General features: G+C 50.0%; 54 protein-coding genes. 32 read left to right on the top strand and 22 right to left on the bottom strand.

Annotated elements, in window-relative coordinates; genetic code table 11:
* Positions 1–44: 44 nt before the first annotated feature.
* Complete coding sequence (locus COW20_19460; GenBank protein ID PIW45692.1) at positions 45–791, bottom strand: hypothetical protein; 747 nt, start codon at positions 789–791, stop codon at positions 45–47.
* A 121-nt stretch (positions 792–912) separates the two neighbouring features.
* Between COW20_19460 and COW20_19455 the strand changes: the two genes are divergently transcribed.
* The 3 genes from COW20_19455 to COW20_19445 all read left to right on the top strand — a co-directional run bounded on the left by COW20_19455 (position 913) and on the right by COW20_19445 (position 5,449).
* Positions 913–2,070 (top strand): hypothetical protein, encoded by a 1,158-nt coding sequence (locus COW20_19455; GenBank protein ID PIW45691.1) that lies wholly within the window; start codon positions 913–915, stop codon positions 2,068–2,070.
* Positions 2,061–2,720 carry a hypothetical protein gene (locus COW20_19450; GenBank protein PIW45690.1) on the top strand — a complete coding sequence of 220 codons (660 nt, stop codon included), beginning with the start codon at positions 2,061–2,063 and terminating at the stop codon, positions 2,718–2,720. The genes COW20_19455 and COW20_19450 overlap by 10 nt, the downstream gene beginning before the upstream one ends.
* Before the next feature lie 158 nt (positions 2,721–2,878).
* Positions 2,879–5,449, top strand: a complete 2,571-nt coding sequence (locus COW20_19445) for a hypothetical protein (protein PIW45689.1) — start codon at positions 2,879–2,881, stop codon at positions 5,447–5,449.
* A gap of 113 nt (positions 5,450–5,562) precedes the next feature.
* Here the strand turns inward: COW20_19445 and COW20_19440 are convergent, their stop codons facing one another.
* Entirely contained in the window at positions 5,563–6,492 is a 930-nt protein-coding gene (locus tag COW20_19440) for a hypothetical protein (GenBank protein PIW45688.1), read from the bottom strand.
* A 90-nt stretch (positions 6,493–6,582) separates the two neighbouring features.
* Entirely contained in the window at positions 6,583–7,797 is a 1,215-nt protein-coding gene (locus COW20_19435) for a hypothetical protein (GenBank protein PIW45687.1), read from the bottom strand.
* Positions 7,798–7,902: 105 nt separating this feature from the next.
* Here COW20_19435 and COW20_19430 point away from each other — a divergent pair, with 105 nt between their 5' ends.
* A complete protein-coding gene (locus COW20_19430) occupies positions 7,903–9,660 on the top strand; it encodes an amino acid permease (GenBank protein PIW45686.1) in 1,758 nt (585 codons plus the stop codon).
* Positions 9,661–10,034: 374 nt separating this feature from the next.
* Here the strand turns inward: COW20_19430 and COW20_19425 are convergent, their stop codons facing one another.
* Positions 10,035–10,376 (bottom strand): hypothetical protein, encoded by a 342-nt coding sequence (locus tag COW20_19425; protein PIW45685.1) that lies wholly within the window; start codon positions 10,374–10,376, stop codon positions 10,035–10,037.
* Between the two features lie 303 nt (positions 10,377–10,679).
* On the opposite strand from COW20_19425, the gene COW20_19420 reads away from it, so the two are divergent.
* Positions 10,680–11,582: a hypothetical protein gene (locus COW20_19420; GenBank protein ID PIW45684.1), complete on the top strand. Its 903-nt coding sequence runs from the start codon at positions 10,680–10,682 to the stop codon at positions 11,580–11,582.
* A gap of 262 nt (positions 11,583–11,844) precedes the next feature.
* On the opposite strand, the gene COW20_19415 is transcribed toward COW20_19420, so the two are convergent.
* Both COW20_19415 and COW20_19410 read right to left on the bottom strand, forming a co-directional pair.
* Positions 11,845–12,129: a hypothetical protein gene (locus COW20_19415; GenBank protein ID PIW45683.1), complete on the bottom strand. Its 285-nt coding sequence runs from the start codon at positions 12,127–12,129 to the stop codon at positions 11,845–11,847.
* Between the two features lie 9 nt (positions 12,130–12,138).
* Positions 12,139–12,393: a hypothetical protein gene (locus COW20_19410; protein PIW45682.1), complete on the bottom strand. Its 255-nt coding sequence runs from the start codon at positions 12,391–12,393 to the stop codon at positions 12,139–12,141.
* A gap of 240 nt (positions 12,394–12,633) precedes the next feature.
* Here COW20_19410 and COW20_19405 point away from each other — a divergent pair, with 240 nt between their 5' ends.
* The 6 genes from COW20_19405 to COW20_19380 all read left to right on the top strand — a co-directional run bounded on the left by COW20_19405 (position 12,634) and on the right by COW20_19380 (position 20,730).
* The gene (locus COW20_19405; GenBank protein PIW45681.1) at positions 12,634–12,978 is read left to right on the top strand and encodes a toxin-antitoxin system HicB family antitoxin; all 345 of its coding nucleotides are present in this window, start codon (positions 12,634–12,636) and stop codon (positions 12,976–12,978) included.
* A gap of 101 nt (positions 12,979–13,079) precedes the next feature.
* The gene (gene eat / locus COW20_19400) at positions 13,080–14,528 is read left to right on the top strand and encodes an ethanolamine permease (GenBank protein PIW45680.1); all 1,449 of its coding nucleotides are present in this window, start codon (positions 13,080–13,082) and stop codon (positions 14,526–14,528) included.
* Between the two features lie 24 nt (positions 14,529–14,552).
* Positions 14,553–15,902 carry a glutamine synthetase gene (locus COW20_19395; GenBank protein PIW45679.1) on the top strand — a complete coding sequence of 450 codons (1,350 nt, stop codon included), beginning with the start codon at positions 14,553–14,555 and terminating at the stop codon, positions 15,900–15,902.
* Between the two features lie 106 nt (positions 15,903–16,008).
* On the top strand, positions 16,009–17,145 hold the full coding sequence (locus COW20_19390) for an alcohol dehydrogenase (GenBank protein PIW45678.1): 1,137 nt from the start codon (positions 16,009–16,011) through the stop codon (positions 17,143–17,145).
* Entirely contained in the window at positions 17,146–18,519 is a 1,374-nt protein-coding gene (locus COW20_19385) for an aldehyde dehydrogenase (protein ID PIW45677.1), read from the top strand.
* A gap of 48 nt (positions 18,520–18,567) precedes the next feature.
* Positions 18,568–20,730 carry a hypothetical protein gene (locus COW20_19380; GenBank protein PIW45676.1) on the top strand — a complete coding sequence of 721 codons (2,163 nt, stop codon included), beginning with the start codon at positions 18,568–18,570 and terminating at the stop codon, positions 20,728–20,730.
* A 3-nt stretch (positions 20,731–20,733) separates the two neighbouring features.
* On the opposite strand, the gene COW20_19375 is transcribed toward COW20_19380, so the two are convergent.
* The gene (locus COW20_19375; GenBank protein PIW45675.1) at positions 20,734–21,924 is read right to left on the bottom strand and encodes a hypothetical protein; all 1,191 of its coding nucleotides are present in this window, start codon (positions 21,922–21,924) and stop codon (positions 20,734–20,736) included.
* 347 nt (positions 21,925–22,271) lie between these two features.
* Between COW20_19375 and COW20_19370 the strand changes: the two genes are divergently transcribed.
* Positions 22,272–22,850 (top strand): hypothetical protein, encoded by a 579-nt coding sequence (locus COW20_19370; GenBank protein ID PIW45674.1) that lies wholly within the window; start codon positions 22,272–22,274, stop codon positions 22,848–22,850.
* A gap of 31 nt (positions 22,851–22,881) precedes the next feature.
* Positions 22,882–23,817, top strand: coding sequence for a hypothetical protein (locus tag COW20_19365; GenBank protein ID PIW45673.1), 936 nt, complete (start codon positions 22,882–22,884; stop codon positions 23,815–23,817).
* A gap of 9 nt (positions 23,818–23,826) precedes the next feature.
* Here COW20_19365 and pfkA read toward each other — a convergent pair whose 3' ends face one another.
* The 4 genes from pfkA to COW20_19345 form a co-directional block, all read right to left on the bottom strand.
* Positions 23,827–24,849: a 6-phosphofructokinase gene (gene pfkA, locus COW20_19360; GenBank protein PIW45672.1), complete on the bottom strand. Its 1,023-nt coding sequence runs from the start codon at positions 24,847–24,849 to the stop codon at positions 23,827–23,829.
* Positions 24,846–25,925 (bottom strand): histone deacetylase, encoded by a 1,080-nt coding sequence (locus COW20_19355; GenBank protein PIW45671.1) that lies wholly within the window; start codon positions 25,923–25,925, stop codon positions 24,846–24,848. The genes pfkA and COW20_19355 overlap by 4 nt, the downstream gene beginning before the upstream one ends.
* A 2-nt stretch (positions 25,926–25,927) precedes the next feature.
* Positions 25,928–26,335 carry a hypothetical protein gene (locus COW20_19350; GenBank protein ID PIW45670.1) on the bottom strand — a complete coding sequence of 136 codons (408 nt, stop codon included), beginning with the start codon at positions 26,333–26,335 and terminating at the stop codon, positions 25,928–25,930.
* Positions 26,336–26,428: 93 nt separating this feature from the next.
* The gene (locus COW20_19345; GenBank protein ID PIW45669.1) at positions 26,429–27,970 is read right to left on the bottom strand and encodes a hypothetical protein; all 1,542 of its coding nucleotides are present in this window, start codon (positions 27,968–27,970) and stop codon (positions 26,429–26,431) included.
* A gap of 200 nt (positions 27,971–28,170) precedes the next feature.
* Between COW20_19345 and COW20_19340 the strand changes: the two genes are divergently transcribed.
* From COW20_19340 to COW20_19315, 6 genes are all read left to right on the top strand, one after another.
* Positions 28,171–28,563: a hypothetical protein gene (locus COW20_19340; protein PIW45668.1), complete on the top strand. Its 393-nt coding sequence runs from the start codon at positions 28,171–28,173 to the stop codon at positions 28,561–28,563.
* Positions 28,564–28,566: 3 nt separating this feature from the next.
* Positions 28,567–28,860, top strand: a complete 294-nt coding sequence (locus COW20_19335) for a DUF493 domain-containing protein (protein ID PIW45667.1) — start codon at positions 28,567–28,569, stop codon at positions 28,858–28,860.
* Between the two features lie 177 nt (positions 28,861–29,037).
* On the top strand, positions 29,038–29,733 hold the full coding sequence (locus COW20_19330; protein PIW45666.1) for a hypothetical protein: 696 nt from the start codon (positions 29,038–29,040) through the stop codon (positions 29,731–29,733).
* Between the two features lie 82 nt (positions 29,734–29,815).
* The gene (locus tag COW20_19325; GenBank protein ID PIW45665.1) at positions 29,816–32,623 is read left to right on the top strand and encodes a hypothetical protein; all 2,808 of its coding nucleotides are present in this window, start codon (positions 29,816–29,818) and stop codon (positions 32,621–32,623) included.
* A gap of 173 nt (positions 32,624–32,796) precedes the next feature.
* A complete protein-coding gene (locus COW20_19320) occupies positions 32,797–33,381 on the top strand; it encodes a thioredoxin peroxidase (GenBank protein ID PIW45664.1) in 585 nt (194 codons plus the stop codon).
* Positions 33,382–33,466: 85 nt separating this feature from the next.
* Positions 33,467–34,078 carry a superoxide dismutase gene (locus tag COW20_19315; protein ID PIW45663.1) on the top strand — a complete coding sequence of 204 codons (612 nt, stop codon included), beginning with the start codon at positions 33,467–33,469 and terminating at the stop codon, positions 34,076–34,078.
* Between the two features lie 44 nt (positions 34,079–34,122).
* Here the strand turns inward: COW20_19315 and COW20_19310 are convergent, their stop codons facing one another.
* Positions 34,123–35,094, bottom strand: a complete 972-nt coding sequence (locus tag COW20_19310; GenBank protein PIW45662.1) for a hypothetical protein — start codon at positions 35,092–35,094, stop codon at positions 34,123–34,125.
* A gap of 221 nt (positions 35,095–35,315) precedes the next feature.
* On the opposite strand from COW20_19310, the gene COW20_19305 reads away from it, so the two are divergent.
* The 5 genes from COW20_19305 (at position 35,316) to COW20_19285 (ending at position 38,862) form a co-directional block, all read left to right on the top strand.
* Positions 35,316–35,786, top strand: coding sequence for a hypothetical protein (locus COW20_19305; protein ID PIW45661.1), 471 nt, complete (start codon positions 35,316–35,318; stop codon positions 35,784–35,786).
* 101 nt (positions 35,787–35,887) lie between these two features.
* A complete protein-coding gene (locus COW20_19300; protein ID PIW45660.1) occupies positions 35,888–36,805 on the top strand; it encodes an ABC transporter ATP-binding protein in 918 nt (305 codons plus the stop codon).
* Positions 36,786–37,559, top strand: a complete 774-nt coding sequence (locus COW20_19295) for a hypothetical protein (GenBank protein PIW45659.1) — start codon at positions 36,786–36,788, stop codon at positions 37,557–37,559. Before COW20_19300 ends, COW20_19295 begins: the two co-directional genes overlap by 20 nt.
* The gene (locus COW20_19290) at positions 37,560–38,567 is read left to right on the top strand and encodes an SAM-dependent methyltransferase (GenBank protein PIW45658.1); all 1,008 of its coding nucleotides are present in this window, start codon (positions 37,560–37,562) and stop codon (positions 38,565–38,567) included.
* 4 nt (positions 38,568–38,571) lie between these two features.
* Complete coding sequence (locus COW20_19285; GenBank protein PIW45657.1) at positions 38,572–38,862, top strand: hypothetical protein; 291 nt, start codon at positions 38,572–38,574, stop codon at positions 38,860–38,862.
* A 13-nt stretch (positions 38,863–38,875) separates the two neighbouring features.
* On the opposite strand, the gene COW20_19280 is transcribed toward COW20_19285, so the two are convergent.
* A complete protein-coding gene (locus COW20_19280; protein ID PIW45656.1) occupies positions 38,876–40,033 on the bottom strand; it encodes a hypothetical protein in 1,158 nt (385 codons plus the stop codon).
* A 178-nt stretch (positions 40,034–40,211) separates the two neighbouring features.
* Here COW20_19280 and COW20_19275 point away from each other — a divergent pair, with 178 nt between their 5' ends.
* The 4 genes from COW20_19275 to COW20_19260 all read left to right on the top strand — a co-directional run bounded on the left by COW20_19275 (position 40,212) and on the right by COW20_19260 (position 43,678).
* Positions 40,212–41,540, top strand: a complete 1,329-nt coding sequence (locus tag COW20_19275) for a hypothetical protein (protein ID PIW45655.1) — start codon at positions 40,212–40,214, stop codon at positions 41,538–41,540.
* Positions 41,541–41,542: 2 nt separating this feature from the next.
* Positions 41,543–41,932, top strand: a complete 390-nt coding sequence (locus COW20_19270; protein PIW45654.1) for a hypothetical protein — start codon at positions 41,543–41,545, stop codon at positions 41,930–41,932.
* Between the two features lie 22 nt (positions 41,933–41,954).
* A complete protein-coding gene (locus tag COW20_19265) occupies positions 41,955–42,740 on the top strand; it encodes a hypothetical protein (GenBank protein ID PIW45653.1) in 786 nt (261 codons plus the stop codon).
* Between the two features lie 65 nt (positions 42,741–42,805).
* Positions 42,806–43,678 (top strand): hypothetical protein, encoded by an 873-nt coding sequence (locus tag COW20_19260; protein ID PIW45652.1) that lies wholly within the window; start codon positions 42,806–42,808, stop codon positions 43,676–43,678.
* On the opposite strand, the gene COW20_19255 is transcribed toward COW20_19260, so the two are convergent.
* Positions 43,675–44,496: a sugar ABC transporter permease gene (locus COW20_19255; GenBank protein ID PIW45651.1), complete on the bottom strand. Its 822-nt coding sequence runs from the start codon at positions 44,494–44,496 to the stop codon at positions 43,675–43,677. The genes COW20_19260 and COW20_19255 overlap by 4 nt on opposite strands.
* Complete coding sequence (locus COW20_19250) at positions 44,475–45,350, bottom strand: sugar ABC transporter permease (GenBank protein ID PIW45650.1); 876 nt, start codon at positions 45,348–45,350, stop codon at positions 44,475–44,477. The genes COW20_19255 and COW20_19250 overlap by 22 nt, the downstream gene beginning before the upstream one ends.
* 327 nt (positions 45,351–45,677) lie before the next feature.
* On the opposite strand from COW20_19250, the gene COW20_19245 reads away from it, so the two are divergent.
* Positions 45,678–46,505: a hypothetical protein gene (locus COW20_19245; GenBank protein PIW45649.1), complete on the top strand. Its 828-nt coding sequence runs from the start codon at positions 45,678–45,680 to the stop codon at positions 46,503–46,505.
* A 50-nt stretch (positions 46,506–46,555) separates the two neighbouring features.
* Here COW20_19245 and COW20_19240 read toward each other — a convergent pair whose 3' ends face one another.
* Positions 46,556–47,287, bottom strand: a complete 732-nt coding sequence (locus tag COW20_19240) for a hypothetical protein (GenBank protein PIW45648.1) — start codon at positions 47,285–47,287, stop codon at positions 46,556–46,558.
* 154 nt (positions 47,288–47,441) lie between these two features.
* On the opposite strand from COW20_19240, the gene COW20_19235 reads away from it, so the two are divergent.
* The gene (locus COW20_19235; protein PIW45647.1) at positions 47,442–48,623 is read left to right on the top strand and encodes a transposase; all 1,182 of its coding nucleotides are present in this window, start codon (positions 47,442–47,444) and stop codon (positions 48,621–48,623) included.
* A gap of 182 nt (positions 48,624–48,805) precedes the next feature.
* Here the strand turns inward: COW20_19235 and COW20_19230 are convergent, their stop codons facing one another.
* Positions 48,806–49,015: a protease inhibitor Kazal-type gene (locus COW20_19230; protein ID PIW45646.1), complete on the bottom strand. Its 210-nt coding sequence runs from the start codon at positions 49,013–49,015 to the stop codon at positions 48,806–48,808.
* 158 nt (positions 49,016–49,173) lie between these two features.
* Complete coding sequence (locus COW20_19225; GenBank protein PIW45645.1) at positions 49,174–49,569, bottom strand: hypothetical protein; 396 nt, start codon at positions 49,567–49,569, stop codon at positions 49,174–49,176.
* Positions 49,570–49,823: 254 nt separating this feature from the next.
* Between COW20_19225 and COW20_19220 the strand changes: the two genes are divergently transcribed.
* On the top strand, positions 49,824–51,731 hold the full coding sequence (locus tag COW20_19220; GenBank protein PIW45644.1) for a hypothetical protein: 1,908 nt from the start codon (positions 49,824–49,826) through the stop codon (positions 51,729–51,731).
* Here the strand turns inward: COW20_19220 and COW20_19215 are convergent.
* Both COW20_19215 and COW20_19210 read right to left on the bottom strand, forming a co-directional pair.
* Complete coding sequence (locus COW20_19215; protein ID PIW45643.1) at positions 51,721–52,389, bottom strand: hypothetical protein; 669 nt, start codon at positions 52,387–52,389, stop codon at positions 51,721–51,723. The two genes, COW20_19220 and COW20_19215, sit on opposite strands and share 11 nt — an antisense overlap.
* Positions 52,390–52,821, bottom strand: a complete 432-nt coding sequence (locus COW20_19210) for a hypothetical protein (GenBank protein ID PIW45642.1) — start codon at positions 52,819–52,821, stop codon at positions 52,390–52,392.
* Positions 52,822–53,006: 185 nt separating this feature from the next.
* Between COW20_19210 and COW20_19205 the strand changes: the two genes are divergently transcribed.
* The gene (locus COW20_19205; GenBank protein ID PIW45641.1) at positions 53,007–53,840 is read left to right on the top strand and encodes a hypothetical protein; all 834 of its coding nucleotides are present in this window, start codon (positions 53,007–53,009) and stop codon (positions 53,838–53,840) included.
* 3 nt (positions 53,841–53,843) lie between these two features.
* Here COW20_19205 and COW20_19200 read toward each other — a convergent pair whose 3' ends face one another.
* Together COW20_19200 and COW20_19195 are read right to left on the bottom strand one after the other, a co-directional pair.
* Positions 53,844–54,659, bottom strand: a complete 816-nt coding sequence (locus COW20_19200; protein PIW45640.1) for a Cof-type HAD-IIB family hydrolase — start codon at positions 54,657–54,659, stop codon at positions 53,844–53,846.
* A gap of 33 nt (positions 54,660–54,692) precedes the next feature.
* Positions 54,693–57,245, bottom strand: a complete 2,553-nt coding sequence (locus COW20_19195) for a hypothetical protein (protein ID PIW45639.1) — start codon at positions 57,243–57,245, stop codon at positions 54,693–54,695.
* Positions 57,246–57,435 lie beyond the last annotated feature (190 nt).

Below are 57,435 nucleotides of genomic sequence, written 5' to 3'. Positions count from 1 at the left end.
GGAGACAATCTCCGGGCCTGTGAGCGAATGGAAAAACGAAAGCTTTATTTGGCTTCGATCATCAGGCGCAGGGATTGACCATAGCTGAAGCCGTCTTTGCGTTCAGCAATCGGTACAATCGCTTCGCTTTCAGCGGCTCCCATATTGGTTCCGGCCTGGCGGGGAGCTTGATCAGCACCCTTGCCGGGTTCTTGATTCATTTCGGTGCCTGCATCCCAGAGTATGACTTTGCTGGTCATATCGCCAACGATCGGTGAATTGCCATTGAAGAGCGGAATCCCCATATCTGCAGGAGCGTAAAAGGCATCATTGCTTTGACCAAACATGGTGGTAAAAGAAAGATAGTCACCGGGCTGGGCGCTGAAGCTGAATTGGAATTTTTTACCTGGAGTGGCGGGGCCAGGTTTGCTGTCACCGACGGGGGTATCGAAGACCTTTGCGCCAGGAATGGCTGCTGCCAGTGTCGCTGGATTGCCATCTTCGGCCTGAGCTTCAAGGCCCTGGCCACGATCTTTCTGGCCCATGCTGAAGATCGGCATGCCCCCCCGGTGCACGATAAAGATTCCGGGAGAAAGGGGGCTGGCTGCATCAGCGGGGGTTTCAAGGGTGACTGTAAAGGTTTTCATGGCAGCAGGCGCGGTTGTAGAGGGCGTGGGGGAATAAACATTTGTCTCAGCGCCGGTAGCAGCAGAGGGTTGGGGCTTGCCTGTTCCGCCAACGGGTGAGTTGGGTACTTTATCGCAGGCAGCCAGAATCATAACAGCAGAAAGAGCAATCAGAGCGAATTTCATTGAGTGAAATCTCCTTGGAGTTGATGGTTACAGTATAGAAAATATTCTCACAATTTGTCAACATAAAATCATTCAAAAAGTAAGATTGTATTTTTAGGTTTACTTATTGTATAATTTTTGTATGCGTTCACCCTCTGATTCTCACTCGGCCTTTGGCGAAAAACTTCAATTCCTGCGCAAAGAGCGGGGCATGACTCAGATTGACTTGAGCCAGCTCAGTCAACTCTCCAAGTCTTATGTCTCGTTTCTGGAAACAGGTGTGCGGCATCCCTCTCGTGAGGTGGTCCTGCGTGTGGCTGAGGTTTTAGATCCTGAGGCGCTTTTGGGCCTCAAAGATGAACTTTTGATTCTTGCAGGTTTTACCCCCGAAGACCCTGCCGAACTCAGACAGAAACCTTTAAAATCTACGCCGGGGCGCAAGGATTTTCACAGCTTTTTACAATACAGCCTGCAACTGATTCGGCAAGGAGCCTATGATTTGGCGCGTCAGACCATTGAACAGGGGTTTCAGCGTTTTCATAAACCTGCGCAAATGCAAACCCTGCTGGCCCATCTGGAATTGGCGCAATCCCGCTTTGAACAGGCCATTCTGCTCCAACAGACAGCGCTACAGCATGCCCAGTTGGCTCCCCAAGAGCAGGAACCCGGTCTCAGTGAGATTGATCTCATTCTGAATTTGGGGGTGATGTTTTTTTTATGGGGCGATCAGGCTTTGTTTGCCGCTGAACCTCAGCTCGATCTGGCGTCACAGCGTTATTTGAAAGCTTTGCATGAGTTTGAAAAGGGGCTGCGCAAAGCTCCTGCCCATCTTTATTTGCTTGACGAGGCCGGGCGCGTGCATTTCAATCTGGCCGATCTTTCGGCTGCAGAAAGTGCGCAAGAGCATTGGCGGTCGGCCATTGCCTGTTTCCGAGCTGTTCTGGCTCACCCTGATAAACAGCAGCTCAGTCTTGAAATCCTGCGCGAAAGCGCGGCCTTTCTGGCCTTGGCTTTTTGTAAAGTTGAATCGTTTGTGGCTGCGGGTCTTTTGCTGGACAGTTTGAGTCTGGTGCCCGAGCCGGATTGGTTGTTGCGGTATGTTCAGGCCTGTTACCATAGCCTGTATCATCGGCAGGATCCGGAGGGGGGGCATTTGCAACGGGCTTTGGCCTGTTTGCGTCAGGCGATTGCGCTGAACCCGGCTGCCCGTGCGCAAGCCCGTCAGGATCAGCACAAGGATCTGGCAGTGCTGGCTGAAGTGTGTTCCCAGGAATTTGAGGAGGTAGCGCAATGCGAGTAAAGGGCTTGATGGGAGGCCTGGCAGGGCTGATGCTGCTGAGCAGTTGTCAGGTGGGGCTGCCTGCTGCGCCTGTGGCTTTGACAGCCGACCAGATGTTGTCACTGTCGATTACACCCCGTACCAAGGGCAGTACTTTGACCGGCGTTGTGCTCTGGCCATCAGAGATGGCAGTTCCCACGGCGCTGAGCTTTGAAATCAAAGTGTCGGGGCGCGATCTAGCCCAGAGCGCGATGAGTGATGCCCAGGGACATTTTCAGCTTGAAAATCTACCTGTGGCAGAAATGGGCGAACGGCTGCGAATCGAAGCCCGTGCCATGGCGAATCCACAACTGGTCTTGAAAGCGCTGTTCAAGCCTCCTGGGGCGTCAGGTTCTATGCAAACCCAGGTCAGCCTGGAGAGTACGGCAGTGGTCGCTGTGCTTGACTATGCCCGCAGCATGAGCAGTCCACTCATGAATTTAGCCCCTGAGCGTTTCATGATGCCAGATGTCCAGCCCATGGTTGCTGAGGTCAAGCAACGCATGATGCCGTATTTGAGCCAAACCCTTGAAAAACCTCTGGAAGCAATGCCACCCGTTCAGAACCAGGTGCAGCAGATGCTGAAAAAGCTGGAGGCGATGCCGGGAATGGTGGACGCCTCTCCGCGCTGAAACTTTCCTTTGGCAAGAACTTTTGGGGCCTGAATTTTTGTCTGAAAAACTTCTTTTTTTGCCTAAAAACTTCAATTTTTATGTTTATTGTTGATATTTAACTTATTTAATGCGCTGTGTTAAACTGAATTTTAATTTCAAGCAAGAGGATTTTTAAGATGTTGCCGAGAATATATGTTTTGCTTTCTGGGTTGACCTTGGCTTCAACGCTGTTCCTGGCTCCTGCCCAGGCCACAATTGAAAATGCCCTGGATGCTGTGCCCAAGGGGGCCAATCTGGTCACTGCTGTGCAGACCGAAGCCCAGCCCTGGGCGTATTTTGCCTCACGCAAACCCTTTTCTGAGTTAATGAAGCAGGAAACCGTTACTGAAATTCTGAGCGAACTCAAAAAACGGGGATTCGAGCCTGAAAAAGATCTGCTGCCCGCTTTGGGTTCTCATGTGGCGATTGCGGTATATGGCACACCCGAAGCAAAAGAATTGAAAAATTTAGAGTTTCTGCTTTCCTTTGATTTGGCCTCAGAAGAAAAAGGAAAAACCCTGCTGAAAAAACTGCATCAAATGGATACGGAAGGCCTGAGCCAGACCGAAACCGTGCATGCCCTTCAGATTCACAGCCTGCGCGTACCCGAATTGGAAGGCCTGAAAAGCCCGCTGACGATCTCAGCGGTGGTCAGTGGTAAGAACCTCCTGTTGAGTTTGGGAGAAGGCAGCACTTTGCTCAAGCGGGCCCTGATGGCACAGGGCAGCCGCTCGGGAAACATGCTGGCAGAGGCCCCTTTTCACAAGGCCTTTCTTCAGGTCAAAGAAACCCCACTCTGGTTCTGGGCCAATCAAGCCTTCTCAAGTCAGATCAATGCCAGTATTTTGGGCAAGGAAGACACCGATTCTTTGGGTTTGTCTTCCAAAGAATTGGACAAATTAACAGCTGGAACAGCCTTCAGTCTGACCCCCAGTTCGCAGGGGCTGCGATTTACTTACCATACGGTATTTGCACCCGATTTGCCTGAAGAATGGAAACGTTTTTACCAGCGTTGGGCCGAACCTGCAAAACTGCCGCTTCAGCCGCTTCTGAACCAATTGCCCGCTGATTCCATTCTGATCATGGGAGGGCAAAAGCTCAATTGGATTTCTCAGCTCACGCCCGAAGGCAATTCGAAAGCCACCCAGGAAATCAAGAAGATTTACCAGACCTTGGGCGAAATGAGCAAAGAAGTCTTCCCCAAGGGAACAGGGCTGGATTTTGAAAAAGAAATCCTGACCAAACTGGATGGTCGCTATGCCGTTATTTTTGACCAGAGCGAGAAAAACCAGCCCCAGGGAGCTTTGTATTTGGGCATTCAACCTGAAGAACAAACCCGTTTTTCTGAGCTGATCCGTGATAAATTCAGTTTGGATTTTTCGGGCAGTCCTTTTGCAGAGGCGCAAAATCGTGCCAAAAGCTCATCGGTGAAAGCCAATATGCATACAATTCAAACCATGGTTGAAACCTTTGGCGTGGATTGGGGAGGGCTTTATCCTGAAACCATTCAGCAATTGGCCCAGGAAGCGCAAAACAATGCCAATCCCTATTGGAAAGACGTGGTCAACCCCGTCAATCAGGCCAAGGGAATGGGTTTGAAAAAAGCACTTTTGGATTATAAAACCTATAAAAATTATCAACCCCATGCCAGTTTTTCAGGCATGGTTTTTTATGCCCCTCAAGGCCAAGGCGTTTATGATAAAAACTGTAAATGCAAACGGTATCCTGGCTATCGGATCTATGGCTATACCCCCAGCGGTGAGCTGTATCAAATGGGGGCCGATCTGGATATGGAAAAAATTGCAGAGAAACTGCCTGCTTCTGGAGCGAAAGAACACGATCCAGCTTTGAAATTTGAGACGAAGCCCGTTCTCTATGCTGGCCATTCAATTTACAGTCTGAAATGGCCAGCAGAGGACAATGACCCCACTCTGGATTTTCACCCGGCTTTTGCCCAGGTGGGAGATCTCTGGGTTTTGGGCTCCAATCTGAAGGTGGTTAAGCGGGCGATTGATCAAGCAGGCAAACCCGGCCTGGGGCAGAATGCGGCTTATCAGGCGCTGCAGGGAAAAATGCAGCATTCAGAGGCTGATGTTATGCTCTATCTCAATGCCAGTGAACTTGAGAAAGGGGTCAGCCATCTCATGGCCGATGCCCGCGAAAAAAGCGAGACAGATGCTTTTTTCAGCGCCTTTCGGGGGCTTTTGGTGCATATGAACCAAGAGCAGCAGGGGGCCAGTGGCCAGATTGAGCTGGCCATTGAAATGGATAAACTCGATTTTGAGAAACTGGCCTCTGTTTTTTCTGAGCTTGTGAATATGCCGGATTCTCCGAATGACCGGGCCAATCTCAGCTCGGTGAAAGCCAATATGCACACGCTCCAGACCATGGTTGAAACCTATGGGGTGGATTTTGCGGGCACTTACCCTCCCCATCTGGCTGTTTTGGAGGAAGAAGCGAAGAAAACGGGGGGCTATAGCCCTTATTGGAAAGAGTTGACGAATCCTTTTACGGGAAAAGTAGGCATGGGCCAACGCGGCGCTTTGATGGATTACAAAGACTATACTCCCTCTCCTGACTTTGCTGGCATGGTGCTCTATCAGGTAGATCCCGGTGAAAATCCAACCAAATACTGGATTTATGGCGTGGATCAAAAGGGAGAATTGATTCAGGACAGAGGTTCGGTCTTTGTTTTGAGCAATTCCTGAAATTGAGGTTTGGGGCGCTTGATCAAAACAGAGTGGGAGCCCCAGCCCTTGATCTTTGCGTGCAAAAAAAATCCCGGAGAAATCTTTCTCCGGGATTTAACTTAAAAGCTGAATCAGCGGTTGAGACGGTTGCGGGCGTCTTCCAGCTTGGCTTGAAGTTCTCCTTGGCGACGGCGGGCATCTTCGAGGGCTTCTTTGTCTTGGCCCATGCGGCGCTCGATCTGGTCTTGTTCATGCCAGTCGGTCTGTTCCAGACGCTCTTGCTGGGCTTGAACTTCGGGTTCTTTGCGCTCAATAAAGGCTTCAACTTTTCTCAGGGCTTCTTCAAGGCGTTGAATGCCTTCTTCCTGACGTTGCTGGCGCTCTTCACGATGGGCTTTGCTGCGCTCTTGCAGGCGGTTCCAAAGTTTATCAAATTCACCCCGGAAACGTTGACGATCTACAGGCTTTAAAGGCATTCCGCCCAGTTCTTGCTGAATCGCTTTAAAGCCTTCGCGGGCTTCACGCAGGGAGGTGTTTTCAATCACTTCAGCCGCTTCGCTGACCAGGATATTGGCCCGTTCGAGCAGACGGCCCTGAAGGCTTTGGCGGGCTTCATACTGTTGTGAACGCAGGGTTTTGAGTGTTTGCCAGCAGGCATCACGATCCATACGGCTCAGGCGACGGCCTTCCATTTCCAGCCAGAGACGGCTGTCTTCGAGGGCTTGCCAGGCTTTTTGCAGAATACTCTGCAGGGCTTTAAAATCGGTTGCAGCCATTACTTCTTCATTGCTGGGAACCACGACGTTATTCAAACGTTCTTCAATTTCGGTACGCAGGATCTGAGAGGCTTCATTGCGCTGGGCCTGTTGCTGGCTGCGCAGGGCGTCCAGACGGGCTTGGAGAGGGGCTGACTGCTCGGCAGGCAGGCGCATATGTTTCATCAGTCCTTCCACGTTCTGTAATTCGCGTGAAAAGCCAGGACCCCCTACGAGACTCTCCAGATTTTCAAGTGCAATCTGCAGTTCAAGGGTGTTCTGTTCAAGTTGTAAAGTGTCGGTCATGGAAAAAAAATAGTCCTTTGTGAAATCAGGCCGGAAATTCGGCGGTTTATTCATTGTACCGCCAACTTGATCTGAAAGGGGTTAATTCACTCAGATCCAGGCAAAATAGCTGGCTAAAATCTGTTCTGCGCAGTGTTCCAAGCCACGCAGTCCGGACTGTGGTTCTGCTGGGTTCTGGGCGAGACAGGCTTGAAACAGGGTTCCCCAGGATTTTTTTCCATCCATTTCAGTCCACAGGAGCTGTGCTGCTGGGGCCAATTCCAGGGCCTGCCCCAGACGATTTTCCAGACGCAGTGTGTCTGTCTCCGTGGCGATGGCCTGAACCAGAGGGGATGGGCGGGGAATATCGTTTGTTTTCAGTGCCAGAGGCTGACGTGCAGAGGCAGTGTTTGCGGCCCCAGCGAAAAAAAGATAGTTATTTTGCCTGCGTAGTAGATCGATCAGGCAAAAGCGCTCTTTTTCACCCAGATTGAGCCAGTAGTCGGGCAATCCGGGCAGATAAACTGAGGCTTTCCAGCTTTCTTCGTCTAAAAAACGCAGAATTTTCCAGTCTTGATCTTCAAAGATCTGCCACCAGTGCGCCAATTCCCATTCCTGTTCACATACCTGAAGGTAGGTATCGACCAGGAAGGCCTCTGAATCTGCAAAAGCTAGGCCCAGTTCCTGCTGAATGAGCTTGCGGTCGCGCAGGTATTGCTGTTTCAGCGGGTTTTCGCTGGGCAAACCTTGAAAAAAAGTACGACAGAGCATCAGCCCTTCCTGTAAATCGTCAGGGGTTTGCCAGAGCCTGTGTAAAACCTGTTGAATGGCGCGAATTTCGGTGCGGGCATGGGGGTTATAGAGCATAATCGCCGCCAGACCTTCTGTTTTGAGCTGGACGCGCAAATGCTGAAGGGCAGCCGCAGGATCGGGCAGGTGGTGAAGCACCCCTGTGCAATAAATAAAATCAAAGCTTTGGTTGAGGTTCAGGTTCTGTAAATCGGCTTGGTGCCAGTGAATTTGGGCTGGATCGAGGCCTGCCTGCACAAATCTTTGCTGGGCCAAGGCCAAAGAGGGCCCGCTGATATCCACAGCGACAATTTGGGCCTGTGGATTGGCCTGGGCCAGTTTCAGGGTTGAAAACCCTGTGCCACAGCCTGCATCCAGAATCAGAGGCTTTTCATTCTGGCTTTGGCGGTGGTGACAATAATAATGGGCAAAGGCCCAGGAACTGGCGGGGGGTAAAATCTCTGGCCGAGCGCCCGTCTCCAGAGGGGGGTAGGGGCAAGCCGCGTATTGATTTTGAACAGCTTCTGTCGTTTTCATGGGCTCAGTTTAGCAGTTTTGAGCAGGGGAGATCCAGGCAAAAATTTTGAATTTTAGCCCAGGCCTGCGTTATGATAAGACCAATCAATTCTTAAAATGTAAATAATGGAAGCTACTCAAGAATCTCAACATCCTGTTCATAAACTCTCAGAATTACCAGCTACGGCCATTTGTGGCAATGATATCAGCTCTTCCTGTCTCTATGTTGCTGCTTTGGCAATTATATATTCCGGGCAATATGCCTGGATTGCCCTTTTAATGGTGGCGGGTGTTTTGTTCCTGTTTCGTAAGATTTACGGTGAAGTGGTGGGGGCCCTGCCTCTCAATGGCGGTGCATACAATGCCCTGCTGAACACCACCAGCAAGCTGATGGCCTCTTTGGCGGCTTGTCTGACTCTGCTTTCGTATATGGCGACAGCGGTGATCTCAGCCAGTGAAGCGATGCATTATGTTCAGAATCTCTGGCAGGGCTTTCCCGTTTTTGGGGCGACGATTTTGCTGCTCTTGCTGTTTATGGCCCTGACGATTTGGGGTATTGGGGAGTCTTCAAAGGTTGCTGTTTTTATTTTCCTTACCCATTTAACCACCCTCACGCTTTTGGTGGGGAGCTGTATTTACTTTGTTTCAGTGCATGGCTTGGATATTTTCTGGGCCAATCACCATGCGCCCGTCAAAGGCAATATCGCCCTGGCGCTCTTTTTTGGTTTTTCTGCAGCTATGTTGGGCATTTCGGGCTTTGAAAGCTCAGCAAATTTTGTCGAGGAACAGGATACGGGTGTTTTTCCAAAAACCTTGCGCAATATGTGGATTGTGGTCAGTATTTTCAATCCGCTCACTGCTTTTTTCGCCTTGGCACTGGTGCCTTTGGCCCAGGTGGCAGAGCACCAGGAAGCACTTTTGGCGCATATGGGGGAATTGGCCGGAGGCTCTTGGCTTTCCTGGCTGATCTCGATTGATGCCGCTTTGGTCTTGAGTGGCGCGGTGTTGACCTCCTATGTGGGGGTCAATGGTTTGATTCACCGCATGACCCTGGATCGCTGTCTGCCTCAGTTTCTGCTGAAATCCAATCCGCGGGGCACGACCCACCGCATTATGATCACCTTTTTTATTCTCTGTGTTTCGATTCTGCTGATCACCAAAGGCAATCTGGGGGCTTTGGCAGGGGTTTACACGATTTCATTTCTCTCTGTGATGGTGCTGTTTGGGGTGGGCAATATTCTCTTGAAAATCAGGCGTTCACGTCTGCCCCGCCCCGAAAAATCCTCAATCTTGGGGTTGCTGATCGCGATTGCAGCGGTGGTGATTGCCTTGGTGGGGAATGCGCTTTTGAATCCCCCCTATCTTTTGGTCTTTATTGAGTATTTTATTCCCACGATGGTGGTCGTTTTTATTACCCTGTTCCGTTCTGCGATCCTCAAAGGAATTTTGAGTATTCTGCATTATTTTGCAGAACAGGTAGAAACCTGGGTGGGCAAGGGCAACCACCTGGTTGAAACCATGCTGGAAGAAATTCACGCCCAGCAGTTTGTCTTTTTTACACGTGGGGACAATATTGCCTCGCTCAATCAGGTCATGCTCTATGTGCGGCAAAATGAAAATACGCGCAAAATCAAGATTGTGACTGTTGAAGATGGGCATACGGTGGTGCCAGATGCCCTGCCTGAAGAGATTAAGGTTTTGGATCGTGCCTATCCAGAGATAGATATTGAATTTTTGGTATTGCAGGGCCAGTTTACCCCAGATCTGGTGAGTCAATTGTCTGAGCAATGGGATATTCCCAAGAACTTTATGTTCATTGGCTCCCCCGGAGATCATTTTCCCTACCGGCTCTCGGATTTAGGTGGTGTGCGCTTGATTATCTAGCGCGAGAGGGCTGCTGGATTTAAAAGTCCAAAAAATAGTACAAACTCCGGTTTTGAAGCGAATTACCACGTCCTGCGACCTCCTGAGGTCTTCACGACTTCCAGCCGGGTGACTCCATTTTCAGGACCCTGACATCTCCAGCGTTTGGTTACGCTCCTGACGTCTTTTCTGGAAGTAGTTATCTCTTTGCAGAGATCCCTCTTCAGGCTTCTTGCCGGACCCTCAGGGATTTTCCCCCGCTTTAAGTGCACCGGAACAAACCTTGCAGCTTCTTCCAATCGTTTCCCTCTTGCCGTTTTTACGACTGCAGGGCTTTTCCCTTAATGCGGATCCGTTGCGCTTGCGCGCCCGATTCCCTCTCGTCCTTAGCCCCTTCAGGGTTTTGCACTCCCTGTTCGTTGGCTGCTGTTGCCAGTGCCGGCCGCTCCTGCCTTTTTCCTCAAGCACTTGCGCACCTGAGCCGAGACTTCAGCGGTTCTTGTCCACACGGGACAGTGTTCCGAACAGTTCGTGTGTTTTTCCGCAAGGAAAAACCTTGACCCTCTTGGGCGTTCACCCTTCAGGGAGTTCTTTCTGCCCGGAGCTTCCCGCTGCTTCCAGCCGGTTCCCTGCTTTCCGTTTTGACGGCTCTCAGGTTTTGCTCCCCGGGTCGAGACCGGCATCTGCTCACTTGCGTGAACCGCCACCCCTCCTGGGTTTTTCTCCGGGCGTTTCACCCGGACCGTTTGTTACGTTTCTTCGCTTCACCGAAGTTCGTGATATCAAGATACTAAGATTTGGTTATGAATGTCAAGGTTTGGTTGTGAAAAAATTATGATTAAATTAATATTTTTGATTTTGTTTTTTAAAAAAAACAAGGCTGGCCCTGGGTTTGATGCGAAAATCTGTTTAAATGAAAAAAGTATAAATAAATATTTCTTCATATTTGTTTACAATTTATTTTCTTTGGGTATAGTCTCAACAGGCTGGCCAGCCCCTTAAAAATAAATCTATAAATTCAATGAGGATCAGAAGCTAGAGTGTTCAAACAAATCTATACAAAATTTTCCCTGGGTCTTGTTTTGCTTTTGTCAGCCTGTGGAACGCAAAATCTAAGCGCTGGCATGCAGAGTACAGCTCTTCAGGCCCCTGGCGCTTCCTTTTCAATTCAAAATCTGAATGCCCCTGCGCATTTAAGCGCGCTGCAACTGCTTTTGGATGGCGATCAGCCCGCGAATCGCCTGTCTCCTGCCCGCAACGACTATTCTTCAGCCAAAACCATGGTCTGGCCGGGAGAGGGGCTGACTTCAAATGCCACAGTTTGTGCGCCTTTGGTCAGTTTGGCCCTCAAACACAGTTATGCCAGTCAGGGCCTGAGTTCAACCGCATTTAAAGGCATGACAGGGGGCAGCAGCAGTCCCTATCCTTCGCAGTATTATCAGGCTTTTCAGAACGCGCCTGTGGGCTATGACAGCCAAACCCAGACCCACTGGCAGTTTCAACAGATTTTCAGTCTTTTTTCGCTGCAGGCCGGCGATCTGATTGCCATGGATTATATGGATGCTGAAAATGGCTGTGCGCTCGACAAAAATCCAGATCAGACCAGCAGTTCCAGTTCAGCCAATGGCCATATGGCGGTCTTGGAGGCGATCTCCGAGCCTGTTGCAGAGACGATGCCCGGCACAGGGGTGGCCAGTCTGCGCTTTGATCTGGTGGTGCTGGATTCCAGCAGCAGTTACCATGGCTCTCAGGATACACGCGTGCTCTATCCCGAGTCTCAGGCTCCCTTTGTGGCCGATCAGGGCTTGGGGCGGGGCACCATGCGCTTTTACGCGGATCCCCAGACCGGTACTGTGCTGGGCTATAAATGGAGTACCGGCAGTTCTTCAACCTGTTTGCCCAGCCAACGCAGAGTCGCTTTTGGGCGCATCAACAGCTTTTAAATAGTCGGTCTTTCTCATGCCGGTGGAATCAGCCAAGCTTGATTCCACCGGTTTTTTCGTGCTTTTTTGACGTCGTTTTGGGGGCTCTGCTGGCGTCAATAATACCTAATTAAAATAGGCTGCAAATCTTATTGAAACGAAGGTGTAGATAATTTTCTATGCTATGAAAAATGTTGTCTGAATCTTACCTGGACATTGTTGATAATTACTTATATACTTTGCTGCAATTATCTATAGTGCTCCCCTTCGTCAAGACAGTAAATCACGCAACATTAACTCCCTGTCCTGAAAACGTGTTACAGTCTGCATAAAAAACCTGATTGGGTGTTTTATAGTTTAAAGCTTGGTGATACCTCCTCTGGTTGTAAAACTGGACATAGTGCTTGATTCCAACCTGCAATTCCAATACATTTTGGTAGTCTTTGAGATATAGGTCTTCGTGTTTGAGACTGCGAAACCAGCGTTCAATGAAAATATTGTCTAATGATCCAATTTCTTTCAAGGGTGAGCTGGCCAACCTCTTTGTAAAGCTCTTCGATAACCTTATCTTTTTCCTTTAAATCGGCCTCAATGTCTTTCTCTTTTTTCTTGCGGTTGAACACTGTGATGGCATCAATGCTCTCCTCTTTCGCACGGCTCCGTTGTCGCCTGCGACTGAGGGTTTTTCCAGGAATTCTTGTTTCCATTGGGCCAGCAATTTGGGGTGAACCTCATATTTTGCTGCCACTTCTGCTAGGGTCTGGTCTTCTTTTAATGCCTCTAAAACGGCTTTGGTCTTAGTTTCTGCTGAGTGTCTTCTTCTGTTTTTCATAATTTTCCTCTCTGAGTCTTAATCTCTCAGATCAGGAACTTAAATTCACGCTTTCACTGTCCGGTTTCTGGGGAGCAATATAACGCTTGAAAATGGTACTAATTTACGGTACCATAAAAATGTGAAGAAAAAACACAGTAAAACACTTGTCGCTATTTTTGCTCATCCCGTCAGCGCCAATACAGACAAAGGTGCAGTGGCCAGTGTTAGAAACTGGCTCAAACAACACGGAGTCAAACCATGAATATTATGAAATTGAATGGATATCAGGCAAAAATTGAATATGACCCTGATTTGGATCTGTTTCGAGGTGAAATTTTGGGCTTGAATGGGGGCGCAGATTTTTATGGCTCCAATCCTGAAGAACTGCGTAAGGAATTTCACAACTCTTTAACGGTTTTTTTAGCGGTTTGTCGTGAAAAAGGTATTGAACCGCGCCGCCACTATTCTGGCAATTTCAACCTGCGTATTTCACCCGATCTGCATGAACAATTGACGATTTTTTCACAAGCTACGGGCAAAAGTCTCAATACCTTGGCTCAAGAGGCATTAAAGCGTTTAATGCAGGAACAGGTGGCCAGATAGGTCTCATCTTATTTTCTTGGCATGGATTATTAAATCCCCCCCTCTGGATTATCCCTGCAAATTGAGCTACCCTTAAAAAAAGGGATTTCCGGGGGCTAAACGTGGAAAATGCAGATCTCAAGGCCAAATTAGGCACCCATCACCTCGAAGAATTCGCACTGAAACCGGTTCTGAAACCCATTCACCTCTGGGCCATTGCCGTGGGAATGGTTATTTCAGGCGATTTTTTTGGCTGGAATTTTGGCCTAAAAAACTCTGACCCCGTCGGTTTTGTGACTGCCATTGGCTTGGTCACCCTGCTGTATATCACCTTTGTTTTCAGCTATACCGAACTCACCACTGCGATTCCGAACTCGGGCGGGCCCTATGCCTATGCCCGCCGTGCAATGGGGCCTTTTGCCGGCTTTATTGCCGGTTTTGCCACCTTGATTGAATTTGTCTTTGCCCCCCCGGCGATCGCCTTGGGGATCGGGGCCTATCTTGAGTTTATCGCCACCACCTTTGGCTTGGCCCTGCCCCCCTTGCTCAGTATGGAACCCCGTGTCTGGATTGCCCTTTTGGCTTTTGCCCTGTTTATTGGCATCAATCTGCGTGGGATCAAAGAAGCAGTCACGCTTGAGCTGGTGGTCACCCTGCTGGCGATTTTTGTGCTCCTGGTGTTTTATGCGATTACCCTGCCCCATTTAAAATTCACGCAACTGCTTCAGCCACCCCTCTTTGAAAAGGGCTGGGGCGGCGTCTTTTCGGCCTTGCCCTTTGCGATTTGGTTTTACCTCTGCATTGAGGGCGTGGCCATGTCTGCTGAAGAAACCGCCAACCCCCGCAAAGACGTGCCTTTGGGTTATATTGCCGGGATTGGTACCCTGGTTTTTTTAACCCTGGCGGTGACTGTCTGCACTTTGGGGGTCACGCCCTTGAGTACTTTGGCAGAAGTGCAGTATCCCCTGCCCGATGCCGCTGCCCGTGTGCTGCCTGCGGGGCATTGGTTGATTAAAATGATAGCCGTTTTGGGGGTCTTTGGTCTGATTGCCAGTTTTAATGGGATCATTATTGGCTATTCCCGCCAGGCCTTTGCCTTGGCCCGTGCCCATTATCTGCCGCATCTGATGGCGCATATTCATCCCCGTACCCAAGTGCCTCACTGGGCGCTGATTCTGCCGGGGATCTTTGGCATGGCCGCCTGTCTGACAGGTTTTACCGATCAGATCATTACGATCTCGGCCATGGGCGGCCTGGTGCTGTATATCGTTTCGATGATTTCGCTCTTTGTGCTGCGGGTTGAAGATCCCGAGATGCACCGCCCTTTTATTGCGCCTTTTTATCCGTTTTTTCCAGCGGTGGCCCTGACACTTTCAGTGCTCGCCCTGGTGACCATGGCTTGGTTCAATGCCCTGCTCTATTTGATTCTCTTGGGGCTTTTTGCCTTGGGCAGCCTCTATTTTCTGCTGGTCCGCCGCGAAGTGGAGTCAGAGGAGGAACTCTACAGCGTGGACGATTTCGAACATTTGCACCAGACTGGCGAATTGCCAGCGCTTTTAGATAATCCCTAATTTCAATTCTGGAAGGAGTCTCCCATGTCTCAGGAAATTCTCAATGAAATTTTGCAGGACCCCCGTCAAAAGGTCAAAGTTGCCCTGTCTGATCTCGATGGCATTCTGCGCGGCAAATACATGCACAAAAACAAGTTTTTATCTGCGGCAGAAGACAGTTTTGGCTTTTGTAATGTGGTTTTGGGCTGGGACTCTTCAGATGCCTGTTATGATTATGTTGACTATACCGGTTTGCATACCGGCTTTCCCGATACCCCTGCCCGTGTGGATCTGAAAACCTACCGCCGTGTGCCTTGGGATAACCACGTGGCCTTTTTTCTGGCAGAATTTCTCGACCGCGATGGCGGCCCCCTGGATTTGTGTCCGCGACAACTTTTAAAGAAAGTTTTGGCAAAAGCTGAGCGTATGGGCTTTGCGGTCAAGGTGGGCATGGAGTTTGAATGGTTCAATTTTCAGGAAACCCCTCACAGTCTGGCCGAGAAAAATTACGTAGGCGCCGAACCTTTGACCCCCGGCATGTTTGGCTATTCGATTCTGCGCACCACGCTGAACCAGGAGTTTTTCAATGCCCTGATGGATGAATGTCTTTCCTTTGGCATTCCGATTGAAGGCCTGCACACAGAAACAGGGCCGGGTGTGTTTGAGGCTGCCATTACTGTTGATGAAGCCCTTGAGTCTGCCGACCGGGCGATTCTCTTCAAGAGTGCGGCCAAAGAAATCGGGCTGCGTTTTGGCATTATGCCGAGCTTTATGGCCAAACCCAGTATGTCTTTGCCGGGGTGCAGCGGGCATATTCACCAGAGTTTGTGGGATGAACATGGCAATACCTTTTATGATGCCAACGACAAACACCGCATGAGCGAGACCTTCCGCCATTATCTGGCGGGGCAAATGCTGGCCTTGCCAGAGGTGCTGCCGATGTATGCCCCCACCATCAACAGTTACAAGCGTTTGGTGGAAGGCTATTGGGCGCCCACCCGCCCCACTTGGGGAGTGGATAACCGTACCACTGCCTTTCGGGTGATTCCTGGCAGCTCCAAGTCAACCCGTCTGGAAGTCCGCATTCCGGGAGCTGATGTGAACCCCTATCTGGCCATGGCGGCTTCGATCGCCAGTGGCTTGTACGGCATTGAAAAAAAATTGGCCTTGGACACTCCTGCGATTGAAGGCAATGCCTATGCCGCTACCCATGTGCCGCTTCTGCCACGCAATCTGTATGAATCCAGCAGCCGCATGGCGGAGTCTGAACTGGCGCTTGAACTCTTGGGCGAGCGTTTTGTTCGCCATTTTACTGCGACTCGTTTTTGGGAGTGGAAACAGTTTCACAATACCGTGACCGATTGGGAACTCAAGCGCTATTTCGAGATTATTTAAGCCCTGGGCTGTGGGCTTGAAAAATCCTTCTGAAAGGTAGGTGACAAGCGCACTGAAGAGTGCTTAAATGCCTGTATTCAGGTTTCGCGGAAAGGACAGTCTCGCAATGGCTATTTATGGATTTAATTTTCCTACCCCGATTCGGTTTGGCCCCGGTGCACGGAAAGAGGTCGCTCCTCATCTTGTGGCTCAGGGGCTGAGCCGCCCTTTGGTGGTCACAGACAAGGGGGTTTCACAACAGGCTTTTTTTACAGATTTTATTGCGGAATTAAAAGCACAGGGGCTTGAGCCCGCAGTCTTTGATGGAATTTTTGGCAATCCGGTTAAATCACAGGTTTTGGCTGGGGCTGAGGCTTTTCGGGCGGCTGAAGCCGATTGCATGATCGGCATCGGTGGCGGTGCGGCCCTGGATGTGGCCAAGGCGATTGGCGTGTGTATCCACCACCGCGAAGATCTCTTTGCCTATGAAGATCGGCCTGGCGCTTTGGTGATTGATCAGCCCATTCCCTATTGGGTGGCTTTGCCCACCACGGCCGGAACTGGCAGTGAAGTTGGGCGCAGTGCGGTGATTTCAGATGATACCACCCACCATAAAAAAATTATTTTTGCACCCAGTCTGCTGGCCCGTCAGGTTTTTGCAGATCCTGAACTGACCTTGGGTTTGCCGCCCCACTTGACAGCCGCTACAGGAATGGACGCGCTGACCCATTTGGTGGAAGCCTTTCTGGCCCAAGGCTACCACCCGATCTGCGATGGGATTGCACTGGAGGGCATGCGCCTGGTTCAGGCCAGTTTGGTGCGTGCTGTTCAGGAGCCAGGCAATTTGCAGGCCCGTGCAGACATGCTGCTGGCATCGATGATGGGCGCTATTGCCTTTCAAAAAGGCTTGGGGGTTGTGCATTCCTGCGCCCATGCCCTGTCGACGGTGGCCGATCTGCACCATGGGCTGGCCAATGGCATTATGATCAGCCATGCCCTGCCTTTTAATGCCGAAACAGAGCCTGAGCGTTTTGAGCGCATGGCCGCGAATCTGGGCCTGGCTCCTTCGGTTGAAGCCTGGTTCCACTGGTTGAATGCACTGCGCGCTGAAATTGGCATGCCCCACCGTCTGGGCGATGTTAAAGTGGGCCCAGAACATTTGCAGGCTTTGGTAGAGGTGGCTCTGGCGGATGCTTGTCATGCTTCCAATCCACGGCCTTGCAGTCGTGAGGATTTTGTAAATATCTTTCAAGGGGCCTTTTAAATGAGTGAACTTCATGTAACGAATCCTGCAACGGGTGAGATTATTGCCAGTCTACCGATCGATAAAGAAGAGACTGTCAGTGTCAAATACAGCCGTGCCCGTGCCGCTCAGCCTGCTTGGGCGGCGACTCCCCTGTCACAGCGTCTGGCCTTGATGCAGAAATTCAGGGAAAGGCTGATGGCCGAGCACGAGAGCCTGGCCCGTCTGCTCTCCCAGGAAGTGGGCAAACCGATTCGCCAGGCCCGCAATGAGCTTCATGGTTTTTTAGCCCGTTTTGATTATTTTCAGAATCAGGTGGCTGAAGTGCTGGCTGAAGAAGAGGTCTACCGCGAGGATGGCCTGCGCGAGACCCTTACCCAGGAACCTCTGGGGGTGATTGCCAATATTTCAGCTTGGAACTATCCCTGGTTGGTGGGCTGCAATGTCTTTATCCCTGCCCTGCTGACAGGCAATACGGTTTTGTATAAACCCTCTGAGTTTTCAAGCCTGACAGGGCTGGCCATAGCTCGGCTTTTTCAGGAAGCCGGTTTTCCTGAGGATGTGTTTATTCCCGTGATTGGCGGGCGTGAGACGGGGGCTGCGCTTTTGCAGGAAGATCTGAATGGGGTTTTCTTTACGGGTTCCCATGCCACGGGAGCAGCGATTGCCGAAAGAATGGCAGGCCGGATGGTGCGCCTGGGTATGGAATTGGGCGGCAAAGATCCGCTCTATGTCTGCGATGACGTAGATATTGCGGCGGTGGCGGCTGCTGCTGCCGATGGCGCTTTTTATAACAATGGTCAGAGCTGCTGTGCTGTCGAGCGCATCTATGTGCATCACCATATCTACCCGGCCTTTTTAGAGGCCTTTACAGCCGTGGTGAAAGCGTTTGTGGTGGGGGATCCGCTTTCTGAAGAGACGTATATTGGGGCTTTGACCCGAGGGCCTTCTGCGCTGATGACCCTAGAAGCCCAGGTGGAAGATGCTTTGCATAAGGGGGCGCGTCTGCTCTGTGGTGGCCAGGCCCTGGAGCGTGAAGGCGCTTTCTTTGCGCCGACAGTACTGGCTGATACCAATCACAGCATGGAAATCATGCTCGAAGAATCCTTTGGCCCAATCATTGGCATTCAGCCCGTCTACCAGGATGAAGAGGCTGTGACCTTGATGAACGATACGCTCTATGGTCTGACCGCCAGCGTGTATACGCCGGATCAAGAGCGGGCACGTAAAATTCTCAGCCGCATGCATACCGGAACGGTTTACTGGAACTGCTGTGACCGGGTCAGCCCCCATCTGCCCTGGACGGGGCGGGGGCATTCGGGCCTGGGTTCCACCCTTTCACGGGCCGGAATTCTCAGTTTTACCCAACCCAAGGCCTGGCATTGGCGGGGCTAAGGCAAACTGTTGGGCTGGTTTAAACCAGTAAGTGAGAGGGAGATACAGATGTCTGGGTTCAGAGCGGATTTTCTTTTCTTTGGGATTTTGTTATTTGTGGTAGGGGCCTGCCAGCCTTTGCCTGTCGCAAAAGAAAGTAGTGAACAGCCAATCCGGGTTTCTCAGCCCAGTCAGACTCCCCCTCGCGTTCCTGTAACGGTCGCTTCGCCGCTTGTTTCGAGCTGGCAGGTTCAAGAACTGAAAACTGTCTTGCGGGATGAGGTGCGGGCGTTAGCCGTTAATCCAAAGAATCCACGCCATATACTATTTTCCACAGCTCAAAACTGTTTTGTCAGCCGGGATGGTGGGCTGCATTGGCAAAAGAGTGTGCAGTGGTATCATCCTTCAAAACAAAGCCATGAGGCTTTTTTCTTTTCTCCTGAAAATCCTGAGCATGTTTTTTGGGTTGGAGATACAGAACTGGATGAATCCAAGCAAGGCGGGAGTGATTGGGGGCTTTTACCGCAGGAAGAGACTCAGAAAACAGAGATCTCCCCCTTGCTTTTGCCTGTGCGCTGGAGTTCATTTGTTTCGGAACTGCCCATTGAGCAGATTCTTGCGTCTCATGGCGATCCTCAAATTTGGTATGGGATTCAGGCTGCAAACAGCAGCCAGAACGGGAAACTTTGGAAAAGCCAGAATGCAGGTAAAACTTGGCAAGAGGTTCAAGCAGGCACATCGGAGCGACGTATCATCGCTTTTTGGCTGGATCCTTTCAAGCCGGATAGCCTGTATTTACAAACAGATCAGGGGATTTTTCTCAGTTCAGATCAGGGAGCAAATTGGGAGCTTTGGAATCAGCAATTGGGGCCAGCCCCCAAACCACACGATCCCTGGGTTTTTGATCCCCTGAATGCTGAGCATATTCTGGTCAATGCCGGTGGGCTTATTTATGAAAGTCAGGATCAGGGCAAAACTTTTAAAGCCTGGCAGAATCTGCCGGGAAAAGTGATGACATCGCCTCAGTTTGTCAAAGAACCCGCTGGTGGCTTTTTTGTGGGAACAGATCAAGGCGTCTTTTTCTGGAATGGAGAAGTCTGGGAAGACCGCAATGGCTTTATTTATCGTGAAGGCTTTCAATTCCTGGCTTTTTATCCTGATGTTGAGCAGCAGGTGGTGGGGGTTCTGAATTACTCACAATTGTTTTCTGTGGATCTTAATACGCAGAAATTGGTGCTTCATGATTCAAATTTGGGATCCGCTCAAGTTTTGAAGTTCTCTCCTGATGCGCCTTATACGCTTTATGTGGGCACTTCATCGGGCTTATGGGCCACCCAGAAGCTTCACCCGCTTAGAGATTTTCAGTATCGCCTCGATACGTCGGTGACACCCTTGCCCGATAGTCGAAATCTGACGGCACTGACGTTTCTTACGTTTTCAGACAATCAGCTGCTCGCTGCTCTTTCTGGAGGGTATCTTTCTGGAGGCGGCCCCCCTGTTCTCTCTCAATATACGCCCGGCGATTTAATCTTGGGGGATTCAAACGGTCAGAACTGGGGGCTGACAGGCTATATCGGGAATACGGATAAGCCTGATCAGCGTATTTGGACAAGCAATGAGTTTTTTGTTTACGGTCTCTGGTCCTGGCAGGATGAGCAGCAAACCCCCTTGCTTTTGATCAGTCAGGAAAATTGCTATCCAAATTTACGGTTCCGTTCATCTCCTGAACATCCTGTAGATATGATATACAATGTTTATTTTAAAGAGCTTCCTATGCAGTATTTTGATCTGAGATCATTCAAAATGAACTTGGCTGGCATTCAAAACTTTTATAGATGGTGCAATGCTCAGGCAGATTTAAGACTTCGTGTGGTACTTCCAGGTTCTCAGAAAACATGGGCGTTGACTCAAAACGGTCAGCTTTTTCAAGGAACGGTTCGTCCTGAAACTTGGAAAAAAGTCGGCGTGGTGCCTGGATGTGAAGACCCTTCGAAAGACATTTCTTTTAGCGACAAGTTTCTCTGCCAGACCCTTTTATTGGACCCTCGCGATCCCAATAGGCTCTATGCTGGCAATGGCAAAAGTGTGGTCATGAGTTCAGACGGTGGATGGCACTGGCAAGAACTTGCCAATTTCAATGCCCAAGTACTCAGTCTGGTGATGAGTCCGCGTCCCCCTTATCGGATACTGGCCGGAACTGAAACAGGCTTATACCTGCTTCAGGAAAGCTGAACCCTAAGGCGCAGGCAATTCTTTGACCAGTTTCAGCAGCGGGCGCAATACCCACAGGGCTGCCAAACCAAAAAGCAAGGCCAGCATCCACAGGGTCGGCCGCAGGCCTGCTGTATCGGTGACCCAGCCGGTCAGTGGGCCGAGCAGGGCAAAACCCAGACGAAAAAGCAGGCTGTTGAGTGAAAGCACCGTGGCCCGGATGGCGCTGGGCGTGCGCCAATTGATCGCATCTTTGAGCAGAATTTGGGTAATGCCCCGGCTGAGCGGAAAAAACAAACCAATCAAGACCACCCACCCCCCCGAGCTGAGGGCCAGCAGGGCATAGCCCAGAATCGGCAAACTGCTCAATGCCAGCAGCAGTGCGCCAGAGCCCAGGCGTTTTTCCCAGGAACTGACCTGGCGGCCAGTAAAACCTACCACCAGGTTGATCAGGGTCCAGAGCAGGCCAAAAAGGCCCAGGGGGATCCCTTCTGCCTGCCAGAGCTTTTGATTGAGCCAAACCATGACAAAGGTCGCCAGACTCCAGACGATTTGATTGAGAAAGATCAGGCGCAAAAGGCGATCCTCATGAAAAACATGGCGCCAGACCGTGTGCAGATTCTGCCAGTGGTTTTCGCGGCTGAGTTTTTCATAGGAAGGCTCCTTTAAAAAGCAGACCATGCCTATCGGCAAAAGGGCGACCAGGGCCTGGGCAGCCAGCACATGGCGGTAGGAGAGCAGTACCAGCAGACCACAGAGCACCCCTGCCAGGGCTTCAGACAAAACCTGTGACATTTGGTAATTGGCAAGGGTTTTGGTAGCCACTTCACGTTCCTGGCTTTCCTGCTTGAGCCAGTCATAGAGCATCGACACATCGGTGCCTGAAACCAGGCTGACGGCCAGCCCCAGAATGCCTTCGTAGATCAGCATGCCTGTAAAGTCTTTAACAAAATAAAGATAGCCAAAGCCCAGGCCCCAGAGCAGGGTGCCGGCCAAAAGCGTGCCTTTGCGCCCCCAGAGATCAGAGAGATATCCCGAGGGAACTTCAAAGGCTGCGCAAACCAGTCCAAAAAAGACCTGCACGAAAAAGACCTGCTGCATGTTTAAACCCAAACTGAGCTGGTAAGGCACCAGAATGGGAATCACGGGCAAGAACATCCAGAAAAAACCAAAGGCGTTGAGTTTGCGCAACTCACGCCGGATCTGCGTAGCCATGATGTGTATTCTCCTTGGGGTTTCTGAATGACGCAAGTCTGAGGGGTTAAGTTCCCACGGGTTTTGATTAAATAGGTTTTAAGTCAGATTAAGCTCAATTGGGGAGTATTTTACTAGAACAGAGAGCCAATAAGCTTAAATGCGTCTTTAACGTGACGTTTATCTCATGGGAGGGGAATGACGCAAAAGCAAGCCTGGAGATCTTTTTAGTATTATTAAGGGTTCTTTAAGCTTAACCATTTCTTAATAAAAAAAGAACCTTCCCTTTACCAAGTTTTTTATCCTGGCGCCTATAATCAAATTAAGAAATCATTAAACACTAATTAAGTGACAGGAGACAGTTCCATATGACGCTTGCAATCAGCTCTTACAACAACCCTTTTCAGGTTGCTTCTACCGGTACGTCCAACTTCTCTCCCTACTCCCCCGTGGCTCCTTCCACTGATACAGGCACAGGTACAGGTTTCAGCACCGACTTTACCTCTATTTCCTCTAAACTTGCCGCTGGTGCGGGGGGTGGTTTTGCCGCTTATAAAATGGGTGCTCAAATGGGCCAGAATATCAAAGGTATTTTCTCTGGCGGTCAAGGCGGTGGCTTTTTCACCGGCGTTAAAAATGTAGCAATTACTGGTTTTAAAGGCGCAGGTCTCTCTGCTCTTGTCGGTGCGGGTGTATCCGCAGTTGCCAACGGTGTAGGTGTTGCCACTGGTAAAGTAGACTCCAGCCAGGCTGTTAGCAATGTCGTTGGCGATACCATCACCTCTGCTGTAGGTGGTTTGGGTGCCGTTACCTTGGGGGGGCTTGGCAATCTGGCCCTTAGCTCCATGGGCGTAGGCGGTCTGCCTCTGACCATTATCACCGTAGGCCTGGGTGCCGCAGGTGGTGTGGGTGCCTCCTTCCTCAAAGACAAAATCATGAACAAATAAGCTTCAGCTTATTTGTTAAAAGCCCCCGGTATTGTCCGGGGGCTTTGCTTTTGGCAAATCAAATTGTGTTATTCTGTACTGCATGCAAACCCTTCGTCAGTTTTTGAAAAAATTTAGCTGGGCGCTTTTTCTCTACCGTCTTTTTAAAATTGTCCTGATGGAACCGCTGAATCGGGGACGGCGGTTTGAGTTTTGCCGACGTTTTCTGTGGTGGTATTTATGGGCAAAACCACGGCAGATACCCACTTTGATTTTGCTTGAAAATGGTATGAAATCTAAGGTTTATCCAGATTCAGATTCTGGCGTGAGCAATATTTTTACCCGCAATGTAGATTATTATGAAACCCAATTTATTCGTTCCCTGCTCAAACCCGGTGATTTTATTGTTGATGCGGGCTGCAATGTGGGCAACCGAACATTGATACTTGCAGATCTGATAGGGGGGGCCCTGCTCTTTGACGCTAACCCGATCTGTTTGGAGCGCTTGCGTGAGAATTTCAGTTTGAATCAGATCGACATGACGCATTACTATCCCCTGGCCTCAGCCGTAGGAGCAGAAAAAGGCTCGCTCTATTTTTCAGATATGGGGGGTACCCATTGCTCGAACCATATTGTTTCACCGACTGAAGCTCTTGCTTCAAGAGAAGTTCCCTTGACCACTGTGGATCTGGAATTGGCAAGCTTGAATGAGTCCCCCTGCCGTTTTATAAAGTTTGATTTAGAGGGGTTTGATCTTGATGGGCTGAAAGGCGCTGAACAGACCTTGCGTTCAGGGCAGGTTTATCTGGTTGAATTTGAGCGTTGGTCAACAGTTCCTTTAATAGGTTTTAGCGAATTCTTTGGGGCTTTGGGTTGGGTGATTTTTAGTTTGGATACACAGGGAAAACCTACCCAAGATCCAGATATTATCTCAGTTAAAAGCAATTTATTTGCCATGTCCAAAGAACGCCTGGCTACTTATTTTTAGATTTGAGACTTAACTGCCCGGTGTCAGTTTTTTTGCCATTAGGAATTCCTGGGCCATGTATTCCTGATAAAGACTGAGAATCCGTTCGCGTTTGCCTTTGCCCACATCTGCCAAGGGACAAGTGGTAATTTCATTGCGCACCAACCCGACCATGACGTCTTTTGCGCCAGCCATGAGTTGGCGCACGGCGTGAATGCCGAGTTTGCTGCCCAGTACCCGATCAAAGGCCGAAGGAGATCCTCCTCTTTGAATATGGCCCAGTTTGGTAAAGCGAATATCGAGGTGTTCGTAGCCTCTCTCGCCCAAATATTCTGAAAGTTCCTGGCCCAGTTCCTCGTCGCTGAAAGGGGTAAACCCTTCAGCCTTGATCACGATTGCGTGTTTTTTGGAGCGACGGAAGGCTTTGTAAATCAGGTTACAGAAGGCGGTTTTATCGAAGGTATCCTGGTTTTCAGGAATTAGGGCTGTGACGGCACCGCATGAGATACCACTGACCAAGGCCAGATAGCCACAGTCGCGTCCCATGACCTCAATCACGAAGAGACGGCCATGTGAAGAGGCTGTATCGCGGATTTTATCCACGTTATACACGATGGTGTTCAGAGCGGTATCCACCCCCAGACACATATCTGTGCCATGCAGATCATTGTCGATGGAGCCCGGAATGCCCACCACCGGAATACCGGTTTCTTCATGCAGGGCATGGGCTCCTGCCAGAGAACCATTGCCGCCGATCACGATCATGCCCTCGATATCCCGGTGTTGCAGATTCTGATAGGCTTTCATCAGATAGGGTTTTTCTTTAAAACGGGGGAATCGGGCCGTTCCGAGGATCGTGCCGCCCAATTGCAGGGTTCCGGCAATATCCTGGTTGGTGAGGGGCAAAATATTGCCTTCGACCAGTCCTTTATAGCCATCATAGGCGGCATAGACATGGATATCGTTGAAGCTGGCTTCACGGATAATCCCACGCAGAGCGGTATTCATGCCGGGGGCGTCTCCCCCACTGGTAAGAACAAGTATTTTTTTCATGACAGCTTTAGTTTTCCGTTTAATAAGGGTTGAATCATTCTAACTTTTTCAATCAGGCGGTTGAGTTCCGCTGGATCATGTGTACAATTCAGGGCCTGAAAGGGCTCTTCGGGTTTCACGTTCTGCTCTTGAATTAGGGTTTGCAGGGTGCCGTCCACAGAGGCGGCCAGTGCTGTTACATTGTACCCTCCTTCCAAGATAAAACCTGCTTTTCCTTGGCAGAAACGGTGCGCAAGTTTCATGACCTCTTCCGTGAGCTGCGAAAAGCCGGCAGCGGTCAGGTTCATATCCGTGAGTAAATCCGCGAGGTGCGCGTCATAACCGGCTGAAACCAGAATAAGTTCCGGGCGATAGGCCTCAGCCAAGGGCACTACCAATTCCTGAAAACTGCGCAGATATTCGGTATCTCCGTATTTGAGCGGCATGGGGATATTGACGTTGGTGCCGTAACCCGCGCCTTGTCCCAGATCCTCCAGGGCCCCTGTACCCGGCCAATTGGGAAATTGGTGCCAGGAGACAAATAGCACGCGTGGATCTTGATAAAACAGGTGTTCAGTGCCATTGCCGTGGTGGGCATCCCAATCCAGAATCAGAATGCGTTTAAGGCCTTGGTTGAGTGCATGGCGTGCTGCCAACGCGATATTGTTAAACAGGCAAAAACCCATGGTATGGGCTGGCATGGCATGGTGTCCGGGGGGGCGGATCAAGGAATAAGCCGTTTGGCTTTCGCCTGAAAGCAGGGCTTCAACCATTTCAGTGGCTGCACCAGCGGCTTGTAGGGCGGCTTCATAGGAGCCCTCTGAAACCAGGGTGTTCTCATCGATCCTTTTACCGGGGCCCGCACTGTGGCAAAAGCGCTCAAGCATTTGCACATAGCTGGGGTCATGCAAACTGAAGAGCAGTTCTTTGTTGACTGGCTGGGGGGCTCGCTTGGGCAGGTTTTGCCAGACTTTTGATTCATACAGACGCTTTAAAATGGTTTGCAGGCGCAGGGGCGATTCTGGGTGGGTGTCTGAATGGCTGAGATTTTGATGCTTGAGACAGGCTTCAGAATAAAAAAGCAATGGTTTCGACATGACTAGAAAGTTCCGGGATCCGTTTTACTGTCTTTGACTTCAGGCAGGGGCCCTGATTTTTTACTTTGTTCTGTAGGGTCTGGTTTCGGCGGACGAGGGGACAAAGGGCTGGTCGGTTTGCGCGGGGGCAGCATTTCCTGCAAAGATTTCATCGCTTTGCCTGGGGCTGCGAAAGCCTGTTTGCCAAAGAGTTGATCAGGGGTTCTGATCTCTGGGTCTAAGGCTTCAGGAGGGGTGGGCAAAATGGTGACCCCATTAAATAATTCCTGTGGGTCATGCAGCGGGGCTTTGCCCGCTTCCACCAATTGCTCAGGGCTGATTAACTCCACGGGCTCCGAAGAATTGGAGGACTGGCTGACTTTACGGAGAATTTCGGAAAGGGTCCGGGGTACCGGCCGGTATTTTCCCACGCGGCGACATCCTTGCTTTTGAGTCAGAAACTTTACAATTATAGCTGAGGATCCAAGCCGGTGCTACTGTCTTGCTCACAAGCGCCTAAGCACTTAGACAGGATCTGTGAGTGCTTTCAGGGCATTGACCAGACCGTGTCCGAAGAGATCGTCGCGGCCAGCAGCGCCTCTGTCAGTGGCTGTGGCTTCCAGTCGCTGTTTGATCCAGGCGGGGGTGGCGCTTGCGCCATATTTGCTCCGCAGCAGTGCGGCTACTCCTGCTACGTGGGGGGCGGCCATCGAGGTTCCGCTCATTTCAACATAGGGGCGCATGCGCAGAAAGGAGGGCACAGATGAAATAATATTGTTGCCAGGGGCAGCCACAGAAACATAATCGCCTGAATTTGAGAAAATTGTAATATTGTTATTGATATCTGTGGCTCCAACCCCAATCACGCCTTCAATCGCCGCAAGATAGTTGCGGGCGTTGGTGCTCTGGCGTTCGTTGCCCGCTGCCACGACCACGCTGACATTCTTATCCAGGGCATATTTCACTGCGCGTTCGAGGGTGGCGCTGTATTCGGTCACGGCCAGGCTCAGGTTGATCACATTGGCGCCGTGATCTGCGGCCCAGACGATTCCATCGGCAATGACAGAAATCATGGTTTGGTTGCTGTCGGGATCGGGAGCGAGAATCGAACTGATGATATCGGGTACATCGGGATAAATTTTGATTGGCATAATTTTGGCTTCAGGAGCCACACCCGCAATGCCATGGCCATTGTTGGTTTCAGCGGCAATAATCCCAGCTACGTGGGAGCCGTGTTTATAGCTGGAGAACAGATAGTTCAGGCTGCTGACATCGCCAGACTCACCGCCCTCATGCAGAGAGAGCGCATCATAACCAGGAATCACACGCCCTTTCAGATCGGCATGGGAGAGGGCGACGCCGGTATCTATCACGGCGATGGTCACGCCAGCGCCTTTGCTATAGGACCAGGCTTCGGGAACCTGCAAGGCTGTTAAACCATATTGATCTTTGAAATATTTATCATTGACCAGGTCAGCTGAAAAGAGCTTGAAAGAATCGTTAACTTCTTTTTCGGCTTCAGGTTTTTGGGTAGAGATATGGTCGGTTTCTACAAAGGCGAACAGGCTGTGTTGAGAGAGTTGTTTTACCAGGCCTTTGACTTCTTGGCCGCTGGTTTTGAGAACCAGGGCGTGAATGCCTTTGATATAACGCTCTACCTGCAGATTGAGCTGGGCAGCCAGTGCTTTGGCCTGAGGAAGATCAGCATCCTTGTGCAGGCCAACCAAAAGGGTTTGGGTATTGTAGTTCTTTGCGATATGTACGGCAGGTGTTTGGGTGGCTTGGACGCTGGCTGTCGTTGCTTTACCGGCGGTGGCCTGAACGCTGCTGGCACGGGGAGCACGCGCAGTGGAGACTGGGGGCTTGGAATTGACGGTTACGGGAGCGCTGGCACGCGTTAGGGGAGCAGCTGCTGAGGTGTTGGTCTGAAGAGCTTGACGTGTGGCCGGAGCGGGTTGCAGCGCAGCCTGGAACACAGGGCTTGAGCCGCAACCTGTTAAGATCAACCAGCTCAGCAGTGAAAGCATTCCCGTACGTTTTTGCATCTTAAAATTTCCTACGCTCATTCCGTGATGTTTTTATTGTAGGGGGGTTCTCTGAAAATCTGCTTTATAAAGGTTAATGCAATATTTTTTTTAGATTAATTTTGGGTAAGAATTTAGGGTGAAGAACCAATCCCTGGGATAAGCTTTTCAATGTTCTGGTATTTTTTTTATTGATCACCTATAATGCTTGTATTGAATGCAATTGAAAAAGGAGCTGTCCGATGCCAATTGAAGGAATGGGCCTTGCTGCTCAAGCACTGCATACGGCTGAACAAATCAAAAAAAGTTCTGAACCGACAGCTGTAAAGCCTCTGACAGAGACCGCTGCATCTCAACAGAAACTTTCAGCAAGTGAATTTCAATCGCGTTTAAAACTCAAAGACGCTCCTTTGGATTTGGCTGGGGATCATCAGACCTTGCGCCAAGGATTTGAGTCTTCAAAAAAACTGGGCATTCCTGAAAGTCTGAGTTATAGCCCCCGTTTTCAGACTTTTTTAAGTAAATTTTTCACCCAACAACAGACAGATTCCGACAGCAGCCCAGATTCACCTTTGGTCTTGCAAACACAAGCGCAATTTTTGCAGGGGCGCTCTTCCTCAGAACAGGAAATTTAAGCCATGTCAGAGACAGATCCTTCTTCAGAGAATTCGCCTCCTGCGCATGCAAAATTTAAGGCTTTGCTTGAGGAAGAGTATGTCTGGCCTGCGGATTTTCATTTTAAATTTATTGTTCCTGTTGCCCAGGTAGATGCCCTTCAGGGCTTGCTCAATACCACTGCACGGATTGAAGTGCGGCTTTCGCGCAATAACCGCTATGCCAGTATCAGCGCCCGCATGAAAATGGCATCCAGTGATGAAGTGGTCTATGTCTATGAAAAGGTCAGCGAGATTGAAGGCATTATTGCGCTTTGATCTGTTTTTTTTGCTGGCCTGGGCTGTTTTATTTTCTTTGACGCCTGTGCTAAGATAGCATCTAAGTCGCTTTGCTAGAATGGGTCTTTTCCTGCTGCAATGGAGGATCTGATTTTCAAAGAAATTCTAGAATTTAGATTAGGTATTACTGAATATTCAGGATGGTTCAGCTCAACGATGTCGGATTCTGAGGATAAAAAATCCGCCTACGATAAAATCTTACATGAAACGCTCTTGGAACGCACAGGACGTAATTTTAAGCGCAATCTGGGGCAAGCACCTGTTCCCCAAGCTCCAGAACGTTTGAGCAAAGAAGATGCCGCCAATCTAATTTTTGATAATATTCTCAAAAAACGTGAGAATCTGCCAGCAAAGCAAGCTCCTGCTCAAGATTCTGCACCTCTTTCTTCTGAACTTTCTCTGGATCAACGCCCGACGGAGATCAGTGAAACCTATTCAGATATTCTGGATTCAATTCTCTGGCCCGAGGATCAGAGCGAAGATTCTCCCCCTGACCTGCAGAAAACAGTCGCTGAAAAGCCCAGCAAAGAGCCTGTGGCCCCTGATTATCAGTCTATTTTGCATAAGACACTTGCCAACCGTACTGGTAAAGCCTTAGATTCAACGGGTAAAAAAAATCAGCCCGTGAACCCTCCCCGTTCTCAGCAACCCATGATCAGCCAGACCTTTGCTGCAGCTTTGGATTCTGTGCTGGATTTTGAAGAAGAGCGTCCGGCCAAAGGAAAGCCACCGCTTGGGGGCAAGGGCAAAAGCAAGGCCGAAAACGACCTGCTGACCCAAACGGTTTATAACCAACAACTCGACGAAATCCTCTGGCCCTCAGAGGCAAAAAAAAAATCAGACTGGGATTGAGACCCCCCCGGTCAATGAAGCCCGGATCAAAAATCAGGTTTCTGAATATCTTAAAAGCCTGATTTCGCTGGATGAGCACGGTATGCTGGCCACCCGGCGTCGTTTTTTTGAGGAGCGTTATTGCCGTTTGCTGATGTTGGAAACGCTCAACCAGTTTCAGCACTTGCACCAAGATCTTGAAACAGAATTCATTCTTTGGACCTTTCTTCAGCATTTGGATTTGGTTCGCCAGATTGTTGACAAGCATTTTGTTTTCAAGCATGCCGCAGCCTTTCAATCCATGTTGCCGCAGAAAAAGGCAGATCGTCTCTTTGTCAGAAGTTTGGCCTCACAAGAGCAACGTCTGCTTTTTGATCGCATGCTCAACAGTCAGTTTGAAGACATAAAACGTCTTTTGAAATCGACTTCCACGCAGCTGAGCGATGAGGAAGGCTTTCACCTGTTTAATTTTTTCAGAATCAAACTGCCTGAATTGTTTCAGGAACAGCGCAAAGCCGTTCTTTGTCTTTTGCAGGAACAAGAAGGGCCTGAGTTTTCTGTGCATGCGCTTGAAGACTTTGTGCGCGATTTGCTGCAATCTGATTTCTTTCTGAACTGGCTGCAAGAACGCCCCGAACATTTGCGTCACCAGGAATACCGCCAGTTTTTGCGAGAAAAAGCCACTGCAGCTAGCGCTGAAATGGATCAGTTACTGTGCTTGAGCTTGCTCAGCATGGATCTCTTTTATGAAAAGGCCTCTCTGTTTGAGCCCGAACATCGTCAGCTTTTGATTCAACTTTTGGGCTATGTTCAAAGTATCTGTGGCTATATGACGGAAGCTGTTTTTGTGCGTGAATCTTTTCTCAATGCGCTGGAACAGGGAATTCAAAGCCGCTCCAAAACACTTTATCAGCTTGAAGCCGGGCTTTTACGGCCACTTTATGATGAATTGCAGACTTTGCATACCCGCAATCAACAGACTCAGCATTTTCTTCAGGCCCAAGCCCGTCAAACAGGCAAACAGATTGCCGAATTGGAAAGTTATGCAGAATGGGAAAATCTGCAGAAACAGTTTAAAGAGGTAAATGAACTCTATGCCCGTCATATGGGAGAAATTACCCAGGTTTTTCACAAGCGTCTTGAAACGGTTGAGAAATTTAAGACTCCCTCTCCAGGCAGTAAATTAAAACCCGTTTTCTTAAAGAAAATTGAAACCTGTCTGCGTTATATTCACCGTGCAAAACGAGAGCACAAGCCTGTAGTGATCAAGTATTTAAAGTGGCCGGAAGCCACTTTGGCGGCGCAGCAGGAAAACTTTTTTGGCAATATGTTTTTTGAGAATGACTATGAAAAACTGATTGCGCAGCGCGCTTTTGAAAAGGCTCGCAATATTCTCAGTGGTCTGCATCAGTCCAAGGGCACGGTCAAATTGAATATGCGTTTGCTTTTTGGTGAGCAATTGCGCAAAGAGACCTGTTTCTCTCTTTTTCAGGAAATTCTTGTCGAACTTTGGAGCTTGGCCTTGGCACAGCCCGATGAAACGACTGATTTTTTGGTGCGCCACTTGGAACTTTACCTGAAGGGTTTGGGGGTTCCTGAAAATCTACCTCCCTCGGGCATGTCCGCTTATGAACGGGCGGGCTATATTTTGGCTTTTCTGGCGCAAAGCGAACAAATCAAGCTCTTGGTGGATTTGAAAAACCACCAGTTGATTTATGATTGGAACAGTCTGTTTAATCTGGCGCACGCTTTCATGATGTTAAGTTCACGCTTAAGCGACTCCCATGCTTCTTTTGAAGAGCATTTTCGCAATACCATGGATTCCGCTTGGAATTGCCTGACCCAGTATTGTCTGTTTGCAGGCAGCGGACAATACAATCAGTTGGCCAATCCCTTGAGCCTGTTTGACTATTCCTATGCTGAGGCGCTGGATGAATATGGCAGCCCACCTGTGGGAACAGAAAGTGCAGCAGAAGCAGAGGGCTTTTCTTTGCTTCACCTTGAAGCTCCCCCAGAAAAAAAGGCCTTGCCTGCCGGTCGGCGAGGAAGTTCTTCGCGTGCATTGGTTCCTGTTTCGCAGAAAGAAACAGTGGGTGCCTATGACGAAGGGCCCTCGATTCCTGATGCCGAAGATGAGCATGATGACGAGTATGGCATGCCGCTTTCCCGCAAGACCCATGCTGGCCCTGGCCGTTTGTCGGGCTTCTCTGAACCCAGCCGCCGCCGCTTGATTCCACCTGCTTCCAGTGGCAAATTGGAAATTTACTCGGCGCCTACACGTCGACCGATGGGGGGCGGACAAATACTCCCGCCTGAGGAAGATGATTTTTATAAACTGATGGGGGCGACCTATGCTGGTCAGAATACAGCAGGGAGCAATGCCTCTCCCCCTGCTTCCCCGCCCGCTCCTCGCCCGCCGGGATTACCTGCTGCGTTGGCCCCGGTCGGGGAGGACCCTCCCTTTTACCGTTCCCGTGGAGCTGCGGCGGCTGAACCTCCTGCCGCTGAGCCTCCGGCCTTACCGTTTTATCGCTCCAGGGGGGCTTCGGTAGAGGAGCCTGCTGCGCCTTCTGCGGTCTCTCCGCCCAAGGGCAAACGTGAGCGTTGGCTGGAGCTGACGCCGCAGCCGCATCGGCCTGAAAATTATGATGATATTCTCGACCATATTCTGACCAGCAGCCAGCAGCCTGGGGCCCAGTCTCCCCCTGCTGCAAAATCTGCTTCAGCGGCTAAAGCCTCTGGGGCTGGCAAAGCACCCGATCCTACCAATGATCAGGATTATAATAAATTGGTTGAGGATATTCTGAAGCGGAACCGTTTTGACCCAGATGCTTCGATCAGTACAGGTGAAACCATTTCCAGTCATAACAAGGATGATTTGAAAGCCAAGAAACGTCGCCCTGGTTTCTGATAAGTTTTACCAATGACTGTTATCGGATCTTTGTATTACCAGAGGCTCAAATCCCGCCTTGCTCGCATAGGCACTCCCCTGGGGATATGCTATAATTCGGAGTACGATGTCGGAATTAAGACTTGATCTCAAAATTCCAAGAAAATTATCGGAATCAGTTGGAGGTTCATCCTATGTCTTTAGTTGGTAAGAAAGCGCCTGATTTTAGCGCTAAAGCTGTTGTAAAAGGCGAAATCGTCAATGAATTCAAACTTTCAAGTTTGCAGGGCAAATATGTTGTTCTGTTTTTCTATCCCCTCGATTTCACCTTCGTTTGCCCTACTGAAATTCATGCCTTTCAGGACAAGCTGAGTGCTTTTGCTGAACGCAATACAGAAGTTGTGGGTGTTTCCACCGATTCTCACTTCTCTCACCTGGCTTGGCTCAATACCCCCAAAGCTGTGGGTGGTATTCAGGGTGTAGAATATCCCCTGGTTGCAGACTTCAACAAAACCATTGCCCGTGATTATGATGTTTTGGTTGAAGATGCTGGTGTGGCCCTGCGTGGTCTTTTCCTGATTGATCAGAAGGGTGTGGTTCAGCACTCTGTGGTCAATAACCTGCCCTTGGGCCGGAATATCGATGAAGCCCTGCGCATGGTTGAAGCCCTGCAGTATACCGAAAAACATGGTGAAGTTTGCCCTGCCAACTGGCATGAAGGCGAAAAGGCCATGAAAGCTACCCAAGATGGTCTGAAAACCTACTTCGGCGGCAACTAATTCCTGCATAAACTGCGGCTGAGCTATTCTGATAGCTTGCCGCAGTTTTTAATATTTCTAGCAACTATCTCAAGGAGAAAATAGAATGGCTTTTGAATTACCTGCTCTGCCCTATGCCTATGATGCGCTTGAGCCCTATTATGATCGTGAAACCCTCGAAATTCACCACAGCAAGCACCACCAGACCTATACCACCAAGTTCAATGAAGCTGTACAAAATGCGGGCCTCGAAGGCAAATCCGTTTTGGAAATTCTCAGCAGTCTGGACAGTATTCCTGCCGACAAACGCAATCCCGTGATCAACCATGGTGGGGGCTATTACAACCACACCTTTTTCTGGGAATCGATGGGGCCCAATGGAGGCGGACAGCCCACGGGTGATTTAGCGGCTGCATTGGATGCCCAGTTTGGCTCCTTTGATGCTTTTAAAGAAGCTTTCAGCAATAAAGCGGTTGGTCATTTCGGCTCTGGTTGGGCCTGGTTGGTGCAAACCGCCGATGGCAAACTTGCAATCACCGATACCCATGATCAGATTTGTCCTGTCTCTCTGGGCCAGGTTCCCCTGCTGACAGTGGATGTCTGGGAGCATGCCTATTACCTGAAATATCGCAATGCCCGTCCTGAATGGGTCAAAGCTTTTTGGAACGTGATCAATTGGCAAAAAGTGGCCGAGCGCTTCGCACAAGCCCAAGGCTAATTTTTACTTTCTGATTGAAGCGGCTGGAATCTCCAGCCGCTTTTTTAGTCTGTTAGGCCCTGGTAAACCAGAAAATGGGCTTGCATGGCTTGACGCACCTCTTCTGTAAGCGGGCCATAGTTGGCCTGTAAACGGGCAGCATTGGAGAGATAAAACCAAAGACTGTGAAGTTTCAAGAGCAGGGGAATTCTTTTTTCCCAGAGCAGGTCAAAGGGACGCTCTTGGCGGTAGCCTGCCAGCAGGCATTGCAAAAACTTGGTGCTAAAAATCCGCCGGTTTCGTGCCGATTTCACCAGCAGATAGTGAAAGAGCAGGGCGGCAAGATCGCCGCTGTACCAGTGGTAAGCAGACTGATCAAAATTCAGCAGGGTAAAACTGCCATTTTCACGAATCGCCAGATTCATGGGGCCAATATTGGCGTGAATTAGCCCCCAAACAGCAGGTTCTTGAGACCAGTTCAGGCATTCCTGGTGCAGGTTTTCAAAGGTTGCGCACAAATTCTGTTCGGGCGGGGCCCAATCGCTGCGCTCGAGAATCGGATGATTCTCAAACCATTCGGGTCGTTTTTCTGCTTCAGGGGGCCGAAACCCGTCTGCCTGATTGTGCAGACGGGCCAATAGGCGGCCAAGCTCAAAGAGCTGCTGAATGCCCCAGGCTTCTTCCTGATAAAAGGGGTGCTGTTCACCCTCTGCCCAGACAAAGGCTGAAACAAAGAATTCCTCAATTTTTTCAAACCCATGTCCTGCAGAAGAAGGCTGGGGCAGAGGAACCTCCAGTTGCTCCTGTCGAAGGGCTTGAAGCCAGGCATTTTCTGCCTGAAGCCAGGTCGGGCTGGTTTGGCTTTGATGGCTGAAGCGCAGCACCCATTTTTGTGCCGGTGTTTCCACCAAATAGAGAAAATGGCTGGGATCAGAGAGGGGGCTTAGAGTGGCTTCTTGAGCTCCCCACATTTGAATGGCTTGTGTGAGTATTTTTTCATTCCATTGAGCCTGACCGGCTTTTGGCAAATCTTGCATGGTCTTTTTTTTTCCTCTGAACTATGGGTATTGTTTCAGGTTTGGGCGGCTTCTGACAAGATCGCCTGCTGCGTCTGGATTGAAAACTTTGTATTAAGTGTATTGCCCGGAGATCAAAACTGTATTAAATCTTTTGTAAAATCGCTCACAAATACGCAAATAAGTGTTGAGAACTGGGAATAAAAAGACAAGCAGAGTAATCTTTTTGAAGAGGGCTGATCATGTCTCAACACGAATCCCGGCACCCCATTCATGCCACAGAAGTTTTGGATATTTCAACGGTTTTGTGCACCAGTATTGATACGATCCGTTATTTTTATGGTTATTTACTGGGGCTTGAAGAAAAGATCAGTAAAGACAAAACCTATGTGGTATTTCAATTGGGCCAGACAGAGATTATGTTCTGTCAGAGCCAAAACACAACGGTTCAGGGAACGGCCAAACACGATTATTTGGATATTCCCAGTCTGTGGTCGATTCCTGTGCCCGAAGCGCTGTATTTGGGCTTGCTTTATCGTCTCAAGCATACCGAGGTGGTCAAGCTTGAGCGCAAACCGAGCTGGCATTTAGAAGGTTATTGGAGTGTTTCTCTGATCGATCCGGCTGGAAATCCCGTGGAATTGTATACCGTGCCTCAAGAGGTGCCCCAGAACAAAGAGTGGGAAAGTTTCAGTCTGTCAGCCTTGGCGTGAACGGTTTTTTGCGAACACGCTAAATTTTGATGGGGTTCAGAGCGCAGGCGTGTTTGTGCTTTATTTGGTTTCGTTCTTGTGCTCAGGTTACAATACCTCGTATGTCATCTATTCTAGAAATTTTTTCACTCTCTAAACGCTATGGCCGCTTGCAGGCTTTGCAGGATTTGAACCTGCAAATTGAAAGCGGCACCACCTGGGGCATTCTCGGGCCCAATGGCAGTGGCAAAACCACGACCCTGGGCATTGTGCTGGGGGTGCTCAAACCGACCACCGGTGAATACCTTTGGTTTGGTACAAAGCCCACGGCCCAGGCCCGCCGCCGCGTGGGCACCCTGCTCGAAACTCCCAATTTTTATACCTATCTTTCGGCCCAGCGCAATCTTGAGATTGTTGCGGCGATCAAAGGCCATGGGCAGGAGCGGATTGCCGAAGTACTCGATCTGGTAGAGTTGGCCAAACGTGCCAAAGACCCGATCAGTGGCTATTCGCTGGGCATGCGTCAGCGCCTGGCGGTGGCCTCGGCACTGCTTTCAGACCCTGAGGTTCTGATTCTTGATGAACCCACCAATGGCCTCGATCCCCAAGGGATTGCCGATGTGCGTGAGGTGATCAAAAAAACCGCGCAGACGGGCAAGACCATTATCATGGCCAGCCATATTCTCGACGAGGTTGAAAAGGTCTGCTCTCATGTGGCGGTGCTGAAACAGGGACGCCGCTTGGCAGCAGGGCCGCTTGAAAGCGTACTCAGTACGGCTCCGCGTTTGAAAATTGCCAGTGATGATCTTGCCGCTTTGCAGACCCTGGCGAGTCAGTGCCCTGGGGTTCAGGAGCTTACGCAACAGGCCGGTCGGCTGGAGCTGATTCTGGAGTCTGGGCAAGAACCCGCTCAGATTAACCGTTGGTTTATGGAGCAGGGGGTGGCCCTTAGCCATCTTTCGCTCGAAAAACCCAGCCTTGAAAGCGGTTTTCTGAATCTGATCCGCGAGGAGGATGCCCATGCGCCTGCTCAGCATTGAACTGCGTAAGATTGTCTGGTACCGGGCCTTTTGGATTTCGGCCCTGGCTTATTTGGTGCTCATGCCCCTGCTGTTTATCAGCATGGCCAATTTCAAGATTGAAGTGGGGGCGAAAACCAGTATCGGGCTGAATTTTTATCTTTTTCCCGATGTCTGGCACCATGCCGCCTATATGGCGAGCTGGTTCAACCTTTTGCTCTATTTCTTTGTGATTCTGTTGGTGACCAATGAGTTTCAGTTTCGCACCCTGCGCCAGAATATTATCGATGGTCTGAGCCGGAGTGAGGTGCTGATTGGCAAGCTTTTGCTGCTCTTGCTCTTTACCCTGGTTTCAACCCTACTGGTGGCAGTGGTTGCTTTTGGCTGTGGATTGGCCTATGGCAATGGTTTTGACCCTGCAACAGCCTTTGATAAGATCAACTACCTCGCGCTCTTTTTTCTGCAGTGTTATGCCACCTTGATCTTTGCGCTGTTTTTGAGTCTCTTGGTGCAGAAACAGGGTCTGACGATCATTGTCTATCTGTTTTATTCGCTGGTGATCGAGCCTGTGCTGCACTACCGGATTCTGCCCCAGGGCTGGGGAGAGTATCTGCCCATGAAAATTATTTCCGAGTTGATACCCAATCCTCTGCCCGCGCTGCTGGGTCTGGGCGTGACCCGAACGGTTGAACTTCAGACAATTCTGATTGCCTTGGGCTATATGGTGCTGATGGTCGTGGCTTCCTGGGGCTGGTTGCATTGGCGGGATCTTTAAATGCCCTCTGATTTGCGGTCCGCTTTAGAAATTGCTTTGCAGAAACGCCGCGATCTTTTTGCTTTTCTTGAAAAAGATCAGACCGACTGTTACCGCTTGTTTTCAGGCAGCAATGAAGGGGCTCCGGGTTTGACGGTGGATCGCTATGGGCCACAACTGCTGATTCAAACTTTTCACCAGGGCTTAAGCCCTGAACAGTTGGCCACGATTGAAATGGTCAGCGCCACCCATTTTGAAGTCCAGGAAGTGGTCTATAACGATCGCAGTGCTCCCCATTCCCGCCGCCAGGATCCTGTGGCTGAGACAAACCCCTTGACCTGCCGGGAAATGGGCGTACGTTACCGTGTGCAGGGCAAGCATGCGGGCCAAGATCCTTTGCTCTTTCTCGATCTGCGCGTGGGGCGACGCTATGTGCGTGAATATGCAGCTGGCCTGGAGGTTTTGAATCTCTTTGCCTATACCTGTGGTTTGGGCTTATGCGCTACCATGGGGGGGGCCCGTGAGGTCTGGAATGTGGATTTTGCCGCCCGCAATCTGGCGGTGGGCCGCGAGAATGCGCGCCTCAATCATTTGCCTGCTGAAAACCTGCATTTTGTGCAGAGTGATTTTTTTACAGCCGTGAAACAATGGGCCGGTCTGCCGGTCAGTTTTCGCCGTCAGAAGGGGCAAAAACCCCGATCTTATCTGCATTTTGAACCCCGCCAGTTTGATTTTGTCTGCCTGGATCCGCCACGTTGGGCCAAAAGTCCTTTTGGCACCGTGGATTTGGTGAGAGATTATCCCAGTGTGTTTAAACCCGCTCTGTTGGCCACCCGTTCAGGGGGAACGCTGCTCTGTACCAACAATGTGGCAGATGTCTCGCGTGAGGCCTGGGAAGCGGTTTTGTGGCGCTGTGCTGAAAAGGCTGGCCGGCCACTGGCGTCTTTGGAATGGCTTCTGCCTGAGGCGGATTTCCCCTCGCGGGATGGACAGCCCCCTCTGAAAATAGCCCTGATGAAAGTAGCCTGATTGTATGTCAAAAAAACCTTCTGAATATGGGGAACTCAGTCTGACAGACTGTTTGGCCCTGGATCGAACCCATCTTGCCAATGAACGCACGGCCCTGGCCTATGCCCGGACTTCCCTGGCTTCTATTTTGGCCGGTATTACCCTGGGTAAGCTCTTTCCTGATGAAATGACCTTTATTTTACTCAGCGTTCTTCTGCCTACGATCGGCATTGTGATCGGTGCAATTGGCTTGTCCCGGGTTTTCAGTTACCGCAAGCGGATTGAAAACTATTACAGTACCCCCGAAAAGAACTGAGCGGCGTTTAGGTTCAGTTGGCGGGATAAAACAGGGGATGCCGCTTGAGCACCCAAGCCTGTTGGGCGGTCATTTGGGTGGCGTCCCCCTCCCAAAACATATAGTTTTGGGCATCCTGTTGGGCGCATTCCTCTGAATCGACCAGTCCATTTTTGTCCTTATCAAATTTTTTGGCGGGGCATTCGGGGGTATCGCTGAGTTGATCAAAACTTTCACCATCTTCTTCGCTGGTATGCGCCAGGCTCATAAAATGCGAGCCTTCATGCCAAAGTGTGCCGGGCTGATAGGGGTCAGACTCATCATAGGCCATTAATACGCATGACCAGAGTGCGTTCCGCATCGGCAACATGCCGGGCAGACCGGGTGAAAAACCCAGATACTCGCCTTCGTCTTTTTTGATTCCACTGGGACTGCGCTTGATCTCATCTAAAATGGCGACATTCAACTGGCGGTAGTTTTCGGTTTGATTGGCGAGTGCCTGACAAATATCTGAATGCAGTTTTTCATCGTCATCCGGTTGCAGGGTGGAGTAGGCCCGGATCATGTCCGGCGTGCCGATCCTGACATTCATTTTTCCCAATTCCAAGCCATGGGGTTTGAGCATGGGGCCAATCTTATTGCGCATTTCCTGGACATATTTTTGATAGTTTTGCGGTTTGTGCAAGGATTTTTTGCTGGTTAAAACCCAAAAGGTCATATCAATGGCCTGTTTGGCTTGAAGAGAGCCCGAGCGAATAATCGCCCCGGCTTCCTGGAGAGGGGCTTCAGATAAAAGTTTGAGCGTATATTTTCCGGGTTCCAGAGCGTGTTGGGGTGCCATGGGCAAGTAAAGGCTGATTTCGCCATCATTATAGAGCCCTTCCTGAAGTACATCGCCTTCGATGGTTTCGTCTTCAGGATCATAGCGATAGAGCAATTTGTCTTGGGGGCCTTTGATTTCAAGCAGGGTGAGGGTTTTGTCTTTTTTGGGGCTGCGGGCGTAAAATAGCAGGGAATGATCGCCGGGTTTCAGTTCCAGGCTGATGCTTTGATTGGCTTTGAGGTTGGTAAAATTGAGCTGGCGCAAATCTGAATAGGCACGGGGAGCAGAGTTGGCTGAGAAGGTGCTTATACCTAAAAAGAGCGCGCTGAGCAAAAGCTGAATTCTGGTTGCTTTGTGTTTTGATTTCATGGGGGCCTCTCTTTGCGCATCAGGTCAGAAAAAAGGATCATGCCATGAATTCAACGTGATTTCAAGGGGTGGTTCACCTGTCACGCCTGCCAGAACAGGCCTCCGTGCTATACTGTACGCACGCTGGGATGGCCTGATTCTCTCTTGCTTTACCGGCTTCTAAGCGGAGGTTTTTACCATGAAAATCAAAGACGCGGTCCGATTGGCGCTTTTGCATTGCGAGCGTCAGGGCTGGCTGACCTCAGGGGTTTGGGGGCAGGATAACGAGGGCGTTGGCCCCGGTGCCAAGGGCGGGGTTTTGGCGGAAACGCAAGGTTTGCCCTTTGCCCACAATACCATGCTCAATGAACGTTCTGCGGCCTGGATACCCTACGCTGCCGCTTTTCTCAAGCAACCCGCTGTGGGGGTCATGCAATTTGCAGATTACCAGCACAATACCTATGATATTCTCAAAATTATTGGGGAAACCTGCTGGTCAAGCGGGGGGCGTGTGCCCATGCCCCTGGTGATTATGACCGCCTATGGCGCATTGAGCGGCAAAGGGGCGATGTACCACTCCCAGACCGTAGAGAATGAAATGGTCGGCCTGCCGGGTTGGAAAGTGGTCTCGGTTTCCAATCCCTATGATGCGGCCACCCTTTTGGTGGCGGCCATCCAAGATCCCAACCCTGTACATTTTATGTATCCCCGAGCCCATGCTGGCTTTCCCACCGATTCAGCCACAACCAAGGGCCTTGCGCATTTGGAACTGCCAGGTTTTGCCCTGTTGCCCGGCGAAAAAGAGCTGATGGAACAGCCTTCAAGCCTGGCCAGCAATCCCAATGCCCGTACCCAATGGCTGGCCTATACGACCTCTCCCCAGGATCAGCGCGATGGCTCCTGGATACAGCAATGGCCCGAAGGTCTGGTGATTCCTGAGGACCGTCTGGGCAAGGCCCGTTTGCTGCGGGCCGGTGATCATGGCGTGGTGTTTTCTCATGGCCGTCTGATTCCCATGGCTTGGAAAGCCGCTCAAACCCTGAGCTTTTTGACGGGTCGGGAATTGGCTGTTATGGATTTACGCACCCTGAAACCCGCACCTTGGGAAGATATGCAGCCCTTGATTGAGGCCAGCAAAGGCCGTATTTTGCTCTTGAATGAAGCCACCTCTGGCAATAATTGGATGCACAGTCTTTCCCATGAAATGATCCAGCGCTTTGGCTGGGGCTTTGAGACCTATCCCCAGGTACTCAGTGCCCAGGATTCTCCCGTGGGACAGTCTTTGGCGATTGAAAAACAGATTGTGCCTCAGATTGAGGATGTCTTTGCCAGTTTGTGCGAGTTCTTCAGAGCTGAAGAAATGCTCAGTCTGGCTGAGAAAATTGGCTTTGATTTGGCTGCCGAGGGCAGCTGGTTTTCCCGCCAGGAGTTGAAGCTTTTGGCGGTACGGGCCTTGGCCTGGGGCGAAGCCCATGACCCGGTCTATACCACTGCGATTAACCCTGTAAATACGCTTGTAAGGAGCTAAAAGTGACGACTCCGCCAGCTAAAGCAGCAGCGGCTTCTGTGCAAAGGCATACGGCAACCCGTTACGTTAGCTGCACACGGCCCCGTCCGGGCCGTGAGAGCGAAGCTCTCGGTGTGTTCCTATATCAAGGACACCCAAGCGACTTTACGTTGCGCAGGATTTCAGCGCAACAACCTCATGTCGATTCTATTGTCAAGGAACAAAGCTCAGGCAAAGCCCAAGCAGCGCCAGCACTGAAGCCTTGCACCATTAATATTTTAACAAAAAAGAAAGGTGTGAGCGAGGGCTTGGGCTCTGTGACCGGCTTCCGCCGGTACAGCGATGCCTCAGACGTTGGCTGCTTTGCGGCCTTACGTATGAGGACAGCCATGCTCCCCTGCCAGCTAAAGTAGGCAGTCCCCTCGCCATTATTTTATGGAACTGAAACAAAATTATGTCAAACTTGAAATTCAAGAAAAAGTGGCCTTGGTAACCATGGCCCACCCGCCAGTCAACTCACTCAGCCCTGCTGTGGTAGACGAACTGGACGAAGTACTGCGCTATCTCGAAACCCAGGATCAGGTGCTTTTTGTTGTTTTGACAGGGGCTGGCCCCAAGATCTTTGTGGCGGGCGCAGATATCAAAGCCATGGCAGGCATGAATCCTGAGCAGGCAGAGCAATTGGCAGAGACAGGGCAACGAGCTTTGAACCGCCTAGAAGACATGGCCAAGCTCACGATCTGTGCGATCAATGGTCTGGCTTTGGGGGGCGGCTTAGAACTGGCCATGGCCTGTGATCTGCGCATCTGTGCAGATCACGCCAAAATGGGACAACCTGAAATCAATTTGGGCATTATTCCTGGCTTTGGCGGCACCCAGCGCCTGCCCCGGATCATTGGATCTGCACGGGCTTTGGAAATGCTGCTCAGTGGTGACCCGATTGATGCCCAAACAGCGTATGCCTGGGGTTTGGTCAACCATGTTACTTCAGCCGAGGAGTTGCTTCCCAAGGCCATGGGGCTTGCCAAGACGGTGGCTTCAAAGGCGCCGGTGGCTTCTGCCCTGATCCACAGCAGTGTCGCCGAAGGCCTTACCAAACCTTTACATCAGGGGCTGCGCCTGGAGGTTCAGAATTTTCATAAGGTCTTTGCCAGCGAAGACAAAACCGAAGGCATTACGGCTTTTGTTGAAAAGCGTGCGGCGGTCTGGAAAGGCTGCTGATCTGTTTTTCTGCGCTTGAGCGGAGTACAATACAGCCTGAGTTAGACACACGAAAGGGATTTTTTATGACCAAAACCTATGCCATGGCATTGCCGATTTTGCCCGATAAAATGGAACAGTGGAAAGCCTTTGCTGAAGCCCTGAAAACCACCAGAGCCCGTGAATACGAGCTGGCCCGTCAAAAAGCGGGGGTGCGCAGCGAGAAGGTCTGGCACCAGGCCACCCCAGCGGGTGATCTGCTGATTCAGGTGGTGGAACTGGAAGGGTCCTTTGCTGATTTTGTGGCTTCTTTGGCCCAGACCGAAGATGAGTATGGTCAATGGTTCAGTACCCAGGTTCAGGAAATTCATGGGGTCAGCCCTGAGCAGATCGTTGAAATCCCTGCCAACCCCGAGATCTTTGCCTGGACCTGCCCCAGTGTGCTTGAAAAAGCCGGGGAAACTGCCTTGCATATTGGTCAGAATCTGGCCCAGACGGCTCAGGGGATTTTAGGCAAAGCGACTGAAACCGCTGAAGGCGTGGGCAAGACCGTGGCCGCCAACAGTGGTGGCTTTGCTGAAAAAGCCCAGCACCAGGCCCAGGAAGCCACCCAGAAAATGCAGGCCCAAGCTCAGGAAGTGGCTCAACAATTGCAGCACCAAGCCCAGGAAGCTGCTCAGAAAATGCAGGCCCAGGCTCAAGAAATGCAGGCCCAGGCTCAAGAAATGCGTAAGCAGGTTGAAATCAAGGCCTCTGAACTTTTGAATCAGGCCGGTGACAATGTGGCCGATGCGGCTCAGCAAATGCAGGTCAAAGCTGTTGAAGCGCTTGAAAATGCTGCTGAAGTTAGTCAGGCCATGGCGGAAAAAGCAAGTGGCCTTTTAAATCAGGCCATGGGTATTTTTGGCAAGAAGCTTGAAAAACCTGAGTCTTCAGAGTCAGAAGAGAAAAAAGACTAACTTTTGACGCTGCCGGCCATCAGGCCGCGAATAAAGTATTTTTGCCCCAGCAGGAATACGGCCAGTGCCGGCAGCACACTGATCACCCCCGCCGCCATCAGTTGTCCCCAGTCGGTGGTTTCACGGAAACTGCCTTTGAATGCCGCCAACCCCACGGGAAGGGTGCGCATGCTTTCACTGTTGGTCACGATCAGGGGCCAGAGAAAGCTGTTCCAGGTGGTGATAAAGGTAAAAATTCCCAGGGTTGCCAAAGCCGGTAAAGCTGTTGGCAGTGCGATTTTCCAATAAATCTGCCAGATATTGCAGCCATCTAAGGTGGCTGCTTGTTCTAATTCTTCAGGAAAACCCAAAAACCACTGCCGCAGCAGAAAAATTCCAAAGGCCCCAAACAAGCCCGGCACAATCAAGGCGTAATAGCTGTCAATCCAGCCCAATTTGCTCATCAACATAAACAGGGGCACGACATTGACCTGGGGGGGGATCATCATGGTGGCCAGAAACAGAAAAAAGAGCGGATCCTTAAACGGGAATTTCAGGCGGGCAAAGGCATAGGCTGCCATAGAGGCTGTAACCATCTGGCCTGCAGTGGTCATGCCTGCGACGAATAAACTGTTGAGAAAAAAGCGACCCAAAGGCACTGTATTCATGGCTTTGGCATAGTTTTCGACTGCCACTGGGTTGGGCAGGAGTTTGGGCGGCAGGCTGAACATCTGATCGGGGGTCATCAGCGAAGTAATCAGCATCCAGAGAAAGGGCACCAACATGGAGATGGAGCCCAGACCGAGAAAGAGATAGGCTAGGATTCGTGGGCTACCCATTTTTTCCTTAAACTCCATTGAATCAGTGTCATGGTCAAGATTACGGCAAAGAGGACATAGGCCATGGCTGAGGCGCGCCCAACCTGGAAGAATTCAAAGGCATTCTGGTAAAGCCAGTAAACAGCCACATTGGTACTGTTTTCAGGGCCGCCCTGGGTCATCATATAAACCGAGTCGAAGATCTGAAAGGCGGTAATCGTCGACATCGTCATCACGAAAAAGAGCGTGGGGCTGATCATGGGCAGGGTCACATTGAGAAACTGCTGCCAGCGATTGGCGCCATCCAGAGATGCGGCTTCATAAAGATCATCTGAAATATTTTGCAGACCGGCCAGAAAAATCACCATGCTATAGCCCACATTTTTCCAAATGCCCATCAGGATCAAAGAGGGCAGGGCCCACTGGGTAGAAAACAGCCAGGCCACGGGCTTGATCTGAAAGACTTGCAAAGCGGCATTGAGCAGCCCGTATTGGGGATCGTAGATCCAGTTCCAGACCAGGGCGATGGCGATCATCGAGGTGACGACCGGCAAAAAGAAGATCGTTCTGAAAATTTTTACAACCCAGCCCTGTTGGTTGAGGGCAATCGCCAGGGCCAGGGCCAAGGGCACTTCGAAGAGCACCACGCAAAAGGCATAAATAAAGGTATTGCCGAGTACTTTCCAAAACAGGGGTTCGGCCAGCAGGGCGCTGTAATTGGCAAGGCCAATCCATTTGGGGGGGCTGAGCAGGTTCCACTGGGCGAAGCTCAAGCCAAAGGACGCCAAAACGGGAATCAGCGTAAAAATTCCCACGCCGAGCAGACTGGGCAAGAGCATCAGCAAGGCCCAACGCAGTTCAGAGCGGTTTTTCATGCCTGAATCTTCTGGTTCAGGCGGGGGCCTGTGCCAGAGCGGGTCAAGTGTGATTTTTTCAAGCCAAAACGCATTTTTTGCTTTCTTTGTGCAGGGGCTGGGAATTCAGAATGTTGAATTATAGCATGAAGCACTTTATCGCTTTGTTTGGATGCGGGGAAAGAGTCTCTGAACTGTATTCAAGACGCAGTGTTTAAATGATTCTGTGGGCTTTATTGAAGATTCCGTTTTGTATTTTTGCTTTACATTATTCTTTGTGTAAGAATAATAGTTCTCTCAAGTCCTGATTGAATCTCTGAGTTTAAGATTTTAGAGAAGGAGCTATTTATGAAATTAAATTGCAGGAATCATGTTCATCGGGTGATATTTGGTCTGGTGATTCTATGGGGAGGAAATGGATTTTGGGGCTGCCAGAATGCTTCAGAAATTACCCCTGTCTCCAAAACAGTAGGAGTGCAAACAAAAACTTCTACCCCAACTGAACTTTCAGAAGCTTCGGCATCCAAAACGCGTTCTCTTGAAGGAAAATTTGTGTTAGAAGCCGATACGCTTCATATTAATTACGGAGAAAGCCTGACTTTAACGGGGTCTGGCTTTTCTCCGTATAGCAAAGTTAACTTTTTTCTTGCGTTTCCGAAGTCGCCAAAAGTATCGGGGCTCATAAAATCAGCTTCAATGAAGGCAGATAAAAATGGAAAAGTTGTTGTTCCTATCACTGAAGATTTGTACAGAGGAGGAATTTCTTTTGGCAGTTCAAATCAGGGAGAACTTTCACCAGAGGTTTTTGTAGGTGATTTTAGAGCCGTTTTTATGGATGAGGAAACTAAAAAGTACTCAAATACAGTGATTTTTAATGTCAAATATCCAGAAATAACTGTAAACCCGTCTTTGGAGTTAAAAACAAAACCAGCCTCTCAGGAGGGGTATACTTGGCTTATCTTGAACGGCAGTGGATTTTCTTTTCAAGGAAAAGTAAATCTTTTACATTCCAGTCCTCCAGGTGTGGAATTGGAGACGATTAAATTGGCCGATTCAAAAGGTAATTTTAGTGATTCGTTTATGGTAAATTCTTCCCTTGCTCACGGGCTTTATTGTTTTAAAGCTGAGGATTTAAGTTCTTCTAAAATAGCCACAGAAGTTTGTCAGAAGCTTTAAACAGAAAGCAGGGGCTTTCAGCTTCGGTGAATTTAGAATCAGTTTGGAGCTTAACCGTTTGCTAAGCTTTTTCCCTGGTATTGGTGAAGGGTTTCACGCATTTTTTCGAGCAGGTCGTCTTGCATCTCTTCAAATTCAAAGGTGTCTTCGATCTTGATATTGGGCGTTAAGGGCAGTGCTTTGCCTGTTTTGAGCTGGGCCACGTATCTGAAAAAATCGTGATTCTCGCCTTCTGTTTCCTGTATTTCAATATTTTTAACCTGTCCCAGGGCGATTTTTTTTGTGAATGACCACCCCAGCCAGGTATTGTGAATGGTCACCAATTGGCGGGTTTGGTTATCCAAAATAACCCAATGGCAATGAAAAGGCTGGCCGCTGAGTTTCAGAAACAGGGCAATGCTGAATTGAAAGAGCATGAAATAAAGGGGGAGATAGAAAAACCAAAATGAAAAAGCATCAAAATAACGAATGCGCACCCCTTCCTCTTGGGGGGTGTGCAAAAAATAGAGCAAATCATCGGCGCGGTTTTCAGCGGTGCTTTCTAACATGGCACTGAAGAGGGTTTGGGTGCCTGTGGTTTTCTCTAATTCCAGGCGATAGGAATCAGATTCATCGCCGGGAATTTCAATCACATTTACGCCTCGAATTTCGCTGAGCGGCAGGGTCTCTTTGCGATTCAGAAAAAACAAAGCGGGGTGCAGGTAAATATGTTCAATCTGACAGTTGCCCTGTTGAGGCGTTGTTCGTTGACACTGCATACGCAGCAGACCAGAGTTTCCCATGAGATAACGACGAGGGGACTGCCTGCTTTAGCTGGCAGAGGAGCATGGCTGTCCTCAGCTGTTGATGCCAAAGGCATCAACAGCTGAGGCATCGTCGAGCGGGCATGAGCCCGCTGAAAAAAATGTACCTTTTCGAATATTTTGTGTATAATAGATGTATCCTATTGAATTAATTTCTTTCAGGCAAGTTCTGATGCGCAAAACCTACCGCTACCGTCTCTATCCGACGAAAGCCCAAGAGCAGGCTATGGGACAACAATTGCGTGAAGGCTGTAAACTTTACAATGCAGCCCTGCAAGAGCGCAGAGATGCTTGGAAAAAGACAGGAACGTCTGTCAACTACTACGACCAAGCCAATCAGCTCAAGGAAATTCGCACCGAAGGACTTATTGAACTGGCTAACTTTTCGTGCTGTCAGGACATTTTGCGACGGGTGGATAAAACCTACAAATCCTTTTTTGGCAGAGTCAAGCGTGGAGAAAAAGCGGGGTTTCCACGTTTTAAGCCTCACCAGCGTTTTGACAGCATTACTTTTCCTTCGTATGGTGACGGCATTCGCTTGCTGCCTTCTGGCAAGCTTAGAGTTCAGGGTGTAGGCATCCTGAAAGTTAAGCTACATCGGCCTGTAGATGGCAAAATTAAGACAGTCACTCTCAAACGGGAAGCAGGTAAGTGGTATGCCTGTTTCAGTGTCGAAGTCGAAACTCTGCCTTTGAACGATTCCCTTTTTGCCGTTGGTATTGACGTAGGCTTGGAGAGCTTTGCTGTCTTGTCTGATGGAACGGTTATCGCCAATCCAAGACAGTATCGTAAGGCTCAGGCGAGACTTCGCAGAGCCCAACGAAAGGTAGCTCGACGCAAAAAAGGCAGTCATCGTCGAAAGAAAGCGGTGCGAGAGCTTCAGGTGGCTCATGCCCACATTCGCAACCAGCGTCAAGACTTTCACCACAAGCTCGCACATCGCTTGGTTCAATCCTTTGGCCTGATTGCAATTGAAGATTTGAATATCAAAGGTTTGGCTGGCGGGATGCTGGCTAAATCTGTGCATGATGCCGGTTGGAGCGGCTTTTTCTCCAAGCTGACCTACAAGGCTGAAAGCGCCGGTCGTCTGCTCATCCCTGTCAATCCGCGTGGAACTTCGCAGCGTTGTAGCAACTGTGGTACAGAAGTGCGAAAAGAACTTAAAGACCGCTGGCATACCTGCACCTCTTGTGGTTTATCTGTTTCACGGGATCTCAACAGTGCAATAGAAATTTTGAGGCTCGGACTGAGCCTTGTGGACGTAACGTTGGGCTTTAGCCCGTGCGTGTCCACAGAAGCCGTCTGCTTGAGCTGACGGAGTAGTCACTAAAAGTGGAAACAAGGCCACGATGCCCCAGCCCACCAAAGTCAGCAGCAAGCCGATGAAAAATTTGGATTTTTTATATTCCAACAAGCCCCGTGTGGCTGTTTTTCGCCATTTAAACCCCGTTTTTTCGTAAGTGGCCTGAAGTTTGGGGGAAGGGGGATCTGTTATGATCAAGCCGGGCATTCTCCATCTGAATAGCGAGTAAAGCCTTTTTTTCGGGCTTCGCAGGAGTTGCTGTAGGTTTTTCCGTCAGGAGCACAGACCGGTTGATAAATACCTGGGCAAGCCGTGTCTATTGGCAAAGTTTTGCGAATACAGCCCAGCAGGCCCAAGAACAGAGAAAAAACAAAGAAGATCAAGAGCGCTCGCTGAAAAATCATGGTGACTCCTTCAAATGAACTGAAGAGATCTTGCCAGATTCTGATCTGAAGAGCAAGAGTGCGCTTGGCTGCTGGAGATTCAGAGTGGTTTCCTTGCTCAAGAAAAAAGGCCCCAGATCGGGGCCAAGGATAATTCAGGGGTCATAAAGGTTGCTAAATTAATTTAGAATCGGTTTGACTTGCATCACAGGCATGGGAGCGGCACTCATTTTGCCGTTGATTTCAGCATATTCTACGCTGGGATCAGCCTGAAGGTAATGGATAATCTGATTCAGTTTCAGACCCACGGTGCTGTCTACTTCTACGATTTGGGCATTGATTTCAGGAATCACGCGCAGGGTGCGAAAACCATATTTGGCATTGAATTCATGTACGGCTGCGGTACTCATATTCAGTTTGAATTTAACCACCAACTGGCGAGGGGCTTGGGCACTTTGTACCAGCGCAGGAGCTTGGCTCATTTGCGTAGGCAGTGCGCTGTGACCACAGGCGGTCAGACTTAAAGCGACAGTGGCCAGGGTCAGAGTCAGGGTGGTTTTAATCATTGCAGTCATCATATTCAATTCCGTATTTAACCTTTTTTATTCTTATCTTAATCTTTGTTTAACCTTATGAGATCAGTATATTCTAAATTCTTCTGTTGTGTCAAGAAATATGTAAATTTTTTTTCAAATTTATCTATACATAACTAATGGGTAATATATTTAACTGAATTAGAAATTGTTTTTGGGGGATCTCAAGGCCCGCTCAAGCAAAGTTCTGACGCGTGTTAGAATAGCAGGCAGACGCGTACAGAGGGGATAGCACTGTGAAACCTGTGGTGGTAGGGCTGGTACAAATGAACCAGCGTTTTTTTGAACAAAGTTTTTTACCCTATTCAACGGCCCTTTTACAGGCCCAGGTCCAGGCCCACAGCCCCCGGCCTGAACGTTATTTGTTTCTTTTGCCTGTTTTTTTAATCATGTCGGCAGACTCTGCTTTGCCCCAATTGATGGCCGCCGATATTGTCGGTTTCAGTGTTTATGTCTGGAATCTCCAGCATTCGTTGGCGCTGGCCAAAGCGCTTAAAGCCCGCAAACCCTCTGTTCGGATTGTTTTTGGGGGGCCGCAGGTTCCCAACCGGGCCGAAGCCTTTTTGCGTGAGCATCCCCAGGTGGATCTGTGCTGTCATGGCCCAGGAGAAGCTGTCTTTTTGGAGTTGCTTGAACGTTTTCCTGAAAAGGATTGGCAGGCTATTCCGGGCACCAGTTATCTGGATGAGCAGGGGCGGTTTCAAAGCTTTGCCCAAGCTCCCTGGAAACGGGATTTGGCGGCTTTGGCTTCGCCCTATCTGCAGGGAACACTGGATCCGCTGATCTCACTCTATCCGGGGGAGTCTTGGGTGGCCCCCTGGGAAACCAACCGGGGTTGCCCTTTTTCCTGTGCTTTTTGTGACTGGGGATCGGCAACAGGCAGCAAGGTGCTGCAATTTCCTTTAGAAAAACTGCAAGCTGAACTTCACTGGTTTGGCGAACGTAAAATTGCTTCTCTGATGTGCTGTGATGCCAATTTTGGCATGCTGAAACGGGATGAAGAGCTGGTTGAAGAATTGATTCAGGTTCGTCAAGGCACAGGATTTCCACAGGATATCCACACCCAAAGTGCCAAGAATGCCACCGAACGCGTTTTCCGTATTCAGAAAACCTTATCCGAAAATGGTTTGAGCCGGGGAGCCACCCTTTCTTTTCAGTCGCTGGATGCGCAGGCTTTGCGGGATATTCAACGCGAGAATATTTCGCTTGAGAGCTACCGTGAACTGCAGCAACGTTTTAAGCAGGTGGGAGTACCCACGTATACGGATTTATTGATCGGCGTTCCCGGTGAAACAGTGGCTTCTTTTTTACGGGGTTTAGAAACCGTGATTCGCGGTGGGCAACATGAGCAGGTTCGTTTTTATGAAATTTCACTCTTGCCCAATGCCCCCATGGCCCAGCCCGAATACCGCAGCCAGCATCAACTTGAGACGGTTTGGGTTCCTGCCGTTGTGCCCTGGGACAAAGTGGTGGCGGTGAGCAATGACGACGAGCGCTATGAACTGGTGATTGGTTCCAAGAGCTATTCCCGCAAGGATTGGCGCGAGATGCGCATCATGGCCTGGCTGATTGATTTGCTCTATTTTTATCACCGGGCTTTGCAAATGCCGCTTTTATTCTTGATCGCGCTTGAGCAGCTTTCGCTGGCGACACTTTTGCAAAACTGGATGCAGCTCTCTGCCGAAGCCTACCCGCTGAGTGCTGAAATTCGGGCCTTTTTTGAAAGGCGAGCTTTGGGGATTCAGGCGGGCGAGCCTTTGTATTCCCCTGGGCCAGCGGTTCCGGGGCAAAAAGAGCAGCGGTGGCTTTCTGCGATTAATCTGATCTACTGTGGTTTGATTGAGAACCATCTGCTCGAGCGCTTTTTTGAAGAGTGTGGACGCTGGCTTGAAACAGAGCGAAAGAACTCCTCGGGTCAGCGGGTCTCTGCTGAAGTACTGCAGCAGAGTGTTGGGTTGTGTAGCGAAGCTTTTAAAGCCAGTTATTATTTGCCAGCCCGTGAGCAGCACTTGAATTGGAATCTGGAAGAAGTGTACCAGGGGCTGTTAAAGGGCGAGACTTTGGCTTTGCGTGAGACTTCACGTGTTTTTCAGCCCCGTGGTGGCGGAGCCTATTGGTTGGAAAGCCCAGTGCTCAGCGTCTGAATTGCAGGTAGGCGTCATCTGTGCCCCATGAAAAACGCAGTTTGAGCTTTTCACGAATTTGAAAGGCCTCTCCTTCAAGGGGGCGTGTAATCGTAACAAATTGTGTGCCTGGGCGGGAATATTTGAGTTTGCCTGAAAGTTTCTGCATATATTCTTTGGGAAAACAGGTGCAGGTAATATAAAACGCGGTTCCCCGACTTAGATCGCTGTTCAGAAAATCCTGGTTGAGAAATTCAATGTCTTGCAGTTCGAGTGCTTTGACGATTTGATTGCCGTTTTCAATAAAGCGGTGAATAATATCGTAACCTTCGACCTTACAACCAACGACCTGGTTGACCAGCATGCAGAGAAAGCCCGCCCCACAACCCAAATCAATAAACAGATCCTCTGGGGTGAGCTTTAAATGCTCCAAGACTTTAATAAAAGAAGTCCAGCGTGTTTCTCCGTAGGTCAGGGTGCTGTCGCCCAGAAAACGTTCTTCGCGCTCATCCATTGAAACAACGACGGCTTCTCCTGTATCGGCATAATATTTGCGATAGGCTTTGACCACAGGCTCCATGCTGGGGCAATAGTGAATCACCTGACTGTTTTGCCAGGCCTCTTGAAGCGGCGTGATATACATATGCTTGAGATGAGCGAGTGAATAAGCCCGTGCCATTTAACGGTTGAAATCGAAACGGTTTTTATTGACCGGAGGCAAACTTCCCAGGGCCTCTGAGAGTGAAGAGGTAAAATGTTGTGCAAAGAACATGTCCTCATCCATGGGCGCTTCAACTTTGGCTTCTGTTTCAGTGGGGGGAGAGGCTTGGCCCAGTGCTTCGGCCAGATGACCAAGAATGCCAATCATCAGTGGGGCAATCAGGATTTGCCCCAGCGGATTGGCTTCAGACAATTTTTCAATTTCGTGGGAGAAAGCCAGTAAATCGGGATCAAACTCAATCTGAAAATAGGATTGAACCCCATGGGCCTTGAGCATAATTTTCTTGACCTGATAGGCATTTGCCCGTTCCTGCCGATTGACGGTCTGCTCAAGAATTGCGTTTGCCCATACTTCTTCAATCTGTTGGCGGATGCTGTCTGTATCGTACATAGGCCCATGCTCCCAGGATGCTCTCTCTTTATAGTACAGGGAGGAGCATGATTTTTCCAGAGCCGTGCCCGCTGCTTTTTCTAAATAATCTCTGATAATCAGGCTGGGCGATTGCTCTGGTGATGTATATCTTGACTGAATTTGATAGAATAGAAGGGATTCTGACCAAGAAGAGGTATTCCCAAATGTCTGCCCCCACACCGGAGCAGGTTTTGTTAGCGCGTGGTCTGGTAACATCTCAACAAATAGATTTTGCCTGGCGACACCTTGCAGAACAACCTCCTGAAATGCCGGGAGATCTGCTCTCTGCGCTGGTTGAACTGGGCTTTTTAAAAACGGCAGACCAGCAGGCGATTCTTCAGGAATTGGCCTCTCCACCTGAGCAGAGAGAAGATTTTGCTCAAGATCCTGTGCTTCAGATTTTGCTGCAGGAGAATCACTTGCAGAAAGAAGATTTGCAGAAGGCGCTTGAACTCAAGCGAATCAGTGATATCCCGATTCGGGAAGGGACTGCCGTTCTGGAAATTGGGGCTGTAACCCAGGAGATGATCCAAGCGGCGATGAAACAGTATTACCAAAAGAATGAAGATGCAGCGCCTCCCCCCAAACCCTATGAGGCAAGTCAGTCTGAACGCTCTTCTTTCAGGGGGCTTTTGGGGCAGATTTTGGTGAATCAAGGTTTTATTCAAGAAGAGCAACTGCAAAAAGCACTGAATTATCAGTACCATTTGCCTCGCTCGCTCTATCAGCCTTTGGGAGAGATTTTAGTTTCTCTGGGATTTCTTTCGTCAGAACAGCTCGAAGAGGGCTTGGCCTATCAAGCCCTGATTAATCAGGACCCCTTGACCCAAGCGCTGATCAGCCAGGGCATGATTGAAGACTGGCAATTGTCCTATGCCCGCTCATTGCGGAATAACCCTGAATATGTGGGTTTGAGCCTGAGCGAAGTTTTGTTGCGTTTGGGCTATGCTTCCGAGCAAGATGTGGCACTGTTGCGACAGGATTTAGAACTTGAGTGAACTTTAATTCAGATTGAGGGCCAGTTCAAGGGCTTCGGCCACTCCGCCGCGATCCACATGACCCACCTGATAACGGCAAACGGCTTTCAAGCGGGGATCGGCGTTTTCCATGGCGACAGAATGTCCAACCAGTTCCATGGCCCGGATATCATTTTGACCGTCGCCAATCATCATCGTGTTTTCCAGTGAAACATTCAATAATTTTGCCAATTCGCGGATCGCACTGCATTTGTCAACCCCTGCACTGGTGACGCTGATAAAGTGAGAGCCAGGCACCGAGGGCGAAGTGGCAGAAGAGTATAAGACCCCCTCAAAACTGCTGGCCATGGCCGCTGAGAGTTGTGGGTCGGAAACCACCCATTGGGCGCGCACCAGGGTTCCTTGCAGGGAGTCCAGGCTGCGGGGCGCAAAGGGAACCTCAATCAATTGGGCATGGCTGCGAGCCAGGTGATCGGCCTCGCTGCCGGCAGGAAAGCTTTCCACGACATAGTCCTGATCGCTATAAAGCTCCAAAACCCAGCCATGTGTCTGGTAGAGCTTGAGTAAGTGTTCCAAGGCCGCTTGGGAGAGGGGATGCGAGTGGCTTTGGCCTGAGCCCACGTGGTAGAGGCTGGCTCCGCCTTGAAAAATATGCCAGCCCTGGGGATTGAGTTTTTCTGCATAGGCCCGTGTACTGCTCATGGCGGGTCGTCCAGTACAGATCGCCAGGGGCAGACCGGCGGCCAAAACTTCTTGAGCTTTGTCCCAAACCTTGGGGTGGACTTGGTTTTGGTTGCCTACCAGGGTTCCATCTACATCTATGCAAACCAGTCCCAGCATATCAACGCCTCATGTTTTCTATTTTTTCGGATTTTAGCACGGGGCTTGAAAGGCTGCCAATTCTGAAGCCTGGGAACTGTCTAAAAACTGTTCGGGATGAGTCGGCAGCAGCGCATGTCCCGGAAAAACAGTGGCGCAGGCCTGAAGGGTGAAGAGGGCTTTGGCATTTTGCCCCGATGCCTGTTGCAGCCGGGCCAGCCAGAGCAGATAGCTGATATCACGAAAATGGAGCGCGCTGCAGAGCAAAAAGGCGGTAGCGATTTCAGGCCCATCCATTTCAGTGGCTTGCCAGAGCGTTTCACTGAAGGGCAGTAAATAGGAGGGGTTCTGCTGCAGATCACGCATGCTTTCGTAAGTGCTGTATCCCGGTGGCAGGCGATCAGGCAAAACGCGGAATTGGCCTTCAAGATAGAGCAGGGCTGTTTCGAGATAATAAATACTGAGGGTCTTTTCGTGGCCCTGGGGAAGGTTTTGCAGGAAGAGATCCCGGGCTGTTTGCCCCGGTTGATAATGGCTGGTTAAAATTGCTGTCAGCGCCAGGTATTCAAACAAGGACCAATGTTCAGGGGACAGTTGTCCCTCTGGATAATAGCTGAAGAGTTGATGCAAAATACGCCGCAGCTCTCGTAAATGTCCCTGACGAATGCCGATTTCAGCGGGCCCCTGAAAGAGTGCGTTCCAATGCAGGGCCAGCAGTTCTTTCAAGGGCCAGCGGTTCAGACTGTCAGGAGAATACCATTCCAGCGCCTGCAATTCCTGGGGACGAAAGTTCAGGCAGCGTTCCAAAGCGAGATGTGCTTCCTGCTGCTTGTTCTGGCGTCTAAGCCAGGCACCTTTTAAATACCAATAATCCGGGTAAGCATGTAATTTCTCGTGGAGTTCAGGCCAAAGTTCCAAGAGCCGTTCATTTTGATTGGTTTTCAGCAGCGCATGCACCCAGAGCAGCATAACTTGCGGATAAAGCGTGGCCGGACAGTTTTTTAAATGCGGTTTGAGAAGGTTCAAGACCGTATGCCAGGCTTCTGTTCCAACTGCTTCCATGGCCTGGGTCAAGGGGGTTTCTCGGGGCGTACTTAAGCGTTTCAAAGGGAGGAAGGCCTGGGTGAAGACACGCAGGCTGAGCGGATTCAGATTGAAGGGAAAACAGGGATTGAAAGGGGAGACTTGATGTCTGGGGAAGAGACGCAAGGCCTGATGTATGGCCTGGGGTTTGCCTTGAGCATCAGCTTCCTGAATACAGGCTTTCAGTGCCCAATTTGCCCCTGCGGGAGGGTGCCAAAGCCATTTCCTCAAGGTTTTGAGGGCTTCAGGCTCAAGTTCTTCACCCGCTTCCAGCAAGAGAATCCAATCGGCCTCTGTCGTGTTCAAAAGCTTGAGCAAGCTTTCTGGGGAAGGGGGATTTTCGCTCAGATAAAAGCTTTGGTAAGTAGGGGGTTGTTTTGCCTGGGCTGGCATTGTGGGCGGTTCAGGGGGGAGCACCAGCACAGACTCAGCCGCAAGGGTTTGAAGGGATTGCATGCTGCGGTCTAAGTCTGACTGAGAGCCCGTCCAGCTGATAAAAATTGCAAGTTTAGCGGGCTGGATGCCGACGTGTTCTGTCTGAATTTCAGTTTGAGCCCAGGGCGAGGGGCTCAGGCGAAATCCTGGGCAGAGCGTATCCAGGCCATTTTTGGTCTGAATCGCAGGGCCTGTTTGGCCTGCTGCCAATAAGGCCTGTGAACTCCAGGCCAGTAAATCGGGGTGAAAATTTTTCTGAAGCAGGGCCTGATGCAGGAGCGGAAGGGCTTCTGAAAGCGGTAAAAGTGGCAAGAGTTCTTTGAGCAGTCGCAAGCCATTGGGAAAGGCTTTTTGTAAAGATTCCAGCAAGGTTTTACGGCGCAGCGGGCTGATCTTCTCTTTGTTGAGAAGTGCATAGCGTTCCAATCCTTCGCTGGCTGTTAAAGCGGGTTCAAAAGAAAGGGGGGGAAAAACCTCTGAATTTTCGCTTGGGTTTTTGATATCACAGCCCAGCAACATGAGGGGCATTTGTGCTTCGGGGGCACACCAAAGCTTCAATATTTCTCTGTTTTCAGACTTAAACATCAGACAGTCAGGAAAAACTTGGGTTTGGGATGGCGCTAGTTCTGTGATGCCTTGAGCCTCTGCCTGCTGTGTCTGGGGGAATTTGCTGGAACGGGGGTGGATGGCGGTCCAGTCTTCCAGGGCGGGAATCCAATTTTCAAGGGCCTCAAGCGGTAGACGTGTTTCTGCTGGCCACCAAAGACCGATCGGTGCATTCAGGGGTTTTTCAAGGAAGATATTTAGGCTTTGTGCGGGCCAAAGGCGCAAGGGAACGCTTTTGCGGTGGGTGGGGGCGATTTTTTTGATCCAGGCGGGTGAAAGTCCCACGCCATTGTCCAGTAAAGTCAGCTCAATTGTATAGCGAGCGCGTAGGCATTCAAGATCTTCAAAAAAGGCCGCATAAGGGCCGGGCCACGAAGAAATTACAAGGAATATCGTCAGTTCAGGCATGCCCTCATTGTACTCTTTCTGCATGCTTTTCTGTACAAGATCAAGGTTTCGATCTGGATTCTGACTTTTGATCATGTTAACCTGACAAAGAGTGATCAAAGTAACAGATCCCAGCAGGGAGTAAAAATTTTTGAAAATTAGCTTGACAAGTTGTCAAGAAAATTATTAAATAAGGACAGAGTCCATCACTCATTCAATTATCACGAGGAGAATCTATAATCATGAAAAATGCTAAGCACCTGATTCAAATGACTGTTGCCGCCAG

The organism is bacterium (Candidatus Blackallbacteria) CG13_big_fil_rev_8_21_14_2_50_49_14 (genome assembly GCA_002783405.1).
Lineage (GTDB): Bacteria > Cyanobacteriota > Sericytochromatia > UBA7694 > UBA7694.
This window is presented reverse-complemented; position numbering and strand designations above follow the sequence as displayed.

Excerpts from the sequence above, each read along its gene's own strand:
- COW20_19255 (PIW45651.1), bottom strand. The coding sequence starts at position 44,496 with ATGGGTAGCCCACGAATCCTAGCCTATCTCTTTCTCGGTCTGGGCTCC.
- COW20_19435 (PIW45687.1), bottom strand. The coding sequence starts at position 7,797 with ATGAAAACGACAGAAGCTGTTCAAAATCAATACGCGGCTTGCCCCTAC.
- COW20_19230 (PIW45646.1), bottom strand. The coding sequence starts at position 49,015 with ATGATTTTTCAGCGAGCGCTCTTGATCTTCTTTGTTTTTTCTCTGTTC.
- COW20_19380 (PIW45676.1), top strand. The coding sequence starts at position 18,568 with ATGTCTGGGTTCAGAGCGGATTTTCTTTTCTTTGGGATTTTGTTATTT.
- COW20_19355 (PIW45671.1), bottom strand. The coding sequence starts at position 25,925 with ATGTCGAAACCATTGCTTTTTTATTCTGAAGCCTGTCTCAAGCATCAA.
- COW20_19305 (PIW45661.1), top strand. The coding sequence starts at position 35,316 with ATGTCTCAACACGAATCCCGGCACCCCATTCATGCCACAGAAGTTTTG.
- COW20_19335 (PIW45667.1), top strand. The coding sequence starts at position 28,567 with ATGTCAGAGACAGATCCTTCTTCAGAGAATTCGCCTCCTGCGCATGCA.
- COW20_19200 (PIW45640.1), bottom strand. The coding sequence starts at position 54,659 with ATGCTGGGACTGGTTTGCATAGATGTAGATGGAACCCTGGTAGGCAAC.
- COW20_19245 (PIW45649.1), top strand. The coding sequence starts at position 45,678 with ATGAAATTAAATTGCAGGAATCATGTTCATCGGGTGATATTTGGTCTG.
- COW20_19390 (PIW45678.1), top strand. The coding sequence starts at position 16,009 with ATGGCTATTTATGGATTTAATTTTCCTACCCCGATTCGGTTTGGCCCC.
- COW20_19265 (PIW45653.1), top strand. The coding sequence starts at position 41,955 with ATGGAACTGAAACAAAATTATGTCAAACTTGAAATTCAAGAAAAAGTG.
- COW20_19330 (PIW45666.1), top strand. The coding sequence starts at position 29,038 with ATGTCGGATTCTGAGGATAAAAAATCCGCCTACGATAAAATCTTACAT.
- COW20_19285 (PIW45657.1), top strand. The coding sequence starts at position 38,572 with ATGTCAAAAAAACCTTCTGAATATGGGGAACTCAGTCTGACAGACTGT.
- COW20_19405 (PIW45681.1), top strand. The coding sequence starts at position 12,634 with ATGAATATTATGAAATTGAATGGATATCAGGCAAAAATTGAATATGAC.
- COW20_19240 (PIW45648.1), bottom strand. The coding sequence starts at position 47,287 with ATGGGAAACTCTGGTCTGCTGCGTATGCAGTGTCAACGAACAACGCCT.
- COW20_19295 (PIW45659.1), top strand. The coding sequence starts at position 36,786 with ATGCGCCTGCTCAGCATTGAACTGCGTAAGATTGTCTGGTACCGGGCC.
- COW20_19310 (PIW45662.1), bottom strand. The coding sequence starts at position 35,094 with ATGCAAGATTTGCCAAAAGCCGGTCAGGCTCAATGGAATGAAAAAATA.
- COW20_19205 (PIW45641.1), top strand. The coding sequence starts at position 53,007 with ATGTCTGCCCCCACACCGGAGCAGGTTTTGTTAGCGCGTGGTCTGGTA.
- COW20_19395 (PIW45679.1), top strand. The coding sequence starts at position 14,553 with ATGTCTCAGGAAATTCTCAATGAAATTTTGCAGGACCCCCGTCAAAAG.
- COW20_19450 (PIW45690.1), top strand. The coding sequence starts at position 2,061 with ATGCGAGTAAAGGGCTTGATGGGAGGCCTGGCAGGGCTGATGCTGCTG.
- COW20_19385 (PIW45677.1), top strand. The coding sequence starts at position 17,146 with ATGAGTGAACTTCATGTAACGAATCCTGCAACGGGTGAGATTATTGCC.
- COW20_19225 (PIW45645.1), bottom strand. The coding sequence starts at position 49,569 with ATGACTGCAATGATTAAAACCACCCTGACTCTGACCCTGGCCACTGTC.
- COW20_19195 (PIW45639.1), bottom strand. The coding sequence starts at position 57,245 with ATGATCAAAAGTCAGAATCCAGATCGAAACCTTGATCTTGTACAGAAA.
- COW20_19445 (PIW45689.1), top strand. The coding sequence starts at position 2,879 with ATGTTGCCGAGAATATATGTTTTGCTTTCTGGGTTGACCTTGGCTTCA.
- COW20_19370 (PIW45674.1), top strand. The coding sequence starts at position 22,272 with ATGACGCTTGCAATCAGCTCTTACAACAACCCTTTTCAGGTTGCTTCT.
- COW20_19320 (PIW45664.1), top strand. The coding sequence starts at position 32,797 with ATGTCTTTAGTTGGTAAGAAAGCGCCTGATTTTAGCGCTAAAGCTGTT.
- COW20_19375 (PIW45675.1), bottom strand. The coding sequence starts at position 21,924 with ATGGCTACGCAGATCCGGCGTGAGTTGCGCAAACTCAACGCCTTTGGT.
- COW20_19250 (PIW45650.1), bottom strand. The coding sequence starts at position 45,350 with ATGAAAAACCGCTCTGAACTGCGTTGGGCCTTGCTGATGCTCTTGCCC.
- COW20_19325 (PIW45665.1), top strand. The coding sequence starts at position 29,816 with ATGCTGGCCACCCGGCGTCGTTTTTTTGAGGAGCGTTATTGCCGTTTG.
- COW20_19210 (PIW45642.1), bottom strand. The coding sequence starts at position 52,821 with ATGTACGATACAGACAGCATCCGCCAACAGATTGAAGAAGTATGGGCA.
- COW20_19290 (PIW45658.1), top strand. The coding sequence starts at position 37,560 with ATGCCCTCTGATTTGCGGTCCGCTTTAGAAATTGCTTTGCAGAAACGC.
- COW20_19275 (PIW45655.1), top strand. The coding sequence starts at position 40,212 with ATGAAAATCAAAGACGCGGTCCGATTGGCGCTTTTGCATTGCGAGCGT.
- COW20_19410 (PIW45682.1), bottom strand. The coding sequence starts at position 12,393 with ATGAAAAACAGAAGAAGACACTCAGCAGAAACTAAGACCAAAGCCGTT.
- COW20_19280 (PIW45656.1), bottom strand. The coding sequence starts at position 40,033 with ATGAAATCAAAACACAAAGCAACCAGAATTCAGCTTTTGCTCAGCGCG.
- COW20_19315 (PIW45663.1), top strand. The coding sequence starts at position 33,467 with ATGGCTTTTGAATTACCTGCTCTGCCCTATGCCTATGATGCGCTTGAG.
- COW20_19440 (PIW45688.1), bottom strand. The coding sequence starts at position 6,492 with ATGACCGACACTTTACAACTTGAACAGAACACCCTTGAACTGCAGATT.
- COW20_19455 (PIW45691.1), top strand. The coding sequence starts at position 913 with ATGCGTTCACCCTCTGATTCTCACTCGGCCTTTGGCGAAAAACTTCAA.
- COW20_19300 (PIW45660.1), top strand. The coding sequence starts at position 35,888 with ATGTCATCTATTCTAGAAATTTTTTCACTCTCTAAACGCTATGGCCGC.
- COW20_19460 (PIW45692.1), bottom strand. The coding sequence starts at position 791 with ATGAAATTCGCTCTGATTGCTCTTTCTGCTGTTATGATTCTGGCTGCC.
- COW20_19430 (PIW45686.1), top strand. The coding sequence starts at position 7,903 with ATGGAAGCTACTCAAGAATCTCAACATCCTGTTCATAAACTCTCAGAA.
- COW20_19345 (PIW45669.1), bottom strand. The coding sequence starts at position 27,970 with ATGAGCGTAGGAAATTTTAAGATGCAAAAACGTACGGGAATGCTTTCA.
- COW20_19340 (PIW45668.1), top strand. The coding sequence starts at position 28,171 with ATGCCAATTGAAGGAATGGGCCTTGCTGCTCAAGCACTGCATACGGCT.
- COW20_19215 (PIW45643.1), bottom strand. The coding sequence starts at position 52,389 with ATGGCACGGGCTTATTCACTCGCTCATCTCAAGCATATGTATATCACG.
- pfkA (PIW45672.1), bottom strand. The coding sequence starts at position 24,849 with ATGAAAAAAATACTTGTTCTTACCAGTGGGGGAGACGCCCCCGGCATG.
- COW20_19260 (PIW45652.1), top strand. The coding sequence starts at position 42,806 with ATGACCAAAACCTATGCCATGGCATTGCCGATTTTGCCCGATAAAATG.
- COW20_19235 (PIW45647.1), top strand. The coding sequence starts at position 47,442 with ATGTATCCTATTGAATTAATTTCTTTCAGGCAAGTTCTGATGCGCAAA.